46 protein-coding genes and 1 riboswitch (2 of these 47 only partly in view) are annotated in these 56,939 nt (G+C 71.1%); of the genes, 21 read left to right on the forward strand and 25 right to left on the reverse strand.

Features of this window, described 5'->3' with window-relative positions:
- The 9 genes in view from ACYVGQ_RS13175 to ACYVGQ_RS13215 are tightly spaced (at most 37 nt apart) and all read right to left on the reverse strand, a layout consistent with a single transcriptional unit that may run on beyond the window.
- On the reverse strand, nucleotides 1–600 hold the 5' portion of the coding sequence (locus tag ACYVGQ_RS13175; RefSeq protein ID WP_460785096.1) for a C45 family autoproteolytic acyltransferase/hydolase. 495 nt of this gene lie to the left of the window's left edge; 600 of the gene's 1,095 nt are visible here — the first part of the coding sequence; it begins with the start codon at nucleotides 598–600; its stop codon lies beyond the left edge, outside the window.
- Nucleotides 597–1,241, reverse strand: a complete 645-nt coding sequence (locus ACYVGQ_RS13180) for an FMN-binding negative transcriptional regulator (RefSeq protein ID WP_460785097.1) — start codon at nucleotides 1,239–1,241, stop codon at nucleotides 597–599. The genes ACYVGQ_RS13175 and ACYVGQ_RS13180 overlap by 4 nt, the downstream gene beginning before the upstream one ends.
- A 3-nt stretch (nucleotides 1,242–1,244) precedes the next feature.
- Nucleotides 1,245–2,267: a P1 family peptidase gene (locus tag ACYVGQ_RS13185; protein WP_460785098.1), complete on the reverse strand. Its 1,023-nt coding sequence runs from the start codon at nucleotides 2,265–2,267 to the stop codon at nucleotides 1,245–1,247.
- A complete protein-coding gene (locus tag ACYVGQ_RS13190; RefSeq protein ID WP_460785099.1) occupies nucleotides 2,264–3,034 on the reverse strand; it encodes an ATP-binding cassette domain-containing protein in 771 nt (256 codons plus the stop codon). Before ACYVGQ_RS13190 ends, ACYVGQ_RS13185 begins: the two co-directional genes overlap by 4 nt.
- Nucleotides 3,031–4,026, reverse strand: coding sequence for an ABC transporter ATP-binding protein (locus ACYVGQ_RS13195; protein WP_460785100.1), 996 nt, complete (start codon nucleotides 4,024–4,026; stop codon nucleotides 3,031–3,033). Before ACYVGQ_RS13195 ends, ACYVGQ_RS13190 begins: the two co-directional genes overlap by 4 nt.
- The gene (locus tag ACYVGQ_RS13200; RefSeq protein WP_460785101.1) at nucleotides 4,023–4,907 is read right to left on the reverse strand and encodes an ABC transporter permease; all 885 of its coding nucleotides are present in this window, start codon (nucleotides 4,905–4,907) and stop codon (nucleotides 4,023–4,025) included. Before ACYVGQ_RS13200 ends, ACYVGQ_RS13195 begins: the two co-directional genes overlap by 4 nt.
- A complete protein-coding gene (locus ACYVGQ_RS13205) occupies nucleotides 4,904–5,869 on the reverse strand; it encodes an ABC transporter permease (RefSeq protein ID WP_460785102.1) in 966 nt (321 codons plus the stop codon). Before ACYVGQ_RS13205 ends, ACYVGQ_RS13200 begins: the two co-directional genes overlap by 4 nt.
- 1 nt (nucleotide 5,870) lies before the next feature.
- Nucleotides 5,871–7,481 carry an ABC transporter substrate-binding protein gene (locus ACYVGQ_RS13210; protein WP_460785103.1) on the reverse strand — a complete coding sequence of 537 codons (1,611 nt, stop codon included), beginning with the start codon at nucleotides 7,479–7,481 and terminating at the stop codon, nucleotides 5,871–5,873.
- 37 nt (nucleotides 7,482–7,518) lie between these two features.
- Nucleotides 7,519–9,546, reverse strand: coding sequence for a primary-amine oxidase (locus tag ACYVGQ_RS13215; RefSeq protein WP_460785104.1), 2,028 nt, complete (start codon nucleotides 9,544–9,546; stop codon nucleotides 7,519–7,521).
- Nucleotides 9,547–9,686: 140 nt separating this feature from the next.
- On the opposite strand from ACYVGQ_RS13215, the gene ACYVGQ_RS13220 reads away from it, so the two are divergent.
- Nucleotides 9,687–10,709, forward strand: coding sequence for a LacI family DNA-binding transcriptional regulator (locus ACYVGQ_RS13220; RefSeq protein ID WP_460785105.1), 1,023 nt, complete (start codon nucleotides 9,687–9,689; stop codon nucleotides 10,707–10,709).
- A complete protein-coding gene (locus ACYVGQ_RS13225; protein ID WP_460785106.1) occupies nucleotides 10,706–11,860 on the forward strand; it encodes a CaiB/BaiF CoA transferase family protein in 1,155 nt (384 codons plus the stop codon). Before ACYVGQ_RS13220 ends, ACYVGQ_RS13225 begins: the two co-directional genes overlap by 4 nt.
- Here the strand turns inward: ACYVGQ_RS13225 and ACYVGQ_RS13230 are convergent.
- On the reverse strand, nucleotides 11,857–13,209 hold the full coding sequence (locus ACYVGQ_RS13230) for a PucR family transcriptional regulator ligand-binding domain-containing protein (protein ID WP_460785107.1): 1,353 nt from the start codon (nucleotides 13,207–13,209) through the stop codon (nucleotides 11,857–11,859). The two genes, ACYVGQ_RS13225 and ACYVGQ_RS13230, sit on opposite strands and share 4 nt — an antisense overlap.
- 90 nt (nucleotides 13,210–13,299) lie before the next feature.
- Between ACYVGQ_RS13230 and ACYVGQ_RS13235 the strand changes: the two genes are divergently transcribed.
- From ACYVGQ_RS13235 to ACYVGQ_RS13270, 8 genes are all read left to right on the forward strand, one after another.
- Entirely contained in the window at nucleotides 13,300–14,625 is a 1,326-nt protein-coding gene (locus tag ACYVGQ_RS13235) for an aminotransferase class III-fold pyridoxal phosphate-dependent enzyme (RefSeq protein WP_460785108.1), read from the forward strand.
- Nucleotides 14,622–15,803 carry an acyl-CoA dehydrogenase family protein gene (locus tag ACYVGQ_RS13240; RefSeq protein WP_460785109.1) on the forward strand — a complete coding sequence of 394 codons (1,182 nt, stop codon included), beginning with the start codon at nucleotides 14,622–14,624 and terminating at the stop codon, nucleotides 15,801–15,803. Before ACYVGQ_RS13235 ends, ACYVGQ_RS13240 begins: the two co-directional genes overlap by 4 nt.
- Complete coding sequence (locus ACYVGQ_RS13245) at nucleotides 15,800–17,248, forward strand: aldehyde dehydrogenase family protein (RefSeq protein WP_460785110.1); 1,449 nt, start codon at nucleotides 15,800–15,802, stop codon at nucleotides 17,246–17,248. Before ACYVGQ_RS13240 ends, ACYVGQ_RS13245 begins: the two co-directional genes overlap by 4 nt.
- Nucleotides 17,249–17,329: 81 nt before the next feature.
- Nucleotides 17,330–18,877: an Ada metal-binding domain-containing protein gene (locus tag ACYVGQ_RS13250; protein WP_460785111.1), complete on the forward strand. Its 1,548-nt coding sequence runs from the start codon at nucleotides 17,330–17,332 to the stop codon at nucleotides 18,875–18,877.
- On the forward strand, nucleotides 18,874–19,365 hold the full coding sequence (locus ACYVGQ_RS13255; protein ID WP_460785112.1) for a methylated-DNA--[protein]-cysteine S-methyltransferase: 492 nt from the start codon (nucleotides 18,874–18,876) through the stop codon (nucleotides 19,363–19,365). The genes ACYVGQ_RS13250 and ACYVGQ_RS13255 overlap by 4 nt, the downstream gene beginning before the upstream one ends.
- 379 nt (nucleotides 19,366–19,744) lie before the next feature.
- Complete coding sequence (locus ACYVGQ_RS13260) at nucleotides 19,745–21,637, forward strand: ABC transporter ATP-binding protein (RefSeq protein WP_460785113.1); 1,893 nt, start codon at nucleotides 19,745–19,747, stop codon at nucleotides 21,635–21,637.
- On the forward strand, nucleotides 21,634–23,448 hold the full coding sequence (locus tag ACYVGQ_RS13265; RefSeq protein ID WP_460785114.1) for an ABC transporter ATP-binding protein: 1,815 nt from the start codon (nucleotides 21,634–21,636) through the stop codon (nucleotides 23,446–23,448). The genes ACYVGQ_RS13260 and ACYVGQ_RS13265 overlap by 4 nt, the downstream gene beginning before the upstream one ends.
- Before the next feature lie 58 nt (nucleotides 23,449–23,506).
- Nucleotides 23,507–24,283 carry a hypothetical protein gene (locus tag ACYVGQ_RS13270; RefSeq protein ID WP_460785115.1) on the forward strand — a complete coding sequence of 259 codons (777 nt, stop codon included), beginning with the start codon at nucleotides 23,507–23,509 and terminating at the stop codon, nucleotides 24,281–24,283.
- 64 nt (nucleotides 24,284–24,347) lie between these two features.
- On the opposite strand, the gene ACYVGQ_RS13275 is transcribed toward ACYVGQ_RS13270, so the two are convergent.
- Nucleotides 24,348–24,806, reverse strand: coding sequence for a GNAT family N-acetyltransferase (locus ACYVGQ_RS13275; protein WP_460785116.1), 459 nt, complete (start codon nucleotides 24,804–24,806; stop codon nucleotides 24,348–24,350).
- 131 nt (nucleotides 24,807–24,937) lie between these two features.
- Here ACYVGQ_RS13275 and ACYVGQ_RS13280 point away from each other — a divergent pair, with 131 nt between their 5' ends.
- Entirely contained in the window at nucleotides 24,938–27,157 is a 2,220-nt protein-coding gene (locus ACYVGQ_RS13280) for an NADP-dependent isocitrate dehydrogenase (protein ID WP_460785117.1), read from the forward strand.
- A 268-nt stretch (nucleotides 27,158–27,425) separates the two neighbouring features.
- Here the strand turns inward: ACYVGQ_RS13280 and ACYVGQ_RS13285 are convergent, their stop codons facing one another.
- The 3 genes from ACYVGQ_RS13285 to ACYVGQ_RS13295 form a co-directional block, all read right to left on the reverse strand.
- Nucleotides 27,426–28,898 carry a L,D-transpeptidase family protein gene (locus ACYVGQ_RS13285; RefSeq protein ID WP_460785118.1) on the reverse strand — a complete coding sequence of 491 codons (1,473 nt, stop codon included), beginning with the start codon at nucleotides 28,896–28,898 and terminating at the stop codon, nucleotides 27,426–27,428.
- Nucleotides 28,899–29,039: 141 nt separating this feature from the next.
- Complete coding sequence (locus ACYVGQ_RS13290) at nucleotides 29,040–29,525, reverse strand: hypothetical protein (RefSeq protein ID WP_460785119.1); 486 nt, start codon at nucleotides 29,523–29,525, stop codon at nucleotides 29,040–29,042.
- A gap of 149 nt (nucleotides 29,526–29,674) precedes the next feature.
- Nucleotides 29,675–30,082 carry a RidA family protein gene (locus ACYVGQ_RS13295; RefSeq protein WP_460785120.1) on the reverse strand — a complete coding sequence of 136 codons (408 nt, stop codon included), beginning with the start codon at nucleotides 30,080–30,082 and terminating at the stop codon, nucleotides 29,675–29,677.
- A 25-nt stretch (nucleotides 30,083–30,107) separates the two neighbouring features.
- Between ACYVGQ_RS13295 and ACYVGQ_RS13300 the strand changes: the two genes are divergently transcribed.
- The 5 genes from ACYVGQ_RS13300 to nagB all read left to right on the forward strand — a co-directional run bounded on the left by ACYVGQ_RS13300 (nucleotide 30,108) and on the right by nagB (nucleotide 37,586).
- Entirely contained in the window at nucleotides 30,108–31,325 is a 1,218-nt protein-coding gene (locus ACYVGQ_RS13300; RefSeq protein ID WP_460785121.1) for an alanine racemase, read from the forward strand.
- Nucleotides 31,316–34,558, forward strand: a complete 3,243-nt coding sequence (locus tag ACYVGQ_RS13305) for a family 20 glycosylhydrolase (protein ID WP_460785122.1) — start codon at nucleotides 31,316–31,318, stop codon at nucleotides 34,556–34,558. Before ACYVGQ_RS13300 ends, ACYVGQ_RS13305 begins: the two co-directional genes overlap by 10 nt.
- A 74-nt stretch (nucleotides 34,559–34,632) precedes the next feature.
- Nucleotides 34,633–35,820 carry an ROK family transcriptional regulator gene (locus ACYVGQ_RS13310; RefSeq protein WP_460785123.1) on the forward strand — a complete coding sequence of 396 codons (1,188 nt, stop codon included), beginning with the start codon at nucleotides 34,633–34,635 and terminating at the stop codon, nucleotides 35,818–35,820.
- 19 nt (nucleotides 35,821–35,839) lie between these two features.
- Nucleotides 35,840–36,814: an ROK family protein gene (locus ACYVGQ_RS13315; protein WP_460785124.1), complete on the forward strand. Its 975-nt coding sequence runs from the start codon at nucleotides 35,840–35,842 to the stop codon at nucleotides 36,812–36,814.
- Nucleotides 36,807–37,586 carry a glucosamine-6-phosphate deaminase gene (gene nagB / locus ACYVGQ_RS13320; protein WP_460785125.1) on the forward strand — a complete coding sequence of 260 codons (780 nt, stop codon included), beginning with the start codon at nucleotides 36,807–36,809 and terminating at the stop codon, nucleotides 37,584–37,586. Before ACYVGQ_RS13315 ends, nagB begins: the two co-directional genes overlap by 8 nt.
- Before the next feature lie 50 nt (nucleotides 37,587–37,636).
- On the opposite strand, the gene ACYVGQ_RS13325 is transcribed toward nagB, so the two are convergent.
- From ACYVGQ_RS13325 to ACYVGQ_RS13350, 6 genes are all read right to left on the reverse strand, one after another.
- Nucleotides 37,637–38,050, reverse strand: a complete 414-nt coding sequence (locus ACYVGQ_RS13325) for an NUDIX hydrolase (protein ID WP_460785126.1) — start codon at nucleotides 38,048–38,050, stop codon at nucleotides 37,637–37,639.
- A complete protein-coding gene (locus ACYVGQ_RS13330; RefSeq protein ID WP_460785127.1) occupies nucleotides 38,043–39,407 on the reverse strand; it encodes an FAD-binding oxidoreductase in 1,365 nt (454 codons plus the stop codon). The genes ACYVGQ_RS13325 and ACYVGQ_RS13330 overlap by 8 nt, the downstream gene beginning before the upstream one ends.
- Nucleotides 39,404–39,775, reverse strand: coding sequence for a YrdB family protein (locus ACYVGQ_RS13335; RefSeq protein ID WP_460785128.1), 372 nt, complete (start codon nucleotides 39,773–39,775; stop codon nucleotides 39,404–39,406). The genes ACYVGQ_RS13330 and ACYVGQ_RS13335 overlap by 4 nt, the downstream gene beginning before the upstream one ends.
- 9 nt (nucleotides 39,776–39,784) lie before the next feature.
- Nucleotides 39,785–41,947 (reverse strand): sigma-70 family RNA polymerase sigma factor, encoded by a 2,163-nt coding sequence (locus tag ACYVGQ_RS13340; RefSeq protein WP_460785129.1) that lies wholly within the window; start codon nucleotides 41,945–41,947, stop codon nucleotides 39,785–39,787.
- Nucleotides 41,948–42,370: 423 nt separating this feature from the next.
- Entirely contained in the window at nucleotides 42,371–43,522 is a 1,152-nt protein-coding gene (gene nagA, locus ACYVGQ_RS13345; protein ID WP_460785130.1) for an N-acetylglucosamine-6-phosphate deacetylase, read from the reverse strand.
- On the reverse strand, nucleotides 43,519–45,009 hold the full coding sequence (locus tag ACYVGQ_RS13350; RefSeq protein WP_460785131.1) for a family 20 glycosylhydrolase: 1,491 nt from the start codon (nucleotides 45,007–45,009) through the stop codon (nucleotides 43,519–43,521). The genes nagA and ACYVGQ_RS13350 overlap by 4 nt, the downstream gene beginning before the upstream one ends.
- Before the next feature lie 63 nt (nucleotides 45,010–45,072).
- A riboswitch (ZMP/ZTP riboswitch) is annotated at nucleotides 45,073–45,156 on the forward strand.
- 60 nt (nucleotides 45,157–45,216) lie between these two features.
- Between ACYVGQ_RS13350 and glyA the strand changes: the two genes are divergently transcribed.
- Nucleotides 45,217–46,491, forward strand: coding sequence for a serine hydroxymethyltransferase (gene glyA, locus ACYVGQ_RS13355; RefSeq protein ID WP_460785132.1), 1,275 nt, complete (start codon nucleotides 45,217–45,219; stop codon nucleotides 46,489–46,491).
- 87 nt (nucleotides 46,492–46,578) lie between these two features.
- On the forward strand, nucleotides 46,579–47,457 hold the full coding sequence (locus ACYVGQ_RS13360) for a bifunctional methylenetetrahydrofolate dehydrogenase/methenyltetrahydrofolate cyclohydrolase (protein ID WP_460785133.1): 879 nt from the start codon (nucleotides 46,579–46,581) through the stop codon (nucleotides 47,455–47,457).
- A gap of 642 nt (nucleotides 47,458–48,099) precedes the next feature.
- Here the strand turns inward: ACYVGQ_RS13360 and ACYVGQ_RS13365 are convergent.
- The 5 genes from ACYVGQ_RS13365 to ACYVGQ_RS13385 form a co-directional block, all read right to left on the reverse strand.
- Nucleotides 48,100–48,825: a DUF6882 domain-containing protein gene (locus ACYVGQ_RS13365; RefSeq protein ID WP_460785134.1), complete on the reverse strand. Its 726-nt coding sequence runs from the start codon at nucleotides 48,823–48,825 to the stop codon at nucleotides 48,100–48,102.
- A gap of 22 nt (nucleotides 48,826–48,847) precedes the next feature.
- Nucleotides 48,848–50,086, reverse strand: coding sequence for an MFS transporter (locus ACYVGQ_RS13370; protein WP_460785135.1), 1,239 nt, complete (start codon nucleotides 50,084–50,086; stop codon nucleotides 48,848–48,850).
- A gap of 189 nt (nucleotides 50,087–50,275) precedes the next feature.
- Nucleotides 50,276–51,604, reverse strand: a complete 1,329-nt coding sequence (gene xylB, locus ACYVGQ_RS13375; RefSeq protein ID WP_460785136.1) for a xylulokinase — start codon at nucleotides 51,602–51,604, stop codon at nucleotides 50,276–50,278.
- On the reverse strand, nucleotides 51,601–52,794 hold the full coding sequence (gene xylA / locus ACYVGQ_RS13380; protein WP_460785137.1) for a xylose isomerase: 1,194 nt from the start codon (nucleotides 52,792–52,794) through the stop codon (nucleotides 51,601–51,603). The genes xylB and xylA overlap by 4 nt, the downstream gene beginning before the upstream one ends.
- A gap of 94 nt (nucleotides 52,795–52,888) precedes the next feature.
- A complete protein-coding gene (locus ACYVGQ_RS13385) occupies nucleotides 52,889–53,887 on the reverse strand; it encodes a LacI family DNA-binding transcriptional regulator (RefSeq protein WP_460785138.1) in 999 nt (332 codons plus the stop codon).
- Between the two features lie 149 nt (nucleotides 53,888–54,036).
- On the opposite strand from ACYVGQ_RS13385, the gene ACYVGQ_RS13390 reads away from it, so the two are divergent.
- The 3 genes in view from ACYVGQ_RS13390 to ACYVGQ_RS13400 are tightly spaced (at most 8 nt apart) and all read left to right on the forward strand, a layout consistent with a single transcriptional unit that may run on beyond the window.
- Nucleotides 54,037–55,329 (forward strand): extracellular solute-binding protein, encoded by a 1,293-nt coding sequence (locus ACYVGQ_RS13390; RefSeq protein ID WP_460785139.1) that lies wholly within the window; start codon nucleotides 54,037–54,039, stop codon nucleotides 55,327–55,329.
- Between the two features lie 8 nt (nucleotides 55,330–55,337).
- Nucleotides 55,338–56,351 carry a carbohydrate ABC transporter permease gene (locus ACYVGQ_RS13395; RefSeq protein WP_460785141.1) on the forward strand — a complete coding sequence of 338 codons (1,014 nt, stop codon included), beginning with the start codon at nucleotides 55,338–55,340 and terminating at the stop codon, nucleotides 56,349–56,351.
- A protein-coding gene (locus tag ACYVGQ_RS13400; RefSeq protein ID WP_460785142.1) for a carbohydrate ABC transporter permease crosses the window boundary here: on the forward strand, nucleotides 56,348–56,939 show its 5' portion. The gene runs 314 nt beyond the window's last position; 592 of the gene's 906 nt are visible here — the first part of the coding sequence; it begins with the start codon at nucleotides 56,348–56,350; the stop codon falls past the right edge of the window. Before ACYVGQ_RS13395 ends, ACYVGQ_RS13400 begins: the two co-directional genes overlap by 4 nt.

The raw sequence follows: 56,939 nt of genomic DNA on the forward strand, positions 1-56,939 counted from the left end.
ATCGATCGTCCGCGCGCGCTCGAGGACCATCCGGACGAGCACGTGCACGGGCACACCGGGCCGGGAGCCGTCCGAGCGGTGGTGGAGGATGTTGAAATGCACCCCCAGTCCGCGGTCGTTCACGCCGATCTTGGCGGGCTGGCCGAACTCGCAGAAGGTCACGATGCCGGTGCCGGCGGAGCTGCGCAGGCGCCGCACGACGGTCTCGTTCGAGAGCGTCTCGTGCCAGTCCCACGTCTGCAGGGTCCGCGGCGGGGCGCCGTCGTCCGGGACGTGCACGACCGTGGAGCACTCCATCGACGCGGTCATGCGGGCGAGGACCTCCGTGCGCGCGGCGAGCAGATACACGTCGGAGAGCGAGAGCCCGCTGCCCTCCGCCATTCCGGCGAACTCCTCGGCCGTCTCCGGTGCATGCACCTCGGTCGCGACGCGGCACCCGTCGGCGATCCGCCGCGCGAGGTCCTCGGTGATTCCGGACTGGGCGAACAGCTCGAGGTAGGAGTCCCGCGCCCCGCTGAGCTGAGCGGCCCAATGCGCGCCGAACCGGGCCCCCTCGGCGCGCGCTCCGCGGTCGTGGGCAGACCATTCGTGGATGATCACTCGTCCCCTCCGATCCGCTCGACCAGGGCGGCGACATCGCCGTACGGGCATCCCCCGGCGCGAGACGCGGCGGCGACGCGGCGGCGCACCTCCCGCGGCTTGTCCTGGCTGACCTTGAAGACCGCACGCTGCTCGACGACGGCGAAGCGGAAGGAGACGATGCCGCCGACGATCCGCTCGAACGTGGGCAGCGAACCCGTCATGTCCCACGCGGTCGGCTCCAGCTGCTCGAGCTCGGCGACGGTGCGGGTGACGACGTGCATCCCGTCCGAGGGATCCTCGAGCACTGTCGCATGCGCGGTGAGATGCACGGCCGCGTAGTCCCAGGTCGGCACGTTCGGATCATCGGCGTACGTCGTGGGGGAGACGTAGCCGTGCGGGCCGGAGAACACCAGGAGCACGCTCTCGCCGTCGGCGATCTGCCGCCAGTGCGGATTGCGGCGGGCGATGTGCCCCAGGAGCTCGCCGCCGACCAGACCGCCGTCGCCGGCCATCCGCTCGACGATCACCGGCGTGTGGGTGACCGTCGGGGCGCCGTCGGCGCCGCCGCCGTTCGAGACGATCAGCGCGAAGGGATGCCGGCGCACCAGCTCGTTCACCTCGTCCTGGGACGGGGCACGGTACTTCTCGAACTCGTACACGGCTCAGCCCGCCGCGCACAGGATGGCGTCCCAGGCGGCCTCGCCCGCCAGGGTCGCCACGGCGGTGGAGTTCAGCGACAGTCGTCCCCGAGAGGTGGCCGGATCGGCCGGGAGGGCGATCTCATCGGTCGTGAGCGCGAACAGGGTGTCCCCGTCGAGCGGCGTGTGGAACGGCTGGATCCCGCGATGCATGGAGCTGTGCACCTGGAGCCCGAACTGCTTGAGCTCCACGTCCGAGAGACGGACGTTCGTGACGACCGCGGTGATGGTCGTGTTCCCCGACATCGAGTCCACCAGGCGTGATTCGCCGAGGGCGTCCTCGTGGTCCAGCGCGGGGTGCCGGCGCTCGCCGGTGGCCGCGTCGTAGTTGCCCCGGACGATGCGCCCGTCGCGGTCGAGGATCACCCCGTAGGGGTTGAGAACGGTGACGACGAGGACCTTCACGTCGCCCACCTGGCGGAACGCCGCGCCCTGACCGGTGAACTCCACGCGCGACGGGTCGACCTTGCCGGACGACGCCGAAGCCCCGCCTCCCACCCGGCCCACCTCGACGACCCCCTCGCGCGCGGCGTGCAGAGCCGCCTTCCCCAGTGCGGTATCCGGGAACACCGAGTTGTCGCGCACGGAGTAGTCGTAGATGATCGCCCCGGAGACGAGCTGGAGCTGATCGAAGCCGGAACGGTGATCGACGCGGTCGAACAGCGCTTCGGAGACGCCCGCCACGGCGGAGAGGCCGTAGACCGACCCGCCGGCGAGGCAGATCGCATGGTTGTAGCCGTACAGTCCGCTGGCCCCGACCGCCCCGCCGCGTCGATCCGTGAAGGTCCTCGCGCCGGCGGGGATGGCGACGACGGTGGCGCCGGTGGGCCCCTCCGCGTACTCCGCCGTTCCCAGCAGCACACCGGGGAAGTCGTACTCCACCTGGCCGCGGTCCGTGCCGTGCACGGGCGAGAGCGACGCGTAGCCTCCGTTCGATCGGCGGGGTCCGGCAGGCAGGACGGGCGCGAGGCGCGGGGCGTGGGTCACGATGAGAGCTCCTGGAACAGTTGACGTGAATAGGGATGGCTGGGCAGGTCATAGAACACCGCGGTCGGCGCGTGCTCGACGATCTCGCCGGCGCGCATGACGGCGACGTGGTGCGAGATGTAGCGCACCGCGGCGAGATCGTGGGAGATGAACAGGGCGGCGAAGGAGTGCTCCTGCTGCAGGTCCCGGATGAGATTGAGGATCTGCGCCTGGACGGAGACGTCGAGAGCGCTCACGGCTTCATCGAACACGATGAAGGCCGGGTGCGTGACCAGCGCTCTGGCGACGCTGACGCGCTGGAGCTGGCCGCCCGAGAGCTGATGCGGACGCCGCTGGGCGAATGCCGACGACAGACCCACCTGCTCCAGCATCGCGAGCGCGCGCTGCTCGGTCGCCGCCGTGCGCCGTTCGTGCACGAGCAGAGGCTCCAGCACGGAGGAGAGCACCGTCGATCGCGGATCGAGCGCCCAGCGCGGATGCTGGAGCACGGCCTGCATCCGCCCGGCGCGCGAGCGCAGGCTCCGCGCCAGCGCGGCTCCCTGGAAACGGACCCCGCCGGCGTCCGGGCGCTGGAGTCCGAGCACGATCGCGCCCGTGGTGGACTTGCCCGATCCGGACTCGCCGACGAGGCCGAGGGTCTCACCCGGTGCGACGGAGAACGAGACGTGGGACATCGCCCTCACCTCGCGCCGATTCGCGCCCCATCCGGAGGCGAACGTGACGTCGACGTCGTCGACCTCGACGACGGGGACCGGGAGCACGGTCATGCGGACACCTCCTTCCGAGCGTTTCGGCCCTTCGGGGCGGTCGAGGCCCGCAGATCCTCCGTGCGCAGGCACAGGCTGTGCCGTGCGGAGGCCGGTTCCGGGCGGGTGTCGTCGCACGCGTCGATCCGGTACGGGCACCGCGGCGCGAAGGCGCAGCCGTGCGACTCCTCGTGCAGCACGGGCGGAGAGCCGGGGATGCTCGCCAGCCGCTCGCCCTGCTTCGCCCGCGACGGATCGGTGGCCGCGAGCGCGCGGGAGTAAGGATGCAGCGGACTGCCGAGCACCGCGGCCGCCGGCCCGCGCTCGACGACGCGCCCGGCGTACATCACCGCCACGTCGTCGCACCAGCGGGCGACGGCCGGAAGGTCGTGGCTCAGCCAGAGGATCGTCGTCCCCTGGGACCGTGCCTGCTCGAAGAGCAGCCGGATGACCTCCTCACGCACCTGGCTGTCCAGCGCCGCGGTGGGCTCGTCCGCGATGAGCAGCCTCGGCCGCCGGCACATCGCCATCGCGATCGCCACCCGCTGCGCCATGCCGCCCGAGATCTGGTGCGGGAAGAGCCGGATCACGCGCTCGGGGTTGGCGATGCGCATCGCGTCGAGCAGGGCGATCTGGCGACCCCGCGAAGCGTCGTCGCCGACCGCGCGCAGCACGAGCCCGAGCTGCCGGCCGATCCGCATCGTCGGGTCGAGAGAGCCGATCGGGTCCTGCGCGATGTACGCGAGGGTGTCGCGGCGATAGATCCGCAACGCGGTGTCGTCGAGCGCGAGGACGTCCCTGCCGTCGACCTCCAGCTCGCCGCGCACGATCCGCGCCGACCTCGGCTGCAGGCGCCCGATCACCGAGGCGAGGGTGGACTTGCCCGACCCCGATTCCCCGACGATCGCCATCGAGCTGCCCTCGGCGACCTCCAGATCCACCCCGTCCAGGGCGCGCACCGTGCTGGCGCCGGTGAAGTCGAGGGCGATGTCTTTGATGCGCACGGCGGTCATCGGAGGGACCTCGTCTCTCGTGGTTCGAAGCGGTCGCGCAGTCCGTCGCCGATGATGTTGATGCACAGGATCGAGACGACCAGGACGACGCCGGGGATGATCAGCAGCTGCGGAGCCTGCGTCATGTACAGCATCCCCTGCTGGATGAGCAGCCCCAGGGACGCCTCCGGCACCTGCACGCCGAAGCCGAGGAAGCTGAGCCCGCCCTCCACGAGGATCGCGACGGACAGCGCGTAGCTCGCCTGCACGGCGATCGTGCCCGCGATGTTCGGCAGCAGGCGACGGGCGAAGATCGCCGGGGTGCGCACCCCGCTGATCCGGGCCGAGACGATGAAGTCCCGTTCGGCGACGGCCCGCGTCGCGAGGCGCACCACGCGCGTCATGAGAGGGATCGTGATCACGACGATGCTGACGATCGCGGCGGGGCGGCCAGGGCCGAGCACGGCGGAGACGAGGATGGCGAGCACCAGCGCGGGGAAGGCGTAGAGCACGTCGGCCGCTCGCATGACGACTTCGTTCACGGCGCCGCCGTAGTAGCCCGCGAGCATGCCGAGCACGGTGCTGACGATCGCGGAGCAGGCGACGGCGGCGATCGAGATGACGAGCGTGGTCGTGATGCCCTGGAAGAGCCGGGGCATCAGGGAGCGACCGAGGTTGTCCGTGCCCAGCGGGGCGAGCGCCGACGGTCCCTCCAGCCGTCCGCCGATCGTCGCGCTCGTCGAACCGGACGCTCCGGTGAGCACGGCCACGAGGGTGACGGCGACGATCAGGGTCAGCAGGATGATCGCCGTGCGCAGCACGGCGTCGCTGCGGCGCCAGGCTCCGCGGGTCGCCTGGGTCGCGGCGCGCACGCGAAGGGCGGCGGTGGGGGTGACGGTCATCGACTGTTCCCTCCGGTGAGGCGCAGGCGGGGATCCAGCGCGTTGGCGATCAGATCGACGAGCAGGCTCGCGGTGATGAACACGATCGCGGCGAGCAGCACCGCGCTCTGCACGATCGCGTAGTCGCGCCGGCCGAGCGCGGTCTGCAGGTAGGAGCCCATCCCGGGGATGTCGAAGACGAACTCGACGATGACGGTGCCGCCGAGCAGGACGGCGACGAGCGTCCCGACGACGGTGAGGATGGGTGCGGCGGCGTTGCGCAGGATGTGATGACGGACGATGAACCCCGGTGACTCGCCCCGTGCGACGGCCGCCTGCACGTGCGGCTCCACGAGCACGTTCATGACGGCATCCCTGGTGTTGCGGGCGACCACGGCGACGCAGCCGATCGACAGGACCGCGACCGGGAGCACCAACGCGCCGAAGAAGCGCGCCGGATCGACGGAGAGCGCGGCGAACCGGCCGACCGACAGCCCCAGTCCCAGGGTGGAGAAGGCGAAGACGGCGAGGCCGGCGAGGAGGAACTCCGGGATGCTGATCCCGAGGGCGCTGACGACGCGGCCGACCGCTCCCGCGGAGCCCTCGGTCCGCAGCGCCGCGACGAAGCCCAGCGGGATGCCGACGAGCAGCGTGATCACCACCGTGAGCAGGGCGATCGTCGCGGTGACCGGCAGCCGGGCGCCGAACTCCTCCGAGACCGAGACGTTCGAGACGAAGGAGTATCCGAGGTCGCCGGTGAGGACCCCCGCGACCCAGCGGAGGTACTGCTCCACCACGGGGGCGTCGAGGCCGGACGCGGCGACCGCCTGGGCCCGCTGCGCCTCGGTGGCGAGCGGACCCAGGACGAGGTCGATGTAGTCGCCCGGCATGAGCCGCACGGAGGCGAAGATCAGCACGGAGACGGTGAGGAGCGTCACCAGCGCGGCGCCGATGCGCCGGATCGACCACAGAGCGACGGACATGTCAGTTCGCGCGGAACTCGGTGATGTAGCGGAGGAAGTTCCCGTAGCCCTCGTCGGCGCCGAGGGTCGGGGACAGCGATCCCGTGTTCCAGCCGAGGGTCGACGGGCGCAGCACCAGCGGCACCATCTCGCTCTGCTCGTCGGCGATGCGGCACAGGCTCCCGAACTCCTCGGCGCGATCGGCGCCCGGCTCGGTCTCATAGCCGTCCGCGATCAAGCCGTCGAGCTCGTCCGAGCCCTTCATGAACACCGAGGAGAAGCCGGCGACCTCCGGGTTCCACCACGTCGTCACCATGGCGGGGTCCGCATACCCGGCGAACCAGCTCAGCGCGAGGTCGAAGTCTGCGGGGCTGCCGTAGACGCGGTCGGAGTATGTCGCGTAGTCCAGCTGCTCGATCTGCACCGTCACCCCGATCTCGGCGAGGTTCTGCTGCATCACCTGCGCGATCTGCGCGAGCACGGGCTCGTCCGTGTAGACGAGGAGGTTCAGCTCCAGCCCGCGGATGCCGTCGATCACGGACTTCGCGGCGGCGACGTCGTGCGTCGCGGAGGGCAGATCGGCCGGGATGCAGGCGTCGGGCAGGCCCGCGGGGGTGACTCCGGTTGCGGCGGTGGAGCCGCCGAACGCGAGTTCGTCGATCGCCTCCCGGTCGATGGCGCTGTTGAGGGCGAAGCGCACGTCCTGGTCCTGCAGCGCCTCGTCGCCGGTGAGGGAGTTGATCATCAGATAGTGGAAGTCGGTGTTCCGCTGGCCGACGACCGTCACCTGCGCCGCGTTGGAGAGCAGCTCGGCGGAGTCGATGGAGTTGAGCACCGCGAAGTCGGCGGAGCCGTCGCGCAGCGCGGCGGCTCTGGTCGCCTCGTCCCCGACGATGTCGAGCCTCAGGGTCGAGAAGCCGAGCGCATCCGCGTCGGGGTGATGCTCGTTGGGAGCGAACGTCCACTGCTCGTCCTGGCGATGGGCCGTCGCGACGAGCGGCCCGGTTCCGAGCATCTCGGCGGTGATGTCGACCTCCCCCGACGCCATCTCCGCGATCGGGAGCACGGCGGCCGGTGTGTTGGCCAGGGCGGCGAGGAACGGGGCGTAGGGCTCGGACAGGGTGATCGTGACCTCCAGATCGCCCGTCGCCAGCACCGACGACACCGGCCCGAGCTGTCCGGTCCAGGTCGTCGGCGTGTCGAGGAGGCGCTGGATGCTGCCGACGACGTCGTCCGCCGTCATCGCGCGGCCGTTGGAGAACACCGCGTCATCGGCGAGCGTGAACACGTACTCGGTGTCGCTCGGGGCCTCCCAGCTCGTGGCGAGTCCCGGGGCGACGTCGAGGTTCTCATCGATGGTCGTCAGCGTCTCGTAGACGAGGCCCTCGATCATCCAGGATCGCGCCGTCGCCGCGCCCTGCGGGTCGAGTCCGCTCGCTTCCGCGGTGTCGTAGTCGACCTGGACGACGAGGTCGCCGCCACCTTGGAAGGAGTCGTCGGCGACGGCGAGGAAGCCGGGGGCGGCCTCGTCCTGCGTCGGAGTGGCTTCCGGCGTTGCGCCGGCGGTGCATCCGGTGAGGGCGAGGATCGCGACGGCCGCGATCACCGCCCCGGTTCGAGCTGCGGTGTGCATTTCGGTGTTCCCTTCGGGATGCCGGACGACGCGTGGATCAGTCGTGGTCCGACGACGGGCGGACGGAGAGGTGATGCAGATGGTGCTCGGAGCGGGCAGCGCCTGGGTCCTCGTGAGCGCAGGCGCATGCGGTGGGGGAGGCCGGAACGTCGAGGGTCGGGTTCCGGTCGAAGAAGTCGTGCGGCTTGAGGGTGAACCCGCACGAGTCGACGGGCATGATCGGCCAGTCCTCGGTGCGCGGGAAGTGGGTGAGCCCGAACGTGTGCCAGAGCACCAGGTCGGCGCCGTCGAGCGATGCATTGTCGGCGACGAAGGCCGGCAGCCCCTGCTCGGGTGCGCTCTGGTTGACGACGTCGCCGGCGGGGTAGCGTTCCTCTGGGTCGTAGGCGGTGACCCACAGATCGGCGGTCGCGAAGCGCGCTCGGGAGGCGATGACGGAGTCCGGCCGGGCGAGCAGCACCGGCTTGCCCTCCGGGGCGAGCACGTAGGAGACCGGTCGGCCGAGGCGATTCCTGGCATTCGCGCTGCTGACCCGCCAGGTGCGGTCGACGGAGCTGTCCGCCCTGCGGCGCGCTTCCCGCTCGCTGCGCAGCCGCGTCGCCGTGAAGCCGATCGCGGTGCCGTACGGGTTGTCCTCGTCGACGGCGACTGTGCGCGCATCGACCTCGTCGACGACGGCGCCGCCCTCGTCGACGGCCATGTCCAGCCGCGCGCAGAACAGGTGCTGGTGATACGGCGCGGCGAGACCGGGAGCGAGCTCGCTGGCGAATCGGGCGGTGCGCTCGTCGTACGCCGCGGTGAACACGAGGCCGGTGGCCTTGGCCTCGAACTCGATCTTCCCGTCGAGATAGAGATACCAGTAGAAGCCGTAGTCGTAGTTGCCCACGGTGACGAAGAACGACACGACGAGACGTCGCTGGCGGCGCACGTCGCTCGATCCGGTGAACTGCTCCGTGTGCTTCCACAGGACGCCGGCGTCCTCTTCGTGGATGCAGATGGCGTTCGGCAGCACCTTCACGTCCCCTCTCGCATCGGCGATCGGCACGTCCACGTAGGTGATGTCGCCGACGCAGTCGCAGCCGAGCTCGAGCGAGTTCACGAGACGGCCCAGCAGGTACTCTCCCGTGTCGAAGTAGTTCTGCCAGAACCGCACCGGGCCGGGGTCGCCGTAGGGGACCAGCATCTCGGCGATCGATGCGCGATGCACGATCGGACGGATGCGACCGTCGTCCTCGAAGCCGACGGCGTGCAGGATCAGACCCTCGCGCATGTCGTATCCGATGCGCAGCGACCACTTCTCCCACGAGACGACGTCGCCCTCGAAGGAGAAGCTCGGACCCTCCGGCTGCCGGATCTCGATCGGCTTCTGCGTCGTGCGCTCCGGTCCGAAGGCGCCGGGGACGTGGTAGTCGGCGCTCTCCTGCGGGATCGGCATCACGCCGGTGTCGATGACGTCGACGACAGCGCGGGCGCCGAGGTCGACGTAGGCGACGAGACCGTCGATGGGGTGGGCCCATGGCACGGTCTGCGGGGTGGGCTGGTGGTGTCCGAGGACGCGTGCGAGTCGGCGACCGCTCTCGCCCTCGATCGGATAGCGGCCGGCGGAGAGGCCGGCGAGCGCCACGGTGCTCGGATCGTCGATGCCGCGTTCGGCGAGCGCCGCCGCCCAGCGCGGGTCCGCGACGAGGAGCTCGCGGATGATCCCGTGCTCCTCCTGCAGCAGAGGCACCTGCCCCTCGGTCTCGGGATCGATCTCCTCGTCGCGGGAGATCGTCCCGTCGTCGATGTCGACCGAGATCGCACGGGCGCAAGAGCTGTCGACGTCGAGCAGCTGGACCCTGGCGCGGCGGGGGACCGGATGCCCCGCCGTGACGAGGCGCCGGTCGGGCTCGTCGAGCCCGATGTAGGCGATGCGGTGCGAGGCCGAGAGCGCGCCGTGCGCGCGGAGGATCTCGGCGACGCGCTCCAGCTCCGCAGCGGACAGCGTCGCGTACGGCGCCCCCGAGCCGTCGCCCAGCTGGAAGGAGCGCTGTACGTGGGCGGAAGGGGAACAGCTGCAGTTCATGAGATCTCCGTAGAAGTCTGATCCGGGACGTCACAATGCCGGAACGTTCCGGCAAAGGTATGCGAAAAGCGTGTTTCGCCGCAAGACCCGGATTGTTTCCGTGTCGTTACGAGTGTCTGTGTGTGGTTAGAATCGGCCGCATGCAAGAGCCCAGACGTGCCCGATTGGTCGATGTCGCTCGGCGCGCCGGCGTGGGGAAGACGACCGCGTCGGATGCGCTCAGCGGCACGGGGCGGGTGTCCACCGCCACCAGGGAGGCGGTCCTCGCCGCCGCGGCGGAGCTCGGATACTCGGCGAACCCCGCGGCGCGTCATCTGCGCGGCGGCTCCGTCGGCACGATCGGGATCGTGCTCCCCGAGGTCGTCTCCCGGTCGTCGTACTACATGGCCTTCACGTTCGGGATCGTCACGAGCGCGGCCTCCCACGACATCGACGTGACGATCGTCAGCCCCTCGATCTCCTCCGGCCGGTCGCGTCCGATCCGCGCGGACGGGCTCATCATCGGCGACCCGCTCTCCGGGGACCCCGGCCTGCCCGCCCTGCTGGAGTCCGGCATCCCGATCGTGACTCAGGAGCACCTGCCCGAGGACGTCTCGGGAGCGGCGGACGGGGTGGTGTGGTCGTCGCACGAGACCGGCATGCTGCGGCTGCTCGACGAGATCGACGTCACCGAGGCCCGGCATCCCGCCCTGCTCGTCGCCCCGGACGCGACGGACTGGTCCCGGCAGCTCGTCGCCGGCTATCGCACCGGGTGCGCCGTACGAGGCCTCGCACCGGTCATCGCGCCGATCGCGTTCGAGGCGCCCTGGCGTGCGGTGCGGGAGGCGACGGAGCGGCTGCTCGTCGAGCATCCGGAGACCGACGTGATCATCTGCGCCCCGGACTCCAGCGCCATCGAGGTCGCCGCAGTGCTGGGCCGGCATGGCCGGGTCGTCGGCGAGGACATCACCGTGGTGTCGTGCGTCGACCACCCGTCGCTGCCGTTCCTGACACCGTCGATCACCTCGATCGATCTGCGCCCGCGGGAGTCCGGCGTCGCGTGCTCCGAGCTCCTCATCGACCTCATCGAGGGGCGCGCGGAGCACGGCACCGACGTGGAGTTCCCCATCGCCGTCGTCGCTCGCGAGTCGACCGCGCACGCACTGCGGGTGGCGGCGCCGTGACCGCTCCGCTGGACGGCGTCGTCGTCGCCGATTTCTCCCGCGTGCTCGCGGGTCCGCTGGCCACCATGACGCTCGCCGACCTCGGAGCCAGGGTGATCAAGATCGAGCGGCCGGGCAGCGGCGACGACACGCGCGCCTGGGGGCCGCCGTATGCCGAATCCGGCATGACGACGTACTTCGAGTCGGCGAACCGCGGGAAGGAGTCCGTGGCGCTCGACCTCACGGATCCGTCGGACAGAGCGCGCGCGCACGCGATCATCGCCCGCAGCGATGTGGTGATCGAGAACTTCCGCCCCGGTCTCTTCGCCCGGATGGGCTTCGACTGGGACACGCTCTCGGCACGTCATCCCGGGCTGGTGTACGCGTCGGTGAGCGGGTTCGGGCTCGGCGACGGCGCGTCGCTGCCCGGATACGACTTCGTCGCGCAGGCCGTGGGCGGGCTCATGCACATCACGGGGGAGCGCGATGGCGAGGCGGTCAAGGCCGGAGTCGCGCTGGTGGACGTGCTCACCGGGAAGGACGCCGTGATCGGCATACTCGCGGCGCTTCGCCGGAGAGAGAGCTCAGGGCGGGGCTCGCGCATCGACGTGAACCTGCTCTCCAGCCTGCAGGCGGCGCTGGTCAATCAGATGTCCGCGCACCTCGGTGCCGGCGTCGAGCCCGGGCGTCTGGGCAACCGGCATCCGTCGATTGCGCCCTATGAGGTGCTGCACTGCGCCGACGGCCCCCTCGCCGTGGCATGCGGCAACGACGCGCAGTTCGTGAAGATGGCCGCCGAGCTGGGGAGCCCTGAGGTCGCGGAGGATCCACGCTTCCGGCGCAACTCCGATCGCGTCGCGCACCGGGAGGAGCTGGTGCGCGTGCTCGAGAGCGCGCTCGCGGCGGATACCGCCGGGGCCTGGTCGGCGCGCCTGAACCGCGCGGGCGTCGCGGCCGGCGAGGTCAACACGATCGGCGACGGGATCGCACTCGCCGAGCGGCTGGGACTGGAGCCGGTGCGGGAGGCCGTCGGCGCGGACGGGCGCCGGTCCCGCCAGATCCGTCCGCCGATCTCGTGGACTCCTGCCATTCCCGAGCCCGCCGGCGCCCCGCCGCGGCTCGGCGAGCACGACGAGACCGTCCGTGCATGGCTGGACGGATCAGCCGGCTAGGACTCCAGCCGCCGCAGCGCGAGCCACAGCTCCGCCGATACGTCCGGATCCTCGAGGGACACGCTCAGCAGGCTCTCCGCTGCGGCGATCCGCGGTCGCACGGTGTTGCGGTGCACGCCGAGCTCGCGCGCCGCGCGCTCGGCGTGGTGGTGATGCCGGAGATACGCACGGACCGTCGCCAGGATCCCGGGCCCGCCCGCGGCCAGCCTCCGTATCCAGGCCTCGGCGCGGACCGGCTGCTCGATCGCCGACCCGGCGACGCCGTTCGCACGCCACAGTGCGAGGACACGACCCGCGGCGGCGGGGACGGCGTCGAGGGGCGTCGGGATGCCGACGACGCCCCGCGCGAGCACGGGCTCCGCGGACGCGGCGACCAGCCGCAGGCGCACGCCGTCCCGTTCGGCGACGAGCGCGGAAGCGGAGCGGGCGGCATCGTCGGGATCCACCAGCACGCGAACGGTGTCGGGCACCGGCATCCCCGCCGTGCGGCCGAGGGCGCGGGCGGCATCGGGCTGACCATCCAGCGCGAGCTCGGTCACCCATCGCGCCGGCTCGCCATCGGAATCCGGTCTCCCGAGGACGAGACGCAGCAGCGTCACGGCGGTGAGCGCGAGCTGACGGTCGGCGCGGGCGAACGGACGCGCAGCGCCCAGGGCGAGGGCGCCGCGCGTGACGACGCCGTCCGACACGGCGTGCGCGATCACGGTCGACCCCTGAGAGACGAACGAGGCTGCCGCCACGCCGGATCGGCCGAGGGAACGCTCGACGTCCTCTGCGACGCTGCCGAGCAGGCCGCCCGCCGACGGAGGGTGCAGCAGGGCGGCGGGCGCGGAGGTCTCCAACGGCACCCATGCGGCCCAGCCGCCGATGGCCTGCGCCATGAGCCGCGTGACGGCCGCGAGGGGTTCCGGGCCGGCGGCGGCCTGCGCGAGCCGGGTGTGCGCGTGGGCGGTGCGCAGCGCGGCGTCCTGCTCGTCGCGGCCGGAGATCGCCCAGAAGGCTCGGGACACATCGAGGAAGGGCGCGCCGTCCGGTACGACGAACAGCGGGAGCCCGGCGTGCCGGCAGTGCTCGACGAGACCGGCGGGCACGTCGTCCCAGCCCTCGCCGAGACCGATGCCGAGCGCCCCGGCGCCATGCGCCGCGATCCGCGCGACGTAGCCGGCGTCCTCGGCTCGGCCGGTGAGCGGGATGCCGGTGGTGAGGAGCAGCTCTCCGCCGTCCAGGTAGCGTCCGGGGTCCCGCAGCTCCGACACGTGGACCGCGCTGATCTCCCGCGCCGCGTCGAACGGGACGAGCGGTCGCAGGGCCGTGCGCGCGGAGCGGACGATCTCGCCGAGGGACACCATCGCTCCAGTGTGCGATATGCACAGCAGAGGATGCAACGTTAGGCAGGACGGCCAGGGCCTGCGGGACGCGACCCGTCTAGCCTCGTGCTCATGACCTACGCACCCCGCCTCGTCACCGAGATCCCCGGCCCGCGCTCCCGCGAGCTGCACGCTCAGCGATCGCAGGCCGTGGCCGCCGGCTTCGGCGTCACCTTGCCGGTGTTCATCGCGCGCGCCGGGGAGTCGACCCTGGAGGACGTCGACGGCAACACGCTCATCGACTTCGCCTCCGGCATCGCGGTGACGAGCGTGGGCGCCGCCAACGCGCGCGTCAGGGAGAACGTGGCCGCGCAGCTGGAGCTGTTCACCCACACCTGCTTCATGGTCACGGAGTACGAGGGCTTCGTGCGCGTGGCGGAATGGCTCAACGCCCGCACGCCCGGCGACTTCGAGAAGCGCACCGGGCTGTTCAGCACCGGAGCCGAGGCCGTCGAGAACGCGGTGAAGATCGCCAGGGCGTACACCGGCCGGCCCGGCGTGCTCGTGATCGACGAGGCGTACCACGGCCGGTCCCTGCTGACCATGGCGATGACCGCCAAGGAGCACCCCTACAGGACCTCGTTCGGACCGTTCCCTGCCGATGTCGTCCGCGCCCCGAACGCGAACCCGCTCCGCGGTGCGGGGGCGGACGAGGCTCTCCTCGAGATCGAGCGACTCATCGCCCGGCACGGAGGGGATGTCTTCGCCGCTCTCGTCGTCGAGCCCATCCAGGGCGAGGGCGGCTTCGTCGTGCCGGCGCCCGGATTCCTCGCCGGGCTCCGCCGCATCGCCGACGCGTACGGCATCGTCCTCATCGTCGACGAGATCCAGACGGGCCTCGGACGCACGGGTCGGCTGTTCGCGAGCGAGCACGAGGGCATCGCCGCAGACATCACGCTGACGGCGAAGGCGCTCGGGGGCGGTCTGCCGCTGAGCGCGGTGACCGGCCGGGCCGACATCATGGACGCCGCCCATGCCGGCGGACTCGGCGGCACGTACGCCGGCAACCCGCTGGCGTGCGCCGCGGCGCTGGCGGTCTTCGACGTCCTCGACGATCCCGGGCTGCTGCCGCGCGTCGCCGGGATCGAGGCCACGATCCGACGCCACCTCGAACCGGTGCTGGCCGAGATCGAGACCGTCGTCGACGTCCGCGGACGCGGGGCGATGATGGCGATCGAGTTCGCCGAGCCGGGGACGCTCGTCCCTCGTCCCGATCTCGCACAGCGCATCTCGGCCGCCTGCCATGCCGCCGGCGTCCTGACGCTGACGTGCGGCACCCACGGCAACGTCATCCGCCTGCTTCCCCCGCTGGTGATCGACCCGGACGCGCTGAGCGCGGGGCTCGAGATCCTCACCGCGGCCATCCGCGCCGCCGCCGCCGAGGAGGCCGCCGCATGACCGCCGTTCCCGATCTGCTCGACTTCGACGATCTCCTCACCGCCGAGGAGCGCGCGACGCGCGACCGGGTGCGTGCTTTCGTCGACGCCCGCATCCGCCCCAACATCGCCGACTGGTACGACCGCGCGGTGTTCCCGATCGATCTCGTGCCCGACCTCGCCGACCTCGGAGTCCTCGGCATGCACCTCTCCGGGTACGGCTGCGCCGGACGCAGCGCCGTGGAGTACGGCCTCGCGGCGCTCGAGCTGGAAGCAGGCGACTCGGGGCTGCGCACGTTCGTCTCGGTGCAGGGATCGCTCGCCATGAGCGCGATCCACAAGCACGGCAGCGAGGAGCAGAAGCAGACGTGGCTCCCGAGGATGGCGCGCGGCGAGGTGATCGGATGCTTCGGTCTCACCGAGCCCAACTCCGGCTCCGACCCGTCCAGCATGACGACCTTCGCCCGGCGAGACGGCGACGGATGGGTGCTGAACGGCGCCAAGCGCTGGATCGGGCTCGCGTCCATCGCGCAGATCGCGATCATCTGGGCGCAGACCGATGAAGGGGTGCGCGGATTCATCGTGCCGACCGACGCCGAGGGGTTCGTCGCGACGCCGATCGCCCCCAAGCTGTCGATGCGCGCGTCGATCCAATGCGACATCGCACTCACGGATGTGCGTCTGCCCGCGAGTGCGAGCCTTCCGCAGGCGCGAGGGCTGCGCGCGCCGTTCTCGTGCCTGAACGAGGCGCGCTACGGCATCGGCTGGGGCGTGATCGGAGCGGCGCGGGACAGCTATGCGACCGCGCTGTCGTACTCGAAGAGCCGGCTGCAGTTCAACCAGCCGATCGCCGGATTCCAGCTGACGCAGCAGAAGCTCGTCGACATGGCCGTCGAGATCGAGAAGGCCCAGCTGCTCGCACTGCGCCTCGGTCGTCTGAAGGACGCCGGGAGGCTGCAGCCTCATCAGATCTCGGTCGCCAAGCTCAGCAACACCAGGGCGGCGATCGCGATCGCACGCGAGGCGCGCACCATCCTGGGCGGCAACGGCGTCTCCGGCGAGTACTCGCCCCTCCGGCACGCCGCGAATCTCGAGTCCGTGCGCACCTATGAGGGCACCGACGAGGTCCACACCCTCGTGCTCGGCGCGCACATCACCGGCATTCCCGCCTTCCGCACCACCACCGAAGGAGCATCATGACCGTCACCGCACTGCGCCACTTCATCGACGGCGCCTGGGTGCCCGGCTCCGGCACCGCGCTGGTGGACGTCAATCCCAGCCGCCCCGACGATGTCGTCGCCGAGGGGCGCGGTGCGTCCCCCGATGACGTCGATCGCGCCTACGCCGCCGCTCGAGCCGCCTTCGACGGATGGCGGCGGACCCCGGCGCGCTCGCGCGCGGCCGTCCTGCTGCGGGCGGCCGACGTCATCGACGCCCATCGTGAGGAGTGGGGACGAGAGCTGGCGCGCGAGGAGGGCAAGACGATCGCCGAGGCCGTCGCCGAGACCGGGCACTCCGCGAGCATCCTCCGCTTCCACGCCCAGGAGGTGGAGCGCGCGAGCGGCGGCGTCTTCGAATCGCCCACGCCGGGGGAGCGCATCCTCGTGGTGCGCCGTCCGGTCGGCGTGATCGGCGCCCTCACGCCGTTCAACTTCCCGATCTCGATCCCGGCGTGGAAGCTCGCGCCGGCGCTCGTCTGGGGCAACACCGTGGTCTGGAAGGCGGCGGCGCCCGTCCCCGTGCTGGCGATGCGGTTCGCGCAGGCGCTCGAGGAGGCGGGGCTGCCCCGCGGCGTCCTGAATCTCGTCAACGGCGCCGCCGAGGTGGGAGAGGCCGTCGTCGCCCATCCGGACGTGGATGCGGTCACGTTCACCGGCTCCACCAGGGTCGGTCGGATCGTCGCCGCGCAGCTCGCCGCGCGGGGCGTGCCGTTCCAGGGGGAGATGGGCGGGAAGAACGCCGCGCTCGTGCTCGACGACGCCGATCTCGACGTGGCCGTCGAGCAGGTGGCCGTCGGCGCCTTCCGCGCCGCCGGCCAGAAGTGCACGGCGACATCGCGCGTGATCGTGCACGAGGCCGTCGCCGACGACTTCCTGCGGCTCCTGGCCGCACGGACGCGGGCGATCCCGGTCGGCGATGCGCAGGATCCGCACGTCGAGCTCGGGCCGGTCGTCGACGGGAACGCCCGGGATCGCGTCGTCGCGGCGCTGGGCCGGGCGCACTCCTACGCCCGACCGGTCGTCGCACCGGAGCCGTACGGCGCTGGGCCGCTCGCCGAGGGCTACTTCGTGCCCCCGTCGGTCTTCGAGCTCTCCGACGCCGCTCCCGGGGAACTGTGGAACGAGGAGCTGTTCGGCCCCGTGGTCGGCGTGCGCCGCGTGTCGTCGGCAGCGGAGGGGATCGCGCTCGTCAACGACAGTGAGTACGGGCTCTCCACGGCCGTGTTCACCACCGATCTCGGAAAGGCGCTGAGCGCGATCGAGGACATCCGCGTCGGCGTCGTGCATATCAACTCTGCCTCCGCCGGGGCCGATCTGCATGTACCGTTCGGCGGCAGCGGAGCGAGCGCGCTCGGCCCGAAGGAGCAGGGCGCGGTCGCCAGGGAGTTCTTCACCGAGACCGCGACGGTGTACCTCAAGGGCTGACATCGCGCGACGCGCGGCGCGCTCCACCGCCGTGTCCGATTTCCGCGTGCCAGGTGCGTGCGAGCGTGTCAGAGTGGAGGCATGGTCCTCCCCGCGATGAGCTTCGACGAGCGGTACCGCGCGATCGATGCGCGGGACACGCGCTTCGACGGGCAGTTCGTGACCGCGGTCCGCTCCACAGGGATCTACTGCCGCCCGAGCTGCCCGGCGCGCACGCCGAAGCCCGAGAACGTCACGTTCTACCCGACCAGCGCCGCCGCTCACGAGGCCGGCTACCGCGCCTGCAAGCGCTGCCTGCCGGAGGCGGCTCCCGGGTCCCCGCACTGGGATCTGCGCGGGGACACGGCCGCCAGGGCCATGCGCCTCATCGCGGACGGCGTCGTCGAGCGCGAGGGCGTTCCCGGCCTCGCCCGGCGGCTCGGCTACTCCCGCAGGCATCTGACCCGGCTGCTGACCGAGGAGCTCGGCGCCGGGCCGCTCGCTCTCGCCCGCGCCCACCGGGCGCACACGGCCCGGATGCTCCTCGTCGGCACGGACCTCCCGGTCGCCGACGTCGCGTTCTCGGCCGGGTTCGCCAGCATCCGACAGGCCGGCGAGACGATCCGCGAGGTCTTCGGGATGTCGCCGACCGAGCTGCGCGGCCGGCGGCACAGGGACGGGACCGTCGTCCCCGGGGAGATCGACCTGCTGCTGCCGCACCGCGAGCCGCTGGATGCCGCCGGTCTTCTGGCCTGGATGGCCGCTCGCGCGCTTCCCGGCGTCGAGCGCATCACCGCGACGTCCTTCTCCCGGTATCTGCGCATGCCGGGAGGACCGGTCTGGTTCGAGATCCGCCTCGAGTCCGGGCGACTGCGCCTGCGCGCCAGGGTGACCAGGCTCGGCGACCTGGCCCCGCTGGTGACGACGGCGCGCCGGCTGTTCGACCTGGACGCGGACCCGGTCGCGGTGGATGCCGCTCTCGGATCCCATGCCGAGCTCGCCGCCGCCGTCGCGACCACGCCGGGCATCCGCATGCCGGGAGCGGCCGACCCGCACGAGATGCTCATCCGCGCGATGGTGGGTCAGCAGATCACGGTCTCCTCGGCGCGCACGGCGCTCACGGCGCTCGCCGTCGCCCTGGGGGAGCGGCCGTTCGAAGGACTCGGCGCCCCTGAGGACGAGACCGCTCTGCTCTTCCCCACGATGGCGGCGATCGCGGAACGCGGGAACGAGGTGCTCCGAGGGCCCGCAGCGCGCATCCGCGCGATCACGGGAGCCGCCGCGGCGCTCGCCGACGGGTCGCTGCCGCTCACGGTCGGCGACGACTCGGCGTCCCAGCGCGAGGCGCTGCTCGCCATGCCGGGCATCGGGCCGTGGACGGCGGACTACGTGCGGATGCGCGTGCTCGGCGATCCCGATGTCCTCCTTCCCGGCGACGTCGCCGTCCGCACCGGCGCGGCGGCTCTCGGAATCCCGGCAGACGCTGTTCCGCTCGCCGCCTGGGCAGGGCGCGCCGCTCCCTGGCGCAGCTATCTGAGCGCCCATCTCTGGCGTGCGTCCGCCGTCCGCGCGAGCACGCGAACGCTCTCGAAGAAACCCGCGACCACGACATCTGCACGTTCTCACGAACGGAAGGGAACATCGGCATGAGCATCATCCAGACCATCGACACCCCGGACGGGGCGTTCACGATCCTCGTGGACGACGCGCAGCGCGTGCTGTCGTCCGGCTGGACAGCCGACAGGGAGGCGATCCTCGGCCGGCTCGCCGGGAGGCACCGACCCGCCGACCTGCGCGAGGGGGAGACGGATGCCGCGGCGGCCGTCACCGCCTACTATGCCGGCGATGTGACGGCCATCGACGATGTTCCCGTCGTGCAGTTCGGCACGCCCCTGCAGCAGCGCGGCTGGGCGGCGCTGCGGGGCATCGTGCCGGGGCGGCCGCTGACGTACACCGCCTTCGCCGCGGCGCTGGGCGAGCCCAGGGCCGTGCGGGCGGCGGCGTCCATCTGCGCGCGCAACGCGCCGGCGCTGTTCGTGCCCTGCCACCGCGTGCTGCGCACCGACGGTACGCTCGGCGGCTTCGCCTGGGGACTCGACGTGAAGGAGTCCCTCCTGGCGCGCGAGTCCGCGCGCTGATCCCCGCTCCGCCCTCACCCCCTCGCGCCGGGGAGGTTCCTCGTGTGGGCGCCTCGCGGCCCGAAAGACGACCATACAGGGAACCGGCTCGAGATCGGTGCGGCCACAGGAGGAACAAGTCCGGTCGCGGCAGGAAGAAGATCTTGCACTCCACCGGCGAGAAGAAATAGGCTGGAGGGCTGTCGCGCCGACCGGCCGGCGCCGCCGATCCCGAGGAGGACACCATGATCTCGATCACCGTCGCACAGGTCTCCGCTCCGGGCATCCGCGTGGCGACCTCCCGCGGGTAGTCCCCTTCCCCGCATCCGTCTCTCGCCGCCGCGGCTCCGCCGTCGGCCATCGCCTCGTCATCGTCCTCGCCTCGCACCCCCTGAGAGTCATGTCTGCCACGCCCTCCTCGTCCCTGTCCACCCCCGCCGCCCTCTGGCGGCTCAAGCCCTTCGTCAAGCCGGTCGCCTGGCGTCTCGTCGGCGGTGCGATGAGCGCCCTCGCCGCCGCGCTCATCGCGCTGACGATCCCCATCGTCCTGGAGCAGCTCCTCGCGGCGAACGGGCCCATCGACTCCGGCGTGATCTCCGCGATCGTCTGGGGCGCCCTCGGCGTGCTGGGGCTCGCCCTCGGCGAGGCCCTCATGGTGTGGCTGCGCCGCCAGTTCGTGCTCAACCCCGCCACCGAGGTCGAATACCGCATGCGCGCCGACCTGTACGCGCGCCTGCAGACCCTGCCGGTCGCCTTCCACGACCGCTGGCAGTCGGGGCAGCTGCTGAGCCGCATGATGCAGGACATCAACCTCATCCGCCGGTGGCTCGCCTTCGGCATGATCCTGCTCGTCGTGAACATCCTCACGATCATCATCGGCTCCGTGCTGCTGTTCCGCTGGCACTGGCTCCTCGGCACGATCTTCCTCGTGACGGCGATCCCGCTGTGGATCCGCGGCTACCTCTTCGAGAAGCGCTACGGCGCCCTGACCCGGCGCAGCCAGGATCAGGCCGGCGATCTCGCCACGAGTGTCGAGGAGAGCGTGCACGGCATCCGCGTGCTCAAGGCCTTCGGCCGCGGCAAGCACGCCCTCAGCCGCTTCAGCCGGCAGGCAGAGACGCTCCGTGAGACCGAGATGAGCAAGGCCGGCGCGGTCGCGTCGATCTGGTTCTGGCTCGACCTCATGCCGCAGATCGCCTTCGGCCTGAGCCTGATGACAGGGATCTGGCTGATCTCGCAGGGCGCGATCACCCTGCCGGAGCTGTTCGCCTTCTTCGCCATGGCGACCGTCCTGCGCTGGCCGATCGAGTCGATCGGCTTCCTGTTCTCCTTCCTGCTCGATGCGCGAACGGCCACGGACCGCGTCTTCGAGATCTTCTCCGAGACGAACACCATCACCGATCCCGAGAACCCCGTGCACATCGCGGAGCCTCGGGGAGAGCTCGCGTTCGAGAGCGCGCACTTCCGGTACCAGGACGCCGGCGCCGCGGAGCGCGACCTCCTGGACGGCATCGACCTCGTCCTGCGGCCGGGGGAGACCATGGCCCTGGTCGGCCTCACCGGCTCCGGCAAGACGACGCTCACGACACTCCCCGCCCGACTGTACGACGTCACGGGCGGCAGGGTGACGCTGGACGGCGTCGATGTGCGCGACCTGCCGCTCGCGGAGCTGCGCCAGCACGTCGCCATGGCGTTCGAGGACGCCACGCTCTTCTCGGCATCCGTGCGGGAGAACGTGCTGCTCGGTCGTGCGGATCTGGACATCCACAGCCCCGAGGCGGAGCGTGTCCTGCGCGAGGCGCTCGACGTCGCACAGGCCGGATTCGTCGACTCCCTGCCGGACGGCGTCGAGACGGTGATCGGTGAGGAGGGGCTGAGCCTGTCCGGCGGCCAGCGCCAGCGCCTCGCCCTGGCCCGCTCCGTCGCGGCGAACCCGAAGGTGCTCGTGCTGGACGACCCGCTGTCGGCCCTCGACGTCGACACCGAGGCGCTCGTCGAGGAGGCGCTGCGCCATGTGCTCGCCGAGACGACGGCCCTGATCGTCGCGCACCGTCCATCGACGGTCGCGCTCGCCGACCGCGTCGCGCTCCTCGAGGCCGGCCGCGTCACGGCGGTCGGGACGCACTCCGAGCTGCTGCGCACCAGCGCGCACTACCGCCACGTCATCTCCAGCCTCGAGGCGGAGGAGGCCGCGCGCACCGGTGCGATCCCCATCATCGTGGATGCATCCGCGGGGAGGAGCGCATCCGCAGACCGTGCGGATGCCGTCGAGGACGAGGAGGTGCAGGCATGAGCTCCACCGTCGCAGGGACCCGTGACGAGGACCGCTCGAACCTGACGCGCGAGGAGAGCCGCGCGATCCGCAGGCGATCGCTGAGACTGCTCGGCTCTCTCGTGCGCCCGCTGCGCCGGCAGATCGTCGTCGCCGCGGTCGTGCTGGTGATCTCGACGGCGCTGCAGGTCGCCGGTCCGATCCTCATCAGCATCGGCCTCGACACCGCGCTGCCCGCGGTGCTGGAGCGCGCCGACTGGATGCCGACGTTCGCGATCGGCCTGATCTACCTCGTCGCCGGCGCCGTGGCATCGGTGCTGATCGCCTGGTACGTCCTCATCGCGGCCAGGATCACCCAGGCCGTGCTGCTCGATCTGCGCAAGCGCATCTTCCTGCACACGCAGCGCCTGAGCCTGGAGTTCCACGAGTCGTACACGTCCGGTCGCATCATCTCGCGTCAGACGAGCGACCTGGACTCGATCCGCGAGCTCCTCGACGGCGGGCTGAACAACCTCGTGTCCGGCGTGCTGTACGGCGCGTTCACGTTCATCGCCCTCGTCGTGTGGGACTGGCAGTCCGGCATCATCCTGGTCGTCGCCCTCGTGCCGCTGTTCCTGCTGATGCGCTGGTTCTACGCGCGCTCCCAGGTCGTGTTCCGCGAGTCGCGGGTCATCAGCGCGAAGGTGATCGTGCAGTTCGTCGAGACGATGACCGGCATCCGCGCCGTGAAGTCGTTCCGCAAGGAGCCGCGCAACGACGCGACCTTCCAGCGCCTCGCCGGCGACTACCGCGACATCAACCGCCGCTCGATGCTGCTCTTCGGCACCTTCGAGCCCGGGCTCATGGGGGTCGCCGCGCTCACGCTCGGCGCGGTCGTGCTCTGGGGAGGCATCCGCGTCTCCGACGGCGCGCTGACGGTCGGCGTGCTGCTGTCGGCCGTGCTGTACGTGCGCAACTTCTTCGCGCCCATGCAGGAGATCGCGATGTTCCTGAACTCCTACCAGTCGGCCACGGCCGCCCTGGAGAAGGTGTCCGGCGTCCTGGAGGAGATCCCGACGGTGCCGGACCCCGAGAAGCCGGTCGACCTATGGGAGTCGCGCGGGCACATCTCCTTCGACGAGGTCACCTTCGGGTACTCGGACGAGAAGACGATCCTGCCCAACTTCTCGCTCGACATCCCGGCCGGTCAGACGATCGCGCTGGTCGGCACGACGGGGGCGGGCAAGTCGACGCTCGCGAAGCTCATCTCGCGGTTCTACGACCCTTCGAAGGGGACGGTGACGCTGGACGGCATCGATCTGCGCTCGCTGCACCCCAAGGATCTGCGCCGTGCGATCGTGATGGTCACCCAGGAGGCGTACCTGTTCAGCGGGACCGTCGCGGACAACATCGCGCTCGGCCGTCCGGATGCGACGCTCGAGGAGATCCGCGCAGCCGCCGTGGCCGTCGGGGCCGACGGGTTCATCGAGTCGCTGCCCGACGGGTACAGCACGGACGTGAACAAGCGCGGGGGGAGGGTGTCGGCGGGGCAGCGCCAGCTGATCTCCTTCGCCAGGGCCTTCCTCGCGGACCCCGCGGTCCTCATCCTCGACGAGGCGACGGCGTCGCTGGACATCCCCAGCGAGCGACTCATCCAGGATGCGCTGCAGACGCTCCTCGCCGATCGCACGGCGATCATCATCGCGCACCGCCTGTCGACGGTCGCGATCGCCGACCGGGTGCTCGTCATGGAGCACGGCCGCATCATCGAGGACGACACCCCCGCCGCCCTCATCGGCGGCACGGGCAAGTTCGCGCAGCTGCACGCGGCCTGGCAGGAGACGCTGGTCTGAGTCCGAGCCGACCGGGGGGCGGATGCCGTGGCATCCGCCCCCGGTTAGCATGAGGGGCATGGATCCGGTGCTGCTCGATTTCTGGTGGGTCGTCCCCGCCGCGGCGGGCGCCGGTGCGGCGGGGGTGTGGGCGGTGAGACGGAGAGGAGCCGAGCGACGCCTCGGTTACGACGCGGCGAATCTCGAGCTGCGGGATGCCGTCTCGGAGGCGACCGCGAAGCAGCAGCTCGTCCGCGTCGCGCGCACCGAGGCGGCCAGGCTCGCGGCGGAGCGCGCTGCATCCCGCGCCGGCGCCGAGGAGGTGAGCAGGGCCAGGCGCGCCCTGCAGGCGGCGCAGCGGGAGGCGAAGGCGGCCGCTGCGACCGTTCGGCATCTCCGCGCCCGCGTGGCGGCGGAGCGCGCGGCGATCCCGTCGCGCTCCGAGTCGACGCCGCTGGCGCGCCTGCGCGCCGAGCACGACACCGTGCTGGTCCGCTGGATGCAGTACGAGACGGATCCGGCGAAGCAGATCGCCTATCCGACGATGAGCGATGCGCACGTCCCTTCGACCGCCGCCTTCCTCACCGCCCTCGAAGGCGCGCAGGGCTCCCGTCCTTCCGCGGACGGCGCGACCCCGCAGGAGTACACCGCGTACCGCCACGCCGTCGAGCGGCTGCAGGGCGCCTTCGCCGATGCCGAGCGCGCCGCCAGAATCGCCGCAGGGGAGAAGGCGGACCCTGCGCCATGGCAGGACGCCGCACAGCAGGTCATCGCCCTGTCCGCGGACGTCATCGACCGGGCGGCCGCCGCCGCGGCGTCCGCCATCGCAGCCTGGAGGGACCGCACCCAGCGCTGACAGGGCCGGATGGGAAGGCGACGGGGTCTCGGTGGGGGAGGGAATCCGAGGCCCCGCCGCCGGTCTAGGAGGGGATCCGGATCTCGGCGATGACCTCGCCGTACTCCGTCTCACCGACAGGTGAGAAGCCGACGCGGTTGAAGAAGGCCTCAGGACCCCCCTCACCGGCCTCATAGATCACGTCCACGTGGTCGAAGCCGCGCGAACGGGCTTCATCCACCAGCGCCTCCACGGCGAACCGGCCGACGCCGCGGCCCTGATCGTCGGCGTCGACGTTGATGCGCCACAGGATGGAGCGGAAGTGCTCTTCGGGCGCCTCGACATCGAAGTTGGCGCTGACGAAGCCGACGACCTCGTTGCGATCGAGGACGACGCGCTGCCAGGAGGTCTGCGGATTGATCACCGTGGCGGCGATCCCGTAGGAGACGGGCGCGAGGAACTGCTCCTGCCCCGGTTTGAGGGACAGGGTGTTCACGGCGACGATCGTCGCGGCGGAGAGTTCGACCACGCGCAGTTCGGACATATGCCCAGGGTAACGGTTCCCGCTGTCCGCGGCATCAGCCGAACGTCGTGATTCTCCCGGATGAACGGCGCGCCGGGCGCTCAGGTATCTTGGTATCGAGACAAATGCCCTCGTGAACGGAGAATCTCGCGGTGACCGACGACGCCATCATCTACACCTACACCGACGAGGCGCCGGCTCTCGCCACCGCCTCCTTCCTCCCGATCGTCCAGGCCTACACGGGGAAGGCGGGTATCGACGTCGAGACCCGCGACATCTCGCTGGCCGGCCGCATCCTGGCCGCGTTCCCGCAGAAGCTCTCCCCGGAGCAGCAGGTGGGCGACGCTCTGGCCGAGCTCGGCGGGCTCGCGACGCTCCCGGAGGCGAACATCATCAAGCTGCCGAACATCTCGGCATCCATCCCGCAGCTGAAGGCCGCCGTCGCCGAGCTGCAGCAGAAGGGCTTCGACGTGCCCGACTTCCCGGACGAGCCCGGCTCGCTCGAGGAGAAGGACATCCGCGCCCGCTACGACCGCATCAAGGGATCCGCCGTGAACCCGGTGCTGCGCGAGGGCAACAGCGACCGCCGAGCGCCGCTCGCGGTGAAGAACTACGCGCGAAAGCACCCGCACCGCAACAAGCCGTTCGCCGAGGGATCCCAGACGCGCGTCGCGACCCTCGGCCACGACGACTTCAAGCACAACGAGCGGTCCTGGGTCGCCGCCCATGACGACGTGCTGAGCTTCCGCCACATCGCAGCGGACGGCACGGTCACCGTGCTCAAGGAGGGGCTGAAGGTCCTCCCGCGCGAGATCATCGATGCGACCTTCCTGTCGGCCTCGGCGCTGGACGCGTTCCTCGCGGAGACTCTGGAGACGGCCAAGGCGGACGACGTCCTGTACTCCGTGCACCTCAAGGCCACGATGATGAAGGTCAGCGACCCGATCATCTTCGGCCACGTCGTGAAGGCGTTCTTCGCCGACGTCTTCGCACAGTACGGCGAGCAGCTCGCCGAGGCGGGGCTCAGCGCGAACGACGGGCTCGGCTCGATCCTCGCCGGCCTCTCCGGCGTCGCCGGCGGCGAGGAGATCGCCGCCGTCTTCCAGCGTGCGATCGACGAGGGTCCGAAGCTCTCCTACGTCAACTCGGACAAGGGCATCACCAACCTGCACGTGCCCAGCGACGTCATCGTCGACGCCTCGATGCCGGCGCTGGTGCGCAACGGCGGAAAGCTCTGGGGCAAGGACGGCGGAGAGGGCGACACCCTCGCGGTCATCCCCGACTCCTCGTACGCGGGCGTCTACCAGGCCGTCATCGAGGACGTGATCGCGAACGGCCCGCTCGACCCCGCGACGATCGGCACCGTGCCGAACGTGGGGCTGATGGCCCAGGCCGCCGAGGAGTACGGCAGCCACGACAAGACCTTCGAGATCCCCTCGGCGGGCACCGTGCAGGTGGTCGACAGCGAGGGGACCGTGCTCATCGAGCACGAGGTCGGCGCCGGCGACATCTGGCGCGCCACGCAGACCAAGCACATCCCGGTGATGGACTGGGTCCGCCTCGCCGTCTCCCGCGCCCGTGCGACCGGGGTCCCTGCCGTGTTCTGGCTCGACGCCAACCGCGCGCACGATGCGCAGATCATCGCCAAGGTCCACCAGGGCCTCGCGACGCTGGACGTCAAGGGCCTCACGATCACGATCCTCGCGCCGGAGGAGGCGACGCGGTACACGCTCGCCCGCCTGCGCCACGGGCTGGACACGATCTCCGTGACGGGCAACGTGCTGCGCGACTACCTCACGGATCTCTTCCCGATCCTCGAGGTGGGCACCTCGGCGAAGATGCTCTCGATCGTCCCGCTGCTCGCCGGCGGCGGCCTGTTCGAGACCGGTGCCGGGGGCTCTGCGCCCAAGCACGTGCAGCAGCTCGTGGAGGAGAACTACCTGCGCTGGGACTCGCTGGGCGAGTTCTTCGCCCTGGCGGCATCGCTCGAGCACTTCGCCGACCGCACGGGCAACGAGAAGGCGCGCGTGCTGGCCGAGACGCTGGACGCGGCGACCGGGACGTTCCTCGAGCAGGACCGCTCGCCGGGCCGCGCGCTCGGCACGATCGACAACCGCGGCAGCCACTTCTACCTCGGTCTGTACTGGGCGGAGGAGCTGGCCGCGCAGACGAAGGATGCCGATCTCGCGGCGACCTTCGCGCCGATCGCCGCAGAGCTGGCCTCGAAGGAGACCGAGATCGTCGCGGAGCTGAACGCGGCGCAGGGCTCTCCCGCCGACATCGGCGGCTACTACCGCCCCGACGCGGCCAAGGTCGCCCGGGTCATGCGTCCCTCGGCCACCCTGAACACGGTGATCGACGCGATCGCCTGAGACGCGGGAGCACGACACGAGGGCCGGATGCCTCGCGCATCCGGCCCTCGTCGTCCGTACCGGCACGGCCGGAGGCCGAGAGGACGGATGTCGGCCCGATTCGGCCGGATCGACCGACATCCGTCCTTTCTCCCGACATCTGTCCCGCGCACGGAACGATGGCGGGAGACGGACGAGGGGACTCCCGCCCCTCAATCAGTTGTGTTCGCGGGGCTCGACAAACTTTCCATCGGCTCGGCGGAGCGAGCACACTCCGCTCTCGCCTCAATCAGTTGTGCACCCAGACCTCGACGCCCTGCGGCGCCCACTCGTAGATCTGCTGGGCGCGGTAGTTCGGCATGCCGACGCAGCCGTGGCTCATGCGGTTGCCCCAGTTGCTGTGCCAGTAGACGCCGTGCAGCGCCTGGTCGCCGTTGAAGTACATCACCCAGCGCACATTGGGCTGGTAGTAGAACGGCTTGACCGTGGTGTCCTCGCGGCCCATGTTCTGGCTCTCGAGCTTCCACTTGATGGCGTAGGTGCCCGTCTCGGTGTCGTTGCCGCGCCTGCCGCTGGAGATCAGCCAGGTGTCGATCACCTTGCCGTTCTCGAGCAGATAGAGCCGCTGCTCGCTGAGGTTCACCTCGACCTTGCGCACGACGTCCGTCGTCTGGAAGGGCACTTCCTCGACGGGGAGCGCGTAGGCGGCGTCGCCGCCGCTGAGCTGCGCGGCGAAGTCAGAGGCCGCCGTGCTCACGTCGCCGAGCTCGCGCCCGTTGACGCCGGCCGTGATCTCGCGCAGAACCTCGCCGGAGGAGTTCACGACGGTCTTGGCGTTCACCGCGGCGCGGTTGACCGACTTCGCAAGGGTGTCGACTGCGGTCTGGATGGCGGTCTCATCCGCCTTGATGACCAGTTCGCCGTCCTCGGGGACGACCGTGATCCACTCGGCGGCGACGGCGGGCTCGACGGGGACGGTGCGCTCCTCGCCGACGTAGAAGCCGATGCCGGCCAGCATGCCGTTGAGCTCCTCTGCCGTGGCAGAGGCCTCTTCATCGGAGATGGCCGGCGGCGCCTCGGTCGGGTCTCCGGAGAACTCCAGCTCGCTCCTGCCCTCGGCGACCGCCGAGACGAAGGCCGCGGTGAGGTCCTCGACGTCGATGCCCGTGCCGGACTCGGCCGCCGTGGTCACGTAGGCTCCGGATGCCGCGTCGAAGGCGACGGTCGCGTCGGTCGCGTCGGTGAAGGACGAGGGCACGGCGCTGCGCAGGGCGCTCTGCGCGGCATCCTGGTCGATGGCGATCGGGGCGGCGATCGGATCCGCCATCCAGGTGGCGATGTTCCACATCGGACGCTCGGAGAAGGCCTGGTTCGCAAGGGACTCGGCGTCGAGGGACGCGCCGAGGTCGGCACCGGTGATGACGGTGTCGCCGCCTGCGCCGGTCAGCGTGATCTCGGTGTCGGCCAGGCGGCCGGCGATGGTCTCCGCGGCCATGCCCGGGGTCTGCCAGCCGATCTGGATGCCCGCGACGCTGGTGCCCGGAGCGATGAGCACGAGCGATGCGGCCGCCGCGCCCAGCACGGCGACGCCCGCGGCGATGCCCACCCACAGCCCGATGCGCCTCTTCTTGGGCGTCGGCTCGATCGGAGCCCACTCCAGGGGCGGGTTCTCCCCGGCTCCGGAGGCACCGGAAGGAACGGCTTCGGAGACCACCTCTGTCGCGGCGGTGTCAGAGCCAGGTGCGGCAACGAGATCGGTCACGATCTCACCCCCCGTGGTCGGCGTGACGCTTACGTGCCCATGGTACGGGATCAGTGTCACGGAACGGCAACGGTTCACTGTGACACGGCGCACAGCACGGCCCCCGGACCGAAGGGTCGCGGGGGCCGTGCCGAGGGGCTGTCAGCCGGCGCAGAGCGTGCTGAGCGCCGTCGCGGACTCGGTCACGTCGGTCGAGATCGTGCTCAGCTCGGATGCGACCGAGGTGTCGCCGTCGATCAGGACCTTGGACAGCAGGTCGCGCAGCTCGCCGAAGTCCTCGTAGATGGCCGTCGCCGCGGTCTTGACCTCTTCGTTGGACACGGAGTCGGCCGCGGCGCCGATGGCGTCGACGGTCGCGGTGAAGTCGTCGACGAATCCCTGCGGGTCGGAGGACGCCGCGGAGATGTCGAGCGTCGACAGGTCGCTGGTCGCGTCCGTGACCTGCTGGGTCACGAGCGCGCAGGCGTCCGCCACCGACTGGTCTGTCGTGGTCTCCTCGGTCGTGGTCTCCTCCGACGTGGTGTCGTCGGAGGCGGTGTCATCGGACGCGCTGGGCGTTCCGGAGCAGGCCGTCAGGCCGAGTACGGCGACGGCCGCGATCGTCCAGGCTGCGATGGTGCGATTCATGATGCTTCCCCTCCGGTGGCGCGCCGCGGGGCGACGCGGGACGTTCGAACGGGTATGAGTCAAGCACACCGCAGCGGCGACCCACGATGGGGAGGAATGCCCATGCGCGGGATGCGCGGCGCGGATGCGGGCGGAACTCGGGGTGCGGATCAGCCTTCGACCACGGCGATGCCGTCGATCTCGACGAGCATCTCCTCACGGGGGAGGCCGGTGAACACCGTGGTGCGCGAGGGCAGCACCCCGCTGGGCGTGTGCGCGGTGACGAAGGCTCCGTACGCCTCGTTCATGAGGGCGAAGTCCTCGCGCTTGGTGAGGTAGACGCGCAGCATCACGACATCGTCGAACGAGGCGCCGGACGCCTCGACGATCGCCTTGACGTTCTCCAGCGTCCGCGTGGTCTGCGCCGCGACGTCCCCGGGGTGCAGGTACTCGTTCGTGACGGGATCGACGGGTCCCTGGCCGGACACCTGCACGAAGGGCCCCTTGCGGACGCCCTGGGAGAAGGTGTGCGCGGGAGCGGGGGCTGCATCGGTGGAGATACGGGTCTTCGAGCTCATGCCTCCACCCTAGTAGCCTTGTTAGGTGCCCCTACAAAATCCGGATCCCGTTCTCGGCCCCTGGGCCAAGGCGTTCCCCGGGCGCGCGCACGGGCTGCGCGTGTCCGAGGTGGCCTCCGCGGGCCTGCGCCTCTCCGACTTCTCGACGCCCGTGCTGACCGTGCACGAGGCCGCGCTCGCGCACAACGAGCGGACGGTGTTCTCCTGGGCGGCGGAGTCGGGCGTCCTGCTGGCGCCGCACGGCAAGACCACGATGTCCCCGGCCCTCTGGGAGCGGCTGCTCGACGCCGGAGCCTGGGGGATCTCGGTCGCGACCCCGTGGCAGGCGGGCGTCGCCGTGGATGCCGGGGTGATGACGGTGCTGATCGCGAACTCCGTCACCGACGCCGCCGCGGCGGCGCACCTCGCGGAGCTGCTCGTCGAGAGGCCGGGACTGCGCATCCTCTGCTGGGCGGATGCGGTCGCGACGGTCGAGCTGCTCGCCGCAGCGGCGACGGACGCGCGGCATCCGCTCGAGGTGCTCGTCGAACTCGGGGGCATGGGCGGCCGCACCGGGGCGCGCACCGTGGCCGAGGGCGAGGCGATCGCCGCGGCGATCTCCTCGGCCCCGGGACTGCGGCTCGCCGGCGTCGCCGGATACGAGGGGCCCTTCGGGGCGGATCGCGGCCCGGCGTCCCTCGCCGCCGTCGACGCGTACCTCGAGACGCTCGTGGACCTGCACGAGAGGCTGAGCTATCCGGAGGACGTCCGGCCGGTGCTGACGGCCGGCGGCAGCTCGTTCCCCGATCGGGCGGCCGCGGTGCTGAGCGCCCAGCGCGACGATGCGGACATCGTGCTCCGCTCCGGGGCGTTCCAGATCCACGACGACGGCTTCTACACGAGGATGTCGCCCTTCGGCGCCGCCCTGGACACCCCGCCGCTGCGCTCCGCGATGCACGGCTGGGGGCGGGTCGTCTCGCAGCCGGAGGACGGGCTGGCGATCCTCGACATCGGGCGGCGCGACGTGCCCTTCGACATCGATCTGCCGTCGCCGCAGAGCGTCTCGGGCGAGGTCATCGCGCTGAACGACCAGCACGCCTTCCTCCGGCTCTCCGCGGATGCCGCGGTCGCCGTCGGCGACGTCGTCCGCATGGGACTCTCGCACCCCTGCACGGCCTTCGACAAGTGGCGGGTGGTCCCCGTCATCGACGACCCGGACGCGGCGGATCCGTTCGTGATCGGAGCGGTGGCGACATGCTTCTGAGCGCGCAGCAGGCGGCGGCCGGACGGGTGCGCGTCTACCGGGGCGCGACGGTTGTCGACGGCACGGGCGCCGAGCGGTTCGTGGCCGACGTCGCCGTCGAGGGGGCGAGGATCGTCGCCGTGGCCGAACGCGCCGAGCTCGAGCTGCCGGCAGGATCGCAGGAGATCGATGCACGGGGGCTCGTGCTGGCTCCCGGCTTCATCGACATGCACGCCCACAGCGATCTCGCCGTCCTCGAAGGGGCTGCGCACACGGCGAAGATCCTCCAGGGCGTGACCTGCGAGGTCATCGGCCAGGACGGCCTCGGCTACGCTCCGCTCGACGAGCGCAGCGCCGTGGCCGTGCCCGCGCAGATCGCCGGCTGGAACGGTCCCGCCGGCGCCGTCGGGTGGCGGAGCATGGACGGATTCCTCGCCGCGATCGACCGGTCGACGGCCGGGAACGTCGCCGTCCTCGTCCCGCAGGGGAACCTTCGCATGATCGTCGTCGGACACGAGGGGCGGGCGGTGACGGAGGAGGAGATCGCCGCGATGGCCGACCTCCTCGGCGAGGCGATGGACGCCGGGGCCTTCGGGATGTCCAGCGGCCTGACCTACACCCCCGGGATGCACGCATCGACTGCGGAGCTCGAGGCGCTGTGCCTGGTCGTCGCCGAACGCGGCGGGTACTGGGCGCCGCACACCCGCAGCTACGGGGCCGCAGCGCTCGACGCCTACCGGGAGGCGCTGGACATCGGCCGCCGTACCGGCTGCCCCATCCACCTCACCCACGCCACCATGAACTTCGCGCCGAACCGGGGGAGGGCGTCCGAGCTGCTCGCCCTCATCGACGAGGCTCTCGCGGACGGCGTGGACGTCACGCTCGACACCTATCCGTATCTGCCCGGCGCGACGACGCTCGCCGCGCTGCTGCCGAGCAGGCTGTCCACCTCCGGCGATCTCCTCGGAACGCTCAGGGGACTGGACGCGGCGGGGCGGGAGCAGGTGCGCGTCGAGCTCGACGAGATCGGGAGCGACGGCTTCCACGGCGAGCCCGCGGACTGGTCGACGATCGAGATCTCCGGCGTGGCGAATCCCGCGCTGTCCGGCCTCGTCGGACGCCGCGTCGACGAGATCGCCCGTTCCACGGGGCGGGCCGCCGTGGACGTCGTGTTGGACACGATCGTCCAGGACGACGGGGCGACCGGCATCCTCATGCACATCGGCGACGAGGCGAACGTCCGCGAGATCATGCGGCACCCGCGGCACACGGCGGGCAGCGACGGCATCCTCATCGGGGCCAAACCCCACCCGCGCGGCTTCGGCGCCTTCCCCCGGTACCTCGGGCACTACGTGCGCGAGCTCGGCGTGCTGAGCCTCGAGGAGGCGGTCCGTCACCTCGCGGGGACGCCGGCGCGGCGTCTGGGCCTGGACAGGGGCGATGCCCCCCGTGGCGTCATCCGCGCGGGCGCCACCGCCGACCTCGTCCTGTTCGACCCGGAGCGCATCGCCGCGGGGGCGACCTTCGAGGACCCGCGGAGGGCGCCGACCGGCATCGTGGAGGTCCTCGTCTCCGGCATCGTCGTGGTGGCCGGCTCCCGTGTCACGGGGGCGGAGCCAGGCTCCGCCCTGCGCATGCCGCCGCCGCCGCACCGCGCGACCGTCCCCGAAGCGGCCGCGCGGATCGACTCGCAGGCGAGGGGATTCCGACTGCGTCGGGGCGCGCGGGTCGAGGCGTCTGCAGAGCTCGCCGGCGTCGCGGAGCGGCTGAGGGATTCGCTGGGACTCGGCGCCGCCGATCCCGATGCCCCGACGATAGCCCTGCTCGTCGACGAGGGACTCGTGGGCGATGAGGCCTTCAGGATCGTGGTGGCCTCCGAGCGGATCGAGCTGCGCGGTGGTGCGCCGGTCGGCGTGTTCCGCGCCGTCACGACGCTGCGCCAGCTCTGCTCGCCCGAGGATCCGCTCGGCTCCGTCCTGCCCGCGGGCGTCTGGCGATCCAGCCCCGCCTTCGGATGGCGCGGGGCGATGCTCGACGTCGCGCGCCATTTCCGCCCCGCCGAGGACGTCCGCCGCCTGATCGATCTCCTCGCCGCGCACCATCTCAACGTGCTGCATCTGCATCTCAGCGACGATCAGGGATGGCGCTTCGAGGTGCCCGGCTTCCCCCTGCTCACGACGATCGGCGCGCGCCGGGAGGAGACCCAGCAGGGGCACGGTCCGCATGCCGTCGTGCAGCGCGGGGTGCACGAAGGCCATTACACGGCCGAGGAGCTGCGCGGTCTCGTCCGCTATGCGGCGGAGCGCTTCGTGACGCTGATCCCGGAGGTCGAGCTGCCGGGACACGTGCAGGCTGCGCTGGCGGCCTATCCCGAGCTGGGGAATCCGGACGTCGGCGAGCCCGTCGCCGCGCCCTGGGAGCGTTTCGGGGTCAACGAACGCACTCTCGCGCCGACGGCGCAGGCGCTCGCCTTCGGCCGGGCGGCCATCGATGCGCTCTGCGACGTCTTCGACGCGGAGTGGATCGGCATCGGCGGGGACGAGGTCCCCGTCGCCGAGTGGGAGCGCAGCCCCGCCGCGGCCGCCTTCATGGCGGAGCATGGGATGACGTCGGTCCACGAGATCCAGCCGTGGTTCACCGCCCACTTCGTCGCCCACGTGCGGTCTCGAGGGCGCACGGCGCTCGCCTGGGACGAGGTGCTCGAGGGCGAGGCGCCCGACGGCGTGGGGATCCTCGCCTGGCGAGGACCCGTCGCCCTGCAGGATGCGCTGCGCCGTGGCATCCCGGCCGTCGCCTGCCCCGATCTCGAGGTGTACCTGGACTACCGGCAGTCGACCTCCGAGGACGAGCCTGCTCCGGTCGGCCCTCCGCTCACGGTGGAGGACGCCTATCGCCTCACGATCGACGAGCGTGCGCTCGGAGGGCAGGCGAACACCTGGACGGAGCATCTGGCGACGCGCGACAGAGTCGACTATGCGATGTTCCCCCGGCTCTCCGCGATCGCGGAGCGGCTGTGGGCCGGATCCGAGCCCGCACCGTTCGAGGGCTTCGCGCGGAGGCTGCCCGTGCAGCTGCGTCGGCTGGCGGCCGCCGGTGTGCGGTATCGTCCTCTCGACGGCCCTGCGCCCGAGCAGCGTCGTCCTGGGGTGGCGGGGAAGCCGATGACGGTCGAGGCGAGGCAGGAGATCGTCGCCGGCCTGGTGGCGGGGATCATCGCCAGGGAAGCATCCCAGGATGCTTCGAAAGTAAAGTAACGTTTCGGTAACCCTCCCGGCGGCGTGCCGGGCAGAGGTTGCGCAATTTTTGTTCGTAAGGTCTACTAACAAACATGTCCGAATCGGATGGGATGGGCGTCGCGGCGTCGATCGACTACGCCGGCGCGAACGCGCACGGCTTCGGACCCGCGCGTCATCTGCGCTCGCGCACGAAGGTGCTCCCCGAGCAGGCTCGAGGGCACAATCGCGCTCTCGTCCTGCAGACGCTCTATCACGCGGGGGCGATGAGCCGCGCCGACCTGTCCAGGGAGACCGGGCTCACCCGCGTGACCATCTCCGACCTCGTCGCGGAGTTCATCGCCGACGGCATCGTCGTGGAGAAGGGGATCCGCGAGACGGCGGGTCCTGGCAAGCCCCCGATCCTCATCGACATCGATCGCGACGGACACCAGATCATCGGTCTCGACCTCTCCGGTCCCCTCGCCTTCGAAGGCGCGGTGCTGAGCCTGGACGGCGCCGTGCTGAGCCGTCACGAGGTGGAGCGGCCCGCTGAGGCGGACGGCTCTGCGATGTACGCGGCGGCGCTCGATCTCGCGCGCCGGCTGGTCGATGCGTCCACCGCGCCGCTGCTCGGCGTCGGCGTGGGCACCCCGGGCATCGTCCGCCCGGACGGCATGGTCATGAGCTCGCCCAACCTCGCCTGGACGGACTTCCCCCTCGAGGCGCGCCTCGGCGTCGATCTGGATCTTCCCGTCCTGGCGCGCAACGACGCGAACGCCGCCGTCCTGGCGGAGTACACCTTCGGCGAGGCCAGAGCCGACTTCATGCTGATCAAGGTCGGCCGAGGCGTCGGCGCCGGGCTCATCACGGGCAGCCAGCCGCTGCTGGGCAGCCGATTCGCCGCCGGCGAGATCGGCCATGTCGTCGTCGGGACCGATGGCGGCCCGCGCTGCGCGTGCGGCAAGGAAGGCTGCCTCGAGGCATGGCTGAGCGTCGGAAGGCTCACCACGGCGATCGCCGCGGACCCGGCCTCGCGCGAAGAGCTGCTGCGGGACGCCGGAACGCGCATGGGCATCGCGATCGCCCCCATCGTCGCCGCCCTGGATCTCGGTGAGGTGGTGATCTCAGGACCCGCCGACCTCATGGACGGCACGCTGATCGACGCCGCCACCGAGACGCTGCGCGCACGGACCCTCGAGGGCGTGTTCGAGGACGTCGTGATCCGTCTCACCCGCCAGGAGGACATCGTCCTGCGAGGTGCAGCGGTGATGGTGCTGTCCAGCCAGCTGGGCGTCTCATGACGCCGGAGCACGCGCGCTGATGGCGCAGCTGGCATCCGCCGACCCGCGGGATCGGCGCGTACGAGTGGGCCTGGACGTGGGCGGGACGAAGACCGATGCCGTCGCCGTCGCCCCGGACGGCACGATCGTCGCCCGTGTGCGACGGCCGACGGGGTGGGGCGACGATGCGGTCGTCGGGAGCATCGTCGCCGGCGTGCACGCGCTCCGCGAGGAGAGCGGCCTCGACCGGAGCGGGATCTCCTCCGTCGGCGTCGGCGTGCCGGGACTGGTCGAGCCGGGAAGCGGCCGCGTGCTCCACGCCGTGAACCTCGGCGTGGAGTCCCTCGACATCGCGGCGCGGGCCGGCGCCGTCCTGAGCCTGCCCATCGCCGTGGAGAACGATGTGAAGGCGGCCGCCCTGGGCGCGGCGGCGCTGCGCGGCGACGAGACGTCGATGGCCTACCTGAACCTGGGCACCGGCGTGGCTGCGGGCATCGTCTCGGAAGGGCGGATCTGGCGCGGAGCGCGCGGCACGGCCGGTGAGGTCGGCCATATCGGCGTCGACCCGAACGGGCGCGTGTGCGGCTGCGGTCAGCGCGGCTGCATCGAGACCCTGTGCGGCGGGGGAGCGCTCGCCAAGGCATGGCAGCGTCCCGGAGCGCTGCCGATCCGCGACATCTTCGACGCCGCGGAGGAGGGCGATCCGCTCGCGCGGGAGCTGCGCGCGGATCTCGCCAGGGGCGCCGCCGCCGCGGTCCGCGTGCTCGTCCTCTCCGTCGACGTCGAGACCGTGGTGATCGGAGGCGGCATCACGGCGCTCGGAGATCGGCTGCGCGCACAGATCGTCGCCGCCCTTCATCGTGAGGCGGAGGGCTCGCGGTTCCTGCGCTCGCTCCGCCTGCACGAGAGAATCGAACTGCTGCCGGCGGGATCGCCGGCAGCGGCACTCGGCGCCGCGCTCGTCGGCGCATCCGCAGCAATCGCACCGAAGAAGGAGACCGCATCCCGTGGCTGAAGTCATCATCGTCCAGGACAGGGCCCAGGCGGGCGAACTCGTCGCCGCGGAGATCGCCGCGCTGATCCGTCGACGGCCGGAGGCCGTGCTGGGGCTCGCCACGGGGTCGACCCCGCTGCCGGTGTACGAGGCGCTGCGACCTGCACTGTCCGGCATCGACGTCTCGCGGGTGCGCGGCTTCGCCCTCGACGAGTACGTCGGCATCGATCCCTCGCATCCGGAGAGCTACCGCTCGGTCATCAGCCGCGAGGTGGTCGAACCCCTCGGCCTGAACGCCGAGCTGATCCGCGTGCCCAACGGCGCCCTCGACGGCATCGAGCACGCAGGAGCGGACTACGAGGCGGCGATCGAAGCCGCCGGCGGCGTCGATCTGCAGGTGCTCGGGATCGGCACGGACGGCCACATCGGCTTCAACGAGCCGGGGTCGTCGTTCGCCTCCCGCACGCGCGTCAAGACCCTGACGGAGCAGACCAGGCAGGACAATGCGCGCTTCTTCGACACGATCGACGAGGTTCCCATGCACTGCATCACCCAGGGGCTCGGCACGATCCTGCGGGCCAGGCACCTCGTGCTCCTCGCGTTCGGCTCCGGGAAGGCGAAGGCCGTCGCCGACGCTGTCGAGGGACCGCTCTCCGCCTTCCTGCCCGGCTCGGCGATCCAGCTGCACCCGCACGCCACGGTCGTCGTCGACGAGGAGGCGGCGTCCGAGCTCGCCCTCGCGGACTACTACCGCTACACCTACGCCAACAAGCCGGCCTGGCAGGGGATCTGACCTCCGAACCGGTCGGATGCAAGAGCCTCGGGCTCGGGTGAGCCGCTCGCTCAGCGGGCGGGGAAGGCCTCCGGCCAGGCCAGCGGGAGCAGATGCTCGAGGCTGAGCGGCGCGAGGGGCAGCGTCGCGACGTCGGCCGGGGTGATCCAGCGCAGCTCAGCGAGCTCCGCCCGCACGGAGACGTCGCCGGGGCGGGCCGTCATCCGGAACGCGTCCGCCACCACCCGATGACCCGGCTCGTTCGCCGCGGCCGAGGTGAACGAGCCCAGTGGGGCGAGGTCGTCCTCGGCCACCCGCAGCCCGAGCTCCTCCTCGAGCTCGCGCGCGAGCGTCTGCGCCGCGGTCTCGCCGGGCTCCGGCTTGCCGCCCGGCTGCATGAAGCTCGTGGTGCCCTGCTTGCGCACCACGAGCACGCGACGGTCGTCGTCCAGGATGATCGCGGCGCTCACATGGATGTCAGGCATGCTCTGAGAACACCTTCCCCGGGTTCAGGATGCCGAGCGGATCGAACACCCTCGTGATATCGCGCTGCAGCCGCCACTGGTCGTCGCCGAGCTCGGCGGCGAGCCATCGGGCCTTGAGCGTCCCGATGCCGTGCTCGCCGGTGAGGGTCCCGCCCAGTCGGATCGCGGCGCGGAAGAGGTCGCCGGCGGCATCCCAGATCCGGTCGGGGATCCCGGGACCGTCGACGATGAAGTTCGGGTGCAGGTTGCCGTCCCCGGCATGCACGACGGTGGGGATCGTGATGCCGTAGGCCTGCTCGATGGCCGCGATCTCGTCGAACATCGCCGGCAGTGCGCTGCGCGGCACGGAGACGTCCTCGATGAGCGTGGTGCCGAGCGCGGCCATCGCCGCGTGCATGGAGCGCCGCACGCTGAGCAGGCGCTCGCCCTCCGCAGGGTCCTCGGAGAGCGCGACCGATCCGCCGTGGCGCGAGAGGACCTCCGAGATCCGCTGCGCCTCCTCCCGGGCGGCGGGGCCGTCGGTCTGGATCGTCAGCTGGGCGGTGCCGGGCGGGGGAGGGGCGAGAGCGAGCAGATCGTGCACGGCGGCCAGCGCCGCCGCATCCATCAGCTCCATGATCGCAGGCTGCAGGCCAGCGGCGGTCACCGCGGCGGATGCGGTCGCCGCCGCCCGCGCGGACGGGAACGACGCCGCGATCGCGCACGTGCCCCCGGGGACGAGCCGGCGCAGCTTCAGGGTCGCGCCCACGATGACGCCGAGGGTGCCCTCGGAGCCGATGACGAGCGAGGTGAGATCCAGGCCGGTCACGCCCTTGACGGTGCGATGCCCGAGATGGAGCAGCCGTCCGTCCGCGAGCACCAGGTCGACGCCGAGGACGGCATCCCTGACCACGCCGTACTTGGCGCAGAGCAGGCCGCCCGCACCCGTGGCGATGTTCCCGCCCACCGTGGAGATGTCGCGGCTCGCGGGGTCGGGGGCCCACCACACGCCGTGTGCGGCGAGGGCGGTGTTGAGCTCCGCGTTCAGGATGCCCGGCTCGACGACGGCCATCAGATCGTCGGGACGGATCTCGAGGATGCCGGTCATCCGCCGCGTCGACAGGACGATCTCGCCCTCCCCGGCGTTCGCGGCGCCGGCGAGACCGGTGCCGGCGCCGCGGACGACGACGGGCGTGCGGGTCTCGGTCGCGATGCGCATGGTCCGTTGCACATCCTCGACGGTCTCGGCGTGGACGACGGCGAACGGCCGGCCCGGCGCCGCATGTCCGGACCTGTCGGCGCGAGCGGCCTCGAGGGACGCCTCGGTCGTGTCGACGATGCCGCCGAGAGCATCGCGCAGGAGCGTCGCGACGCTCATGCCAGTGCTCTGCGCCCGGCGATCAGCCCCGCGACGATCGCGACGATCGCGAATCCGATCCCGATCCAGGGCTGATCCATCGACCACCAGGCGATCGTGACGCCGACGTAGACGAGGAGCTCCACCGCGGCGCGCAGGAACGGATGCAGTCTCAGCACCGGCCGCGGGGACAGGAACAGCGCCCACACCAGGAGCACGACGAGCGGCGCGCCGACGCCGACGACGATGCTCCACGGGAGCGGCCACGTGCCCAGGCCCCACAGGGCCAGGGTGGCCATCGCGACGAGGAGGACGACGACCCGGACGATGGCGAGCGGAGTGATCTGCGGGCGGCTCACGCCCGGCTCGGCCGGAGTCTGGGAGGTCATGATCCCAGTCTATTCGGCGAGAGCGGCGTCCTCTTCGGGCAGAGGGAGGCCATCGGCGCTCGCGACGATCTCGTCAGCGGCCGCGGGGACCTCGTCGGCGGCCTTCGGCGCGGGAGCCTCCTCGGATGCCGGCGGCTCGGTCTCCTCGACCGCGGCCGATTCCTCTGCGGGCGTCGACTCCTCGGCCGAGGCGGTCTCCTCGGCGAGCGGGGCGTCTTCGACGGGAGCCGTCTCCTCGACCGGCGCATCCTCTCCGGCCGGGGCCTGCTCATCGGCGAGAGCCTCGTCCTGGACGGAAGTCCTCTCGTCCGATGGAGCCTCCCCGGCAGGAGCTTCGCAGCCGGGGGCCAGGAGCACCGAAAGCGGCGTCACCCCGAGGTCCGAAAGCGTCGTCGTGAACGGGAAAGCGGGGCCGTCATCGGTGACGTAGTGCAGTTCCACGTCCGCATCCCGGACGATCTGGCGCAGGGTCGGCCGCAGGCTGACCACGGCCGTGCCGTCCTCGCCGAGGACCTGATCGTCCGCGCCGCCGGCGCTGCCGTCCAGCAACGCCTGGAGCTCGGCGCCCGGGGTGCCGAGGACGTCGAGCGATACGTAGGTGATGAGGTCGTCGTCCAGGCATATGCTCGTCGCCTGGAGCTCGACGGGCGCTGTGGGCACGGGGTCCGTCGGGTCCGTGGGATCGGTGGGGTCCGTGGGATCGGTCGGGTCCGTGGGGTCCGTGGGATCGGTCGGGTCCGTGGGGTCTGTCGGATCTGTGGGATCAGTCGGATCGGTGGGGTCTGTCGGGCCGGTGGGGTCGGTCGGGTCCGTGGGGTCTGTCGGGTCCGTCGGGCCGGTGGGATCGGTCGGGTCCGTCCCGCCGCCTCCCGGCTCCTCGTCGTCGCCGGGGCCGCTGCCCTCGGACGGAGGCGTCTGCTCCTCGGGGGGCGACGCGATCGGAGGATTCTGCGTGAGAGGCTCTTCGATGACGGGGGCCTCATCCTCTACCGGCTCGTCGATGACGAGCACCGGGTCCTCGATGAGATCGAGCGTCTCGTCAGGGCCTACCTCGGCGGGGATGGAGGGGGAGTCCGCGACCTCGCCGGCGCTGGGCAGGGAGGTCATCGCGGGCGCGGCGACCAGGCCGGGAACGATCGCGGCCGCGGCCACCACTCCCGCGACGACGAGCGCCGCGGAGCCCGCGCCGACGAGGGCGCCGATCCCCGTCACCGCTCCGCCGGCCCCGGCCGACCCGCCCGCCGAGCCGCCCGCGGTCGCGCCCGACCCGGCGCCCGCACCGACGCCCGCGCCCACGGCGCCGACGGTGTGACCCGCTCCGCCCGCCGTCATGACGCCGGACGGCATCGCGAGGGCGACGATCGGGACGCCGCCGCCCTGAAGGGTGGCGAGGTATCCCGCGGAGCCGGCCACGCCGAGCACGAGGGGCAGCAGGACCAGGGCGAGGCGGTCGGAGACGTCCTTGGCCTCGGCGGCCACGATCATGCATCGCGCGCACTCCGAGAGATGCTGATCCAGCCTCTTGCGATCGCGATTGCTGAGATTGCCCCGCGAGTACGCGCCGAGATGCTCGATCGTCCACTGGCATTCCGAGCCCGGCTCTGCGCTGCGCAGGTGCGCCTGGATCCACGCCTCGCGCAGGCCCTCGCGCGCACGGAAGGCGAGCTGCGCGACCGCGCCCGCCTTCATGCCCAGCAGCGGTGCGACCTCCGCGGGCTTCATCTGCTCGATCTCGGTGTACCAGAGCACCTCCTGCCAGCGGGAGGGAAGGCTGCGGAACGCCTGAGCGGTGAGACTGCGGTCGAGGGCCTCCTCCGAGGCCTGCTCGGAGCTGTCCGGATCGGCGACCGTCTCCATCTCGTCGATCGCGGTCTCGCGCCGCGCCCTGCCCCACGCTGCGGCCGTGTTGCGGATGCTGGTGAAGAGATAGGCGCGGAAGGAGCCGTTCGGCCCTCCGCCTTTGAGGATGGCGTTGTAGATGCGGGTGTAGGACTCCTGGACGAGGTCGTCCGGGTCCAGGCTCGACGTGATCGAGCGCGCGACCGCAAGCCCCGACGGGTAGTGGCGTCGCCAGAGCTCGCCGAAGGCGCCCCGGTCGCCGGAGCGGGTGCGCAGCACGAGGTCGTGGTCGGCAGCGGTCTCGTCGATGTTGTTCTGATCAGGCACGGTCATCCAGGTCTCGTGAAGCTCTCGTCGGCTTCACATGAGGAGACGCGTGAATCGGATCCTCATCACGCGCCTTCCCCATTCTCCCTCCGAATTCCCAGCCTGACCAGCCCCAGGCGCAAGTCGGAGGGAAATCCCGGGGAGGTCGGAGAGAGAACTCAGGAAAAAAGTTCTGGGATTCGCGTAATGAATCCCCGGGCGGCTCGTCCCTTACATCGGAGAACACTGTTCGACACCACCGGGGGGCGGCGTCCGAACGGTTCCGGCGCGGGGGGCAACTGCGCCGGCTCAGGCGGGTCCGGGATCCTCGGGGGAGGAGTTCCCGGGCCCCCTGCTCTGTGCAAAGGGGGAACGAGGCCGCCGCCGCTGGGGAGCGCGGCGGCCTCCCGCCCCGGCCGCGACGCTGCGGGTGCATCGCGCCGATGCCGGTCAGGACGAGAGCCGGCCCCCCGCCCAGACGCGCTGCACCTGCAGGTCCGCGTTCAGCAGGACCGCGTCGGCGATGCGCCCGGCCTTCAGCCGCCCGTACGACGCTTCCACTCCGATGGCGCGCGCCGGCGTCTCGGTGAGCGCGCGGACGGCGTCCGCCACGGGCACGCCCGCCCGGACGGCGCGCTGCAGGGCGACGTCCTGCGTGAGGGTGGAGCCGGCGATGTCTCCGGTCGCATCCGTGCGGGCGACGCCGTCGCGGACGGTGACCTTGACCGCCCCGAGGTCGTAGTGCCCGTCGGCGCTCCCCGCGGCGGCCATCGCGTCCGTCACGAGCGCGACCCTCCCCGGGGCGGAGTCGAACAGCAGCTTGATGACGAACGGATGCAGGTGCACGTTGTCCGCGATCGCCTCGAGGATCACACGGTGATCGGCGGCCGCCGCCAGGACGGGGCCCGGCGTGCGGTGGTGGATGCCCGGCATGGCGTTGAAGGCGTGGGTGAGGATCGACGCCCCCGCCTCGAAGGCGCGCTCGGCCATCGCGGCGTCGGCGTCGGTGTGCCCGACGGCCGCGGCGGCGCCGTGCGCGACGATCAGCCGGATCGCCTCGATGCCGCCGGGGAGCTCGGGCGCGATCGTGACCTGGCGCACGGTGCCGCGTCCCGCATCCAGCAGGCGCCGGACGTCGTCGGCGACCGGTGCGCGCAGCAGCGTCGGCTCGTGCGCTCCCTTGTGGCCCGGATCCAGGAACGGGCCCTCCAGGTGGGAACCGAGGATCTCCGGGTCCGACGACATCAGGTCGGCGACCTCTGCGGCGCGTCGCATCAGATCCTCCACGGGTGCGGTGACGAAGGAGATCACCGCTCGCGTCGTGCCGTGGGAGCGGTGCAGCGCGCGAGCCGTGCGGATCGCGTCAGGGCCGTCGTCGAAGGCGGCGCCGGCGCCGCCGTGGCCGTGGATGTCGATGAAGCCGGGAGCGAGGATCGCGCCAGGCCCCGCGACCTCGGCGGCGTCGATGACCGTCGCGGCGGCCGGCCGCTCGTCGCCGCTGCCGGTCGCCGTGACGCGGCCCTCCTCGAAGCGGACCCAGGCGTCTGCGATGTCGTCGCCGGCGGAGATCAGGCGCGCGGAGTGGATCAGCGTGGAGGTCATCGGGAGCTCCCATCGATCTCCGCCGGGCGGCGTCCGCCCCATCCTGAGGCATCCCATACCGCGCCGAGAGCGCCGACGCGGGAGCGGAAGTCCTCCCAGTCCTTCGCCGCTGCCGGCGACCAGCCGATCTCCGCGAGGGCGGCGGCCCTCGGGAAGAAGAGCTGATCGATGTCGGCGAGCGATTCCAGCGTCTCCGCCCAGAGCGGTCCCTCGATGCCGAGGATCGCCTCGTCGGCGAGTCCGGGGACGAGGCCGGAGGGCTCCCAGGAATACGCGGTCTCCAGGTCGATGAATCCTGCCCAGCTGATGCCGAGGGGGAAGTCGGCGTCGTATTTCTGGTCGAGATACGCCTTGTCCGAGGGAGAGAGCACGACCGCGCCTCCGCGTTCCGCGAACCGGCGGGCGTGCTCGGCATGGGCGTCCGAGGGGGTCGCGCTGCCCCAGAACTGGCCGATCGTGCCCTCGGCGACGGCGGCGGACCCGGCCTCGTGCCAGGCCATCGGCGTCTTGCCGAGCCCCGCGATCAGGGCGGTGACCCGCTCGATGAAGGCGTCGAAGTCCGCGGGGTCCGTGCCGAGCGCCTCGTCGCCGCCGATGTGCAGATACGGCCCGGGGGCGAGCTCGGCGAGCTCGCCCAGAACGACGCCGAGGAAGTCCCACGTCGGCTCGTGATGGATCCGGACCGAGGAGTGGCCGACGCCCCAGCCGAGATAGGGTTCGCCCTTCACCGGCAGCGGCTGCCCGAGCTGCTCGGACTGCGCCACGAGCCCCTCGTTCAGCACCGGCTCCTCGACGAGGTCGGGGTGGGCGAGGCCGATCGCATGGGTGTGACCCGGGAGGTCGATCTCCGGGACGACGACCATGCGCCTGGTCTCCGCATAGGCGACGATCTCGCGGAAGTCGTCCTGCGTGTAGAAGCCGCCCGGCCGGCCGAGCGCCGCGGTCGAGGAGCCGCGCTCGGTCAGCAGCGGCCGACCGGCGATCTCGAGGCGCCAGCCCTGATCGTCCGTGAGGTGCAGATGCAGGCGGTTGAACTTCAGGGAGGAGGCACGGTCGATGAAGGCCTTCACCGTGGCGACGTCGAAGAAGCTGCGGACCACGTCCAGCATCACTCCGCGGTACGCGAAGCGCGGCGCGTCCTCGATCACGAGGCGGGGGAGCATGCCCTGAGGTGTGAGCAGTTGGCGCAGGGTCTGGATGCCGTAGAAGAGACCGGCGTCCGCGCCGGCGATCTCCGCATGGGCGCCGACGCTCAGGCGATACCCCTCGCCGTCGCCCGCTGTGCGGCGGAGCACGATGTCGGCCTCGGCGGCTGGACCTTCCGCGACGTCGAGGCGCAGGCCGGTGCGCTCCTCGATCGCCGCGGCGAGGAGGGCCGCCGCAGCGTCCGCGCCCCCGTCGATGCGGATGCGGCTGGCCGGGCTGAGGGACAGCTCTCCGGCGTCGGCGGAGACGGACGAGGGGCGGGGGACAAGGGGCAGGACCATGAACAAAACCTACCTGCCTGGGCTGTCCCGGCCAAGAGCGGCAGGGGGGAAGTTCGGCTATGCTCGAACCGTCGCGACTGGCGTCTGGGTGGGTCACCACCGGGGAGCGACCGTTACGGAATTCGACCGCGCGCCTGGGCCGATGCGTTTCGACACGTCCGCCACGCGGAGGTGATCATCGACCGATTTCGAACGAAAGAGAACGCCATGACCGATCCGTACTTCAACGCGCCGCTGTCCGAGGTCGATCCGGAGATCGCCGAGGTCCTCGAGCGGGAGCTGAACCGCCAGCGCGGCTACCTCGAGATGATCGCGTCCGAGAACTTCGTGCCCGTCTCGGTGCTGCAGTCGCAGGGGTCCGTGCTCACGAACAAGTATGCGGAGGGCTACCCCGGCCGTCGCTACTACGGCGGCTGCGAGGAGGTCGATGTCGCCGAGGAGCTGGCCATCCAGCGCGCGAAGGACCTGTTCGGCGCCGAGTTCGCCAACGTCCAGCCGCACTCCGGGGCCACGGCGAACGCGGCCGTGCTCCACGCGATCGCCCGCCCCGGCGACACCCTGCTCGGTCTCTCGCTCGACCACGGCGGCCACCTCACGCACGGCATGAAGATCAACTTCTCCGGCCGTCTCTACGACATCGTCGCCTACGGCGTGAATGCGGAGACCTCGCTCGTCGACATGGACGAGGTGCGGCGCCTCGCCCTCGAGCACAAGCCGAAGGTCATCATCGCCGGCTGGTCCGCCTACCCGCGTCAGCTCGACTTCGCAGCCTTCCGCGCGATCGCCGACGAGGTCGGCGCCCTCCTGTGGGTCGACATGGCGCACTTCGCCGGCCTCGTCGCCGCGGGCATCCATCCGAGCCCGGTCCCGCACGCGCACGTCGTGTCCTCCACCGTGCACAAGACGATCGGCGGCCCGCGGTCGGGCTTCATCCTTACCAATGACGCCGACCTCGCCAAGAAGATCAACTCCGCGGTCTTCCCCGGGCAGCAGGGCGGCCCGCTCATGCACGTCATCGCCGCGAAGGCGACCGCCTTCAAGATCGCCGGGACGCCCGAGTTCCGCGAGCGTCAGGAGCGCACGGTCCGCGGCGCGGCGATCCTCGCCGAACGCCTCGGTCGCGAGGATGTCGCGGCGGCGGGCATCAAGGTCCGCTCCGGCGGCACCGACGTGCACCTCGTGCTCGTCGACCTGCGCGACGCCGAGATCGACGGCAGGCAGGCCGAGGACCTCCTGCACGACATCCACATCACGGTGAACCGCAACGCGGTTCCGAACGACCCGCGTCCGCCGATGGTGACCTCGGGCCTGCGCATCGGCACGCCCGCCCTCGCGACCCGCGGCTTCGGCGACGCCGAGTTCACCGAGGTCGCCGACGTGATCGCGCTCGCGCTGCTGCCCGGCGCCGACGTGGCGCCTCTCAAGGCGCGCGTCGACGCGCTCGCCGCCGCGTTCCCGCTCTATTCCGGGCTGTCCCAGTAACCCTCGAATCAACACCACCACGCCGAGACGGCGTCGTGTCGACGCCGTCTCGGCGTGGTGTCGCAGGTTCGATGAAAGGAATGTGAGATGACCGCGAAGGTTCTGGACGGCAGGGCTGCGGCCGCCGAGATCAAGGCGGAGCTGACCGAGCGGGTCGCCGCGCTCCGCGCGAAGGGAATCATCCCCGGCATCGCGACGGTGCTCGTGGGAGCCGACCCCGCCTCCCAGCTGTACGTGGGGATGAAGCACAGGCAGTCCGAGGCGATCGGGATGAACTCCATCCAGCGCGAGCTGCCGGCCGATGCCACGCAGGAGCAGGTCGAGGCGCTGATCGACGAGCTCAACGCCGACCCCGCATGTCACGGCTACATCGTGCAGCTGCCGCTGCCGAGGCACCTGGACACCGACGCGATCCTGGAGCGCATCGATCCGGCCAAGGACGCCGACGGCCTGCACCCGACCAACCTCGGCCGGCTCGTGCTGAACGTCAACGCCCCCATCCGCACGCCCTTGCCGTGCACGCCGCGCGGCGTGATCGAGCTACTGCTGCGCAACGACTACGACCTGGCGGGCAAGCACGTCGTCGTCGTCGGACGCGGCGTCACGATCGGCCGTTCGATCGGCCTGCTGCTGACCCGCCGCGAGCTCAATGCCACGGTCACCCTCACGCACACCGGCACGGTCGATCTGCCCCGCCACCTGCGCGAGGCCGACGTCATCGTCGCCGCCGCGGGCGTGAAGCACGTCATCCGGCCGGAGGACGTCAAGCCGGGTGCGGCGGTGCTCGACGTGGGCGTGACGCGCGAGGACGACCCGGAGACGGGGAAGTCCCGCGTCCACGGGGATGTGCACCCGGACGTGGCTGAGGTCGCCGGCCATCTCTCGCCGAACCCCGGAGGGGTGGGCCCGATGACCGTCGCGCTGCTCATGACGAACGTCGTCGAGGCGGCCGAGCGGCTGGCCTGACTACAGCTCGTCCAGCATCCGTCGCTGCTCGGGGGTGAGCCCGTCATCGAGCTCCTCCCGGGCGGTCCCGGTCGCCTCGGCCCGTGCGGCGGCCCCGGTGTCATGGCTCCCGTCCGCCGAGGGCCTCGGAGTTCGGGAGTCTGCGGCCTTCGACCGCACCGCGTCGTACAGCCCCCCCCGGCCGCGGCCTCCACACGATCGTCGATCACGTCGTAGACCACCCAGGCGATCAGCAGCGCCAGGGGAGGGATCACGTACCCCCAGAACCAGCCCCCGACGCGGACGCTGCTCAGCCAGACGGTCAGGACCCAGACGATCAGCTCGACGACGAAAACGAGCACGTACTGCACGGTCTTCTCGCCGATCCTCGTCCGGGACGGCGCCGATCTCGCGGCCGCGCCGCGGAACACGCGCAGCAGCAGCGGCTTGAGGGCGAGCGCGGCCGCCGTCAGGACGATCGACGCCCACAGCGCCGCCCAGCCGACGCTGACGTTCGGCATGAGCATCCCGATGAGCAGCAGCACCACGACGTTGAACGCGTAGAGCGAGACGACGCGGACGATCCACTTCTTCATGACCTCAGGGTGGCACAAGACGTGCGCGGGCACATCCGGCGTCCGCACATCGGGCGAGGTCCCGGCGTCAGGCGGGAGCGCCGAAGGATCCCTCGACGCCGGTGATCCGAGCCTGCTCGTCGAAGCGGAAGGTCGCGGAGCCGGAGGCGTCGCTCACCACGGCGCCGGTGTAGGCCTCGTCCGTCCACTGCAGGTTCCAGCCGGCCAGCCGCGCGGCATCCCACACCGAGGAGCGGGCGTCGTTCAGCGCGAGGCCGGCGAGGACGCGGGGAAGCACGGTCGTCGCGTCGCCCACCGTCAGCGGTGCGAGCGGCGCGTCCAGGAGGAAGACCGCTCTCGTGCCGCCGCCGACGGGGGCCGAGTAGTACGGCGAGCGGCCGGTGATCTCGACGGCGACCGTCCCGATCTGATGGGCCGTCTCCGCGATCCACGCATCGACGTCGGCGCCGGTGTCCGCGGGGAACGGCAGCTCCGCCTGAGCGAGCTCGGCGATGCCGTACTGCTGACCGTAGTCGCGCAGCTGGGCGGCGACGCCCTGCGCGTCTCCCTGCGGGTGCGCCCACGCCCAGAGCAGCGACCGCGGGCCCGGTGCGATCGTGGCGATGAGGTGCGGACGCGCGACGATCTGCCGCGTGCTGTCCGCGTTCGCGGTGAACGTCAGGGTGCCCGCGTTCATATCGGCATCCCAGTGGTTCTCGCCGAGCGCGTCGGTGGCCGCTGCGAGGGCGTCCTGGCGCAGGGCGGTGAAGAGTGCGGCGCGATCGGCGAGAGGCTGGAGTGCGGCGAAGGTCATGCGTCCAGTCTGGCCGGAGATCCTATGATTCCGCCACCTGCGATGCGGACGCGGCCGCGCGGGGCATCCGCCGGACGCTCGGCACCGCGAGCGTCGCGAGCGCGCACAGCGCGTAGACGAGCGCCGAGGTCACGAGCACGGTCGGCACGTCCGCATGGGTGATCAGCCATCCGTAGACCAGCGTGCCGATCGGCATCACGACGAAGCTGCCCAGCATGTCGTAGCTGGACACCCTGGAGAGCTTCTCGCCGGGGATGTTCTCCATCATCGCGACGTTCCAGCCGGTGTGGAAGACCTCCATGCCCGCCCCGGCGACGAACGCGGCGATCGCGAGCAGCACGACGGCGGGATGGAGTCCGAGCATCGTCAGCGGGATCGCGAACGTCGCCATGCCGATCATCCCCCACCGCAGGGGGCGCCGCAGCGGCACCCACATGAGCAGCAGGGTCATCACCAGCACGCCCACGCCCTCCGCGCTCACAACCCAGCCCCAGCCCTGGATGCCGAGGAGGGCGTCGTTCTTCGCGACGTAGGGCCCCGCCACGCCCCACGCGCCGACGTGGATCGCGTTCATCACCATGAAGGCGATGACGACGGTCCACAGCCAGGAGCGGCTCCAGAACTCGCTCCATCCGACGCGGAGGTCGTGGAGCATGGTCGTCCCTCCCGAGGCGGCCGGCGGCGGAAGCCGGACGAGTGCGAGGACGGGGATCGCGATGATCCAGCCGAGCGCCTGCACCACCATGGCCCATGCGGGGCCGACCGAGGCGACCAGGACCCCGGCGATGACGGGGCCGCCGATCGTGACCGCGGAGCGCACGAAGGAGAGCATGGCGTTCGCCTGCTGGAGGTGCTCCGGCGTCGTCAGCTGAGGGATGATGCCCTGCATCGCTGGCATCACGAAGGCGGAGGACGCGCCGTTCACGACCGCGAGGATCGCGAGCAGCGGCACGGTCGCCGTCCCGCTGAACAGCAGGGCGGCCATGGTCCCGATCGAGAGGATGTCGATCACGTAGCAGCTCTGGATGATCAGGGCGCGGGGGAGACGGTCGGCGACGACGCCGCCGAACAGGAGGAAGACGACGTTGCTCACCGTGAAGGCGGCGAGCACGTACGACAGCGAGCGCGCGTCGTTGTCGATCTCCAGCACCGCGAACGCGAGCGCGATCGATGACATGGACCCTGCGATCATCGTGATCGCGCGGGCGATGAAGAACCGGCGGAAGCCCGGATCCTGCATCGCGGCGAGCCCTCGGGTCATCGGAGGCGTTTCGTCGGCGGCATCCGTCGATCCTGTCACAGCCGGCGGCGACGGACGGTCAACGGCGGTGACGTTTCGCGGAGGTCATGACGGACGTCGTGCGCCGACTCATCCGTGATCCGTCACCGGGACCGTGATCCGTCCGCGCTCCGTCCGTGATTCGTCACCGATCCGGGAGCGGATCCCTGATCACCAGGCCGGTCGGGCTCCGGTCAGGGCCCATGCCGCCTGGACGGCCGCGCCGAGGGCGACGTACTCGCCCTGCTCCGGCACCACGACCGGCGCGTCGAAGACCTCGGTCGCGATCGTCCTGACCGCCCGGCTCTGCGCCGCACCGCCGATCAGCAGGATGCGCTGCACCCGGACTCCCTGGTCGCGGATCGCGTCGAGCCCGAACGCGAGACCGCCGAGGACTCCCTCGATCGCCGCACGCGCCAGGTTCTCGCGCGTCGTGGAGGCGAGGGTCATCCCGGAGAGCGTCGCGGTGGCGTCCGGACGGTTCGGCGTGCGCTCGCCCTCGAACCAGGGCTGCAGCCGAAGCCCTCCGCTTCCGGCATCCGCCGACAGGGCGAGCCGGGAGAACTCATCGAGATCGACGCCGAGCAGGGCGGCCGTGACGTCGAACACGCGTGCGGCGTTGAGCGTCGTCACGATCGGCAGGCGTCCTCCGGCCGCATCCGCGAAACCGGCCACGGTCCCGGTGGGGTCGGCGATCGCCGCGTCGGTGACCGCGAACACGGTGCCGCTGGTTCCGATGGACACGCCGACGTCTCCGTCGCGCGCACCCATGCCGAGGGCGGCGGCCGCGTTGTCGCCCGCGCCCGCGGAGACGAGGATGCCGTCCAGCCCCGGGACGTGCTCCGCGGGACCGAGCACCCGGGGGAGGACCACATCCGAGGCGTTCCTGCGGAGGGCGAGATCCAGCAGCTCGCGGTCGTACGCGTTCCGCATCGGATCGAAGTATCCCGTCCCGCTGGCGTCGGAGCGGTCGGTGACGAGCTCCGTCAGGACCGGGCCGAGCGGCGCCTCCTCCGCAGGGCCGTATCCGCGCAGACGCCACGTCAGCCAGTCGTGCGGGAGCGCGACGGCCGCGATCCGTGCCGCGTTCTCCGGCTCGGCGTCCGCGAGCCAGCGCAGCTTCGTCACGGTGAAGGAGGCCACCGGTACGAGGCCGGCGCGGCCGGCGTACGCCTCGGCGCCGACCTCGGCGACGAGGGCGGCGGCGGCGTCCGCCGAGCGGGCGTCGTTCCACAGCAGCGCGGGGCGGATCACGCGGCCCTCGACGTCGAGGGCGACCAAGCCGTGCTGCTGGCCGCCGATCCCGACCGCCGCGACATCGGCGAGACCGCCCGCCTCCGCGAGCGCGGACCGCAGCGCGTCCCACCATGCGGACGGGTCGACTTCCGTCCCGTCCGGGTGCGAGGCGCGTCCGGTGCGCACCACGGACCCGGTGTCGAGGTCGCGGACGACGACCTTGCAGCTCTGCGTCGAGGAGTCGACCCCCGCGACCAGCGTCATCGGCGCGCGCCGAGCAGGTGCTCGGTGGCGAGCTGCTGCAGACGGACGAAGCCGGAGCCGCGGTCGCCGAAGTAGGCGTTCGCGTCGAAGTCCTCGTAGGCGCTGTGGTCGGCGAGGAAGTCGTCGTAGCTCTCACCCGGGTTCAGCGTCGGCGTCGAGAGCTCCGGCACCTTCGCGGCGGCCAGCGCCTCCTGCACCTCGGGGTCGGCGCGGAAGGCCGCTGCCCGCTCCTTGAGAAGCAGGTAGGTGCGCATGTTGGCCGCGGCGGAGTCCCACACGCCCGTCTCGTCCTCGGTGCGGCTGGGCTTGTAGTCGAAGTGGCGCGGGCCGTCGTAGGCGGGCACTCCGCCGGGGCCGCCGTTCTCGAGCAGGTCGACGAGGGAGAACGCGTTGTGCAGATCGCCGTGGCCGAACACGAGGTCCTGGTCGTACTTGATGCCGCGCTGACCGTTGAGGTCGATGTGGAAGAGCTTGCCGTGGTACAGCGCCTGGGCGATGCCTGCGGTGAAGTTGAGTCCTGCCATCTGCTCGTGCCCGACCTCGGGGTTCACCCCGAAGAGCTCCGGGCGCTCCAGGGAGTCGATGAAGGCGATGGCGTGGCCGAGGGTCGGCAGCAGGATGTCGCCGCGCGGCTCGTTCGGCTTCGGCTCGATCGCGAAGCGGATGTCGTAGCCCTTGTCGGTGACGTAGCCGGCGAGCAGGTTCACCGCTTCGCGGTAGCGCTCGAGCGCGGCGCGCACGTCCTTGGCGGAGTCGTACTCCGCGCCCTCGCGGCCGCCCCACATGACGAAGGTCTTCGCTCCGAGCTCTGCTCCGAGGTCGAGCTGACGGAAGACCTTGCGCAGGGCGTAGCGGCGCACGTCGCGGTCGTTGGAGGTGAACCCGCCGTCCTTGAAGACGGGAGCGCTGAACAGGTTCGTGGTCACCATCGGGACGACGAGGCCGGTGTCGGCGAGCGCGCCCTTGAGGCGATCGATCTGGGTCCGGCGCTCGGCATCCGTCGAGCCGAACGCGAACAGATCGTCGTCGTGGAAGGTCAGGCCGTACGCGCCGAGCTCGGCGAGTCTCTCCACCGCGTGCACGACGTCCAGCGCAGGACGGGTGGGTCCTCCGAAGGGATCGGTGCCGTTGTAGCCGATCGTCCAGAGTCCGAAGGAGAACTTGTCGTCGCGGGTGGGGGTGAGAGACATGGCGGGCCGCTTTCAACATCGATGGTGAATTGTTGTGATCAGAAACATATCAGCGCGCGAGGACCCGCGCAATGCGCGGCGCCCCTCGGGGAGCTCAGAGCGCCGGCGGGGCGGTCGAGCCGCGCGCGATGAGCGCGGCGGGCATCCGGATGTGCTCCGGCTCTCCGCCGCGGAGCATCCCGAGCAGGATGCCGACGGCGGCGGCGCCCATCTCGGGGAGCGGCTGGCGCACCGTGGTCAGCTGCGGCACGCTCGACGCGGCCTCGGGGATGTCGTCGAACCCCGCCACGGAGAGGTCCTCCGGCACGCGCAGTCCTCGTTCGGCGGCGACGCGGATCATCTCGATGGCGGACAGGTCGTTGGCCGCGAAGACGGCGGTCGGGCGGTCGGCGAGGTCGAGCAGCGCATGGGCGCCGGTCGTCGCGCTCGCCGCGCGGTAGCCGCCCTCGGCCACGAGCGCGGGGTCGAACGGGATGCCGGCGCCGTCCAGGGCGTCGCGGTATCCCCGCTCGCGCTGGTGGGCGGATTCCAGATCGGTGCGGCCGCGGAGATGGCCGATCCGGCGGTGGCCGAGGGCGATGAGATGCTCGGTCGCCGCGCGGGCGCCGTCGACATTGTGCACGGCGACGGTCGCGGGCCCGTCCGGCCCGGTGTGCGGATCGACGGCCACGATGGGGACGGCGCTCTGCGCCGGCGTCGTGGTCGGGGTCACGAGGATGGCGCCGTCGATGAGGGTCCCGCCCAGGCGGGACAGCGAGCGGCGCTCCCATCCGAGGTGGTCGCCGGCCGATACCGTCCCCGCGTAGGCGAGCACGTCGTACGGGGTGTCCTCGAGGGCGGTGGACACGCCGCGCAGGAGCTGCAGGGCGAAGGGCTCGAACTCCGCGACCAGCACCCCGATGACGCCGGTCCTGCCTCGTCGCATCGACGTCGCGACCAGCGAGCTCTCGTAGCCGAGGTCGGCGACGACGCTGAGCACGTGTGCGTGGGTCGCGGCGGAGACGCCGTCGCGTCCGTTGATGGCCTTGGAGACGGTCGCCACCGACACTCCGGCTGCGCGGGCGACGTCGGTGATGGTGGGGCGGGCGTTCATGATGTCAGCCTAGCGAAGAGAAAACGTTATCGATATCGTTTGACACGACCGTGCGGGCGGTGTCAGAGTGTCACACAACACATTGGTGTGGCTGGCAACAAATACGGAATGCCGTGCTGCACGAGGACTCGATGAAGAGGAGACACAGCATGAACATGCGCAAGGCATGGACCGCGGGAGCGGTCGTCGCGGCGGTGGGGATGCTCGGACTGACCGGTTGCACCAGTGGGGGAGACGGATCGGACGAGGGCGGGGCGACCACGCTGACGATGTGGCACAACTCCACCACCGGCGACGGCAAGCAGTACTGGGACGATGCGGTCGCGGCGTTCCACGAGGCGAATCCGGATGTGACGATCGATGTGGTGTCGATCCAGAACGAGGACATGGACGGCAAGCTGCAGACCGCGGCCAACTCCGGCGACATGCCGGACATCTTCATGGCGCGCGGCGGCGGGAAGCTCGCCGACATCGTCAGCGCCGGCCAGGTCAAGGACCTCACGGACCTCATCGACGACGATGTGAAGACCGCCTTCGGAGACGCGCCGTTCAGCGCCTTCACGGTCGACGGCAAGATCTACGGGGTGCCGAGCTCGGTGCTCCCCGGCGGCATCTTCTACAGCAAGGACCTCTTCGCCGAGGCGGGCATAGCCCAGGAGCCGACGACGATCGCCGAGCTCGAGGACGCCATCGAGAAGCTGAAGGACGCCGGCATCGCGCCGATCGCGCTCGGCGCGAAGGACGCCTGGCCCGCTGCGCACTGGTACTACTTCTTCGCCGTGCGCGCATGCGGCCAGGACGTCGTGCAGAACCTGGCGACCGATCCGGACTTCTCGGACGGATGCTGGCTGGATGCCGCGGAGAACCTCGCCGACTTCGCCGCGACCGAGCCGTTCAACGACGGCTTCCTCACCACCTCCGCCCAGCAGGGCGCGAACTCCTCCGCCGGACTCGTCGCCAACCACAAGGCGGCGATGGAGCTCATGGGCGCCTGGGACGTGGGCGTCATCGCGAGCCTCACCCCCGATCAGAAGCCGCTGCCCGACCTCGGCTGGTTCCCCTTCCCCGAGGTGGACGGCGGCGACGGAGCGCCGGGCGCCATGATGGGCGGCGTCGACGGCTACTCCTGCTCCGCGGATTCGCCGGCGGCGTGCGAGGACTTCCTCAACTTCGTCTCCTCGCAGGAATGGCAGGAGAAGTACGCCACCGCGTTCCAGACGATCCCGGCCAACCAGGACGCGACGGGGGCGGTCACCGACCCCTCGCTTCTGCCGCTGATGGAGGCCTACGGTCAGGCGCCCTACGTCTCGCTGTGGCTGGACACGGCCCTGGGGCAGAACGTCGGCAACGCGCTGAACACCGGCGTCGTCGAGATGCTCGCCGGTCAGGGCGACCCGCAGAAGCTCGTCGACACCATCGCGAACGCCGCGGCAAGGGGCTGACGCGAACCATGTCCGGATCCCAGGCGCTGAGGGAACCCGCAGCCCCTGAGAGCGGCACCCGCGCCGGGACCGAGCCCCCCTCGGTCCCGGCGCGGCGATCACCGCGGGCGGATTGGCGCAAGCGCGGCGAGATCGCGCTGCTCACGGGACCTGCGCTGCTGGTCTTCGTCGGCTTCGTCATCCTGCCGGTGGGGATGGCCGCCTTCTACGGCTTCTTCAAATGGAACGGCTTCGGCTGGCCCACCGAGTTCGTCGGCATCGACAACTACGTGCTCATGCTGCAGGACGAGACGTTCAGGGCGGCGGTGACGCACAACTTCGTCATCGTCGTGCTGTCGCTGATCATGCAGGGCCCGATCGCGATCCTGTTCGCCCTGCTGCTGAACCAGAAGATCCGCGGCCGCTCCGTCATCCGGGTGCTGATCTTCATGCCCTATGTGATCGCTGAGGTCGTCGTCGGCACGGGCTGGAGCCTGATGCTGCAGGACGCGGGAGCCGTGAACTCCCTGCTCGAGAAGTGGGGGCTGGGCGCCCTCGCGCAGTCCTGGATCGCCGATCCCGCGATCGCGATGTGGTCCCTGATGATCATCATCACGTGGAAGTACATCGGCTTCGCCGTCATCCTCATGCTCGCCGGCATGCAGTCGATCCCCGGGGAGCTGTACGAAGCCGCTGCCATCGACGGCGCCGGCTTCTGGAAGGCGCAGTGGAGCATCACGCTGCCCCTGCTCGGACCCACCATCCGGATCTGGGCATTCCTGTCGATCATCGGCTCGCTGCAGCTCTTCGACCTCGTCAACATCATCTGGGGCCAGTACATCGCCGCGACGGCCGGCACCTCGACGATGGCGACCTACATGTACCAGAACGGCCATCTGGCCGGGAACTACGGCTTCGGCAACGCGGTCGCCGTGATGCTGTTCCTCATCTCCCTCACGGTCGCCCTCCTGTACCAGCGGTTCGTGCTCCGCCGTGACACGGAAGGCGCCCTGACCGGCGGCGGAAAGGCGCGGAAGCGATGACCGACTCACCGAGGACCTCCGTCGCGATCCAGGCGGTCGGCCCGGACGGACGCCTGGGCGCGCGAGGGCGGCGGTCGGCGTCCGGCGTGCGCTGGGGCAGCCCCGGCGTCTACCTGCTGGCGCTGGTGCTCATCACGATCTGCGTCACGCCGGTGCTGTACATCGTCATCGGCGGCTTCCGCACGAACTCGCAGATCACCACGGATCCGTCCGGCTGGCCGGCGCCCTGGCAGATCGCCAACTACACCGACGTGCTGGGCAGCAGAGAGTTCTGGACCGCGATGCGCAACTCCACCGTCTCGGCGGTGGGCACCACGCTCGGAGCGGTCGGGCTCGGGGTCATGGCGAGCTACGTCATCGCCCGCTACGAGTTCTCCGGCAAGGCCGTGATGTACTCGCTGTTCGCGGCCGGGCTCATGTTCCCCGCGACGGTGGCCATCACGCCGCTCTACCTGCTGATCCGCAACCTCGGCCTCGTGAACAACCTCGCCGGCATCGTCCTGCCGCAGATCGCCTTCGCCCTGCCGACCACGATCATCATCCTCGTGCCGTTCCTGAAGGCGATCCCGAAGGAGCTCGAGGAGGCGG

It is taken from the genome of Microbacterium tumbae, from assembly GCF_054780175.1.

Excerpts from the sequence above, each read along its gene's own strand:
- ACYVGQ_RS13190 (WP_460785099.1), bottom strand. The coding sequence starts at position 3,034 with ATGACCGTGCTCCCGGTCCCCGTCGTCGAGGTCGACGACGTCGACGTC.
- ACYVGQ_RS13195 (WP_460785100.1), bottom strand. The coding sequence starts at position 4,026 with ATGACCGCCGTGCGCATCAAAGACATCGCCCTCGACTTCACCGGCGCC.
- ACYVGQ_RS13200 (WP_460785101.1), bottom strand. The coding sequence starts at position 4,907 with ATGACCGTCACCCCCACCGCCGCCCTTCGCGTGCGCGCCGCGACCCAG.
- ACYVGQ_RS13205 (WP_460785102.1), bottom strand. The coding sequence starts at position 5,869 with ATGTCCGTCGCTCTGTGGTCGATCCGGCGCATCGGCGCCGCGCTGGTG.
- ACYVGQ_RS13210 (WP_460785103.1), bottom strand. The coding sequence starts at position 7,481 with ATGCACACCGCAGCTCGAACCGGGGCGGTGATCGCGGCCGTCGCGATC.
- ACYVGQ_RS13215 (WP_460785104.1), bottom strand. The coding sequence starts at position 9,546 with ATGAACTGCAGCTGTTCCCCTTCCGCCCACGTACAGCGCTCCTTCCAG.
- ACYVGQ_RS13220 (WP_460785105.1), top strand. The coding sequence starts at position 9,687 with ATGCAAGAGCCCAGACGTGCCCGATTGGTCGATGTCGCTCGGCGCGCC.
- ACYVGQ_RS13230 (WP_460785107.1), bottom strand. The coding sequence starts at position 13,209 with ATGGTGTCCCTCGGCGAGATCGTCCGCTCCGCGCGCACGGCCCTGCGA.
- ACYVGQ_RS13235 (WP_460785108.1), top strand. The coding sequence starts at position 13,300 with ATGACCTACGCACCCCGCCTCGTCACCGAGATCCCCGGCCCGCGCTCC.
- ACYVGQ_RS13240 (WP_460785109.1), top strand. The coding sequence starts at position 14,622 with ATGACCGCCGTTCCCGATCTGCTCGACTTCGACGATCTCCTCACCGCC.
- ACYVGQ_RS13245 (WP_460785110.1), top strand. The coding sequence starts at position 15,800 with ATGACCGTCACCGCACTGCGCCACTTCATCGACGGCGCCTGGGTGCCC.
- ACYVGQ_RS13250 (WP_460785111.1), top strand. The coding sequence starts at position 17,330 with ATGGTCCTCCCCGCGATGAGCTTCGACGAGCGGTACCGCGCGATCGAT.
- ACYVGQ_RS13255 (WP_460785112.1), top strand. The coding sequence starts at position 18,874 with ATGAGCATCATCCAGACCATCGACACCCCGGACGGGGCGTTCACGATC.
- ACYVGQ_RS13260 (WP_460785113.1), top strand. The coding sequence starts at position 19,745 with ATGTCTGCCACGCCCTCCTCGTCCCTGTCCACCCCCGCCGCCCTCTGG.
- ACYVGQ_RS13265 (WP_460785114.1), top strand. The coding sequence starts at position 21,634 with ATGAGCTCCACCGTCGCAGGGACCCGTGACGAGGACCGCTCGAACCTG.
- ACYVGQ_RS13270 (WP_460785115.1), top strand. The coding sequence starts at position 23,507 with ATGGATCCGGTGCTGCTCGATTTCTGGTGGGTCGTCCCCGCCGCGGCG.
- ACYVGQ_RS13275 (WP_460785116.1), bottom strand. The coding sequence starts at position 24,806 with ATGTCCGAACTGCGCGTGGTCGAACTCTCCGCCGCGACGATCGTCGCC.
- ACYVGQ_RS13290 (WP_460785119.1), bottom strand. The coding sequence starts at position 29,525 with ATGAATCGCACCATCGCAGCCTGGACGATCGCGGCCGTCGCCGTACTC.
- ACYVGQ_RS13295 (WP_460785120.1), bottom strand. The coding sequence starts at position 30,082 with ATGAGCTCGAAGACCCGTATCTCCACCGATGCAGCCCCCGCTCCCGCG.
- ACYVGQ_RS13305 (WP_460785122.1), top strand. The coding sequence starts at position 31,316 with ATGCTTCTGAGCGCGCAGCAGGCGGCGGCCGGACGGGTGCGCGTCTAC.
- ACYVGQ_RS13310 (WP_460785123.1), top strand. The coding sequence starts at position 34,633 with ATGTCCGAATCGGATGGGATGGGCGTCGCGGCGTCGATCGACTACGCC.
- ACYVGQ_RS13315 (WP_460785124.1), top strand. The coding sequence starts at position 35,840 with ATGGCGCAGCTGGCATCCGCCGACCCGCGGGATCGGCGCGTACGAGTG.
- ACYVGQ_RS13325 (WP_460785126.1), bottom strand. The coding sequence starts at position 38,050 with ATGCCTGACATCCATGTGAGCGCCGCGATCATCCTGGACGACGACCGT.
- ACYVGQ_RS13330 (WP_460785127.1), bottom strand. The coding sequence starts at position 39,407 with ATGAGCGTCGCGACGCTCCTGCGCGATGCTCTCGGCGGCATCGTCGAC.
- ACYVGQ_RS13335 (WP_460785128.1), bottom strand. The coding sequence starts at position 39,775 with ATGACCTCCCAGACTCCGGCCGAGCCGGGCGTGAGCCGCCCGCAGATC.
- ACYVGQ_RS13340 (WP_460785129.1), bottom strand. The coding sequence starts at position 41,947 with ATGACCGTGCCTGATCAGAACAACATCGACGAGACCGCTGCCGACCAC.
- nagA (WP_460785130.1), bottom strand. The coding sequence starts at position 43,522 with ATGACCTCCACGCTGATCCACTCCGCGCGCCTGATCTCCGCCGGCGAC.
- ACYVGQ_RS13350 (WP_460785131.1), bottom strand. The coding sequence starts at position 45,009 with ATGGTCCTGCCCCTTGTCCCCCGCCCCTCGTCCGTCTCCGCCGACGCC.
- glyA (WP_460785132.1), top strand. The coding sequence starts at position 45,217 with ATGACCGATCCGTACTTCAACGCGCCGCTGTCCGAGGTCGATCCGGAG.
- ACYVGQ_RS13360 (WP_460785133.1), top strand. The coding sequence starts at position 46,579 with ATGACCGCGAAGGTTCTGGACGGCAGGGCTGCGGCCGCCGAGATCAAG.
- ACYVGQ_RS13365 (WP_460785134.1), bottom strand. The coding sequence starts at position 48,825 with ATGACCTTCGCCGCACTCCAGCCTCTCGCCGATCGCGCCGCACTCTTC.
- ACYVGQ_RS13370 (WP_460785135.1), bottom strand. The coding sequence starts at position 50,086 with ATGACCCGAGGGCTCGCCGCGATGCAGGATCCGGGCTTCCGCCGGTTC.
- xylB (WP_460785136.1), bottom strand. The coding sequence starts at position 51,604 with ATGACGCTGGTCGCGGGGGTCGACTCCTCGACGCAGAGCTGCAAGGTC.
- xylA (WP_460785137.1), bottom strand. The coding sequence starts at position 52,794 with ATGTCTCTCACCCCCACCCGCGACGACAAGTTCTCCTTCGGACTCTGG.
- ACYVGQ_RS13385 (WP_460785138.1), bottom strand. The coding sequence starts at position 53,887 with ATGAACGCCCGCCCCACCATCACCGACGTCGCCCGCGCAGCCGGAGTG.
- ACYVGQ_RS13390 (WP_460785139.1), top strand. The coding sequence starts at position 54,037 with ATGAACATGCGCAAGGCATGGACCGCGGGAGCGGTCGTCGCGGCGGTG.
- ACYVGQ_RS13395 (WP_460785141.1), top strand. The coding sequence starts at position 55,338 with ATGTCCGGATCCCAGGCGCTGAGGGAACCCGCAGCCCCTGAGAGCGGC.